The following is a 57,671-nucleotide window of genomic DNA, read 5'->3' as shown; positions in this document are numbered from 1 at the left end:
AACTATGAATCTGAAACACCTTCCACTGTTAATTTTATAACAGAAAATACTCCCGGATAAACTCTTATTTTTGCTTCATATTCACCAGGAACTTTTGCTCCTTCAAAGGTTATTTGTTTTGGATCAAAATCAAATCCCATTTCCTTCAACTTGTTTGATATGTCTTTGGAGGTTATCGCTCCATAAAATTTATTATTTTCTCCCATCCTTGCTTTGATTAGTATATTAGTCGAGGAAAGCTTCTGCGCTATAGTTTTGGCTTCAGCCAATCTTTTGTCTTCTTTCTTTTTACTAGCTATTTTTCTTTTTTCATACTCTTCTATAATTGGCTTTGTGGCTTCTTTCGCAAGGTTTTTTAAAAACAAATAGTTCCTTGCATATCCTTGAGACACCTCAACTATATCCCCTGCCTTGCCAAGAGATTTTATATCTTGAGTTAAAAGAACCTTAATCTTGTCCATAATATATCACTTCCTTTCTAACAAGATTAAAAAATAATTTTTAATTAAATCTAGAGTTAAAGTACTTTCTAATATTAAATACAGAATCAAACACACCCAAAAAAACCAATAAAAAGCTTAAAAACGGCACTATCACAAACAGTAATACTACGATCAAGTTTATAACTTTAGTAAAGATATCGTTCTTAAAAAATAATTTTTTAGACAGAATAAAAAAGAGTACAGATGCGCCTGCAAACATATATACAAAAGTAAGTATCAATTCAACGTTTAAAAAAGCATTTTTGATCTCGTTTGAAATGGGCAAAAAACTAGCTACTAGTGAGGTTAAAAACAACAAACTTAATTCATAAGGAATTCGAATATCTTTAAAATCACCAAATTGTAAAACTTCAATCTTGTATAAATATCTTAAAACATACGAAACAATCCTATATTGAAATATTGACCAAACGAAGAATAAAAGTATTACCAAAGAAGGAAGGTAGATCTCAAGATACTTCACAAATTGCTTTATCTCTTCGGTTGTTACGCCCGAAGAACCCTGATAATAAGATATCATATACGATTCAAATGCTGTATAAAGGTTGTTTAAAAGATCCTTTGGCCCAGTTAGGATAACGAATGCCACGCCTAAAGCAAATAATCCAGACAATGCTGCAGTTGTACCAAGAAGGACGTTTATTGGTTTTTCTTTCTTTAAAATCAGTCCCATAACAATACCAAGAGAGAAATTGATTGCACAAAATATTATAGAAATAATGTATGGCAAAAAGATTGCAAGGAATATGCCTGATAAAAGAAGGGTCGATACTCCATAAAAAATGCCCCTTCTGTACGTCACTGTACATATAGGCACAGCCATTAAAAGAAGTCCCAAAAAACCCAAAGTTGGAACATAAACGCCAAATAAAACAAAAAACACCACTAAGGCTGACGCTAGCAAAACCTCAATGGCATCAAAGTTTTTTTTAAACAAATAACCTCCTTACATAAAGGGAGTAGTTAGCAAAGGGTTTTAGATCCTACAGCCAAGCTCTAAAAACTTATAGCTAACTACCCATAATTATCTTCTAGTCAACAGTAAATGGCAAAAGAGCTATCATCCTTGCTCTTTTAATCGCTGTTGTGAGCTGTCTTTGATGCTTGGCACAAAGTCCAGTAGCCCTTTTTGGTAAAATTTTTCCCCTGTCGCTTAAATACTTCTTTAAGCGATTAACGTCTTTGTAATCAATATATTTAACCTTTTCGGCACAAAAGGAGCAAGCCTTTCGCCTAACCCTTTTTCTTGTATTTTGTAAAGCCAATCAAAACCCTCCTTAAAATTTAAAAAATAACTACTTCACATTCTTTAGTAAATTTTAGAACAAATCAATAGATTTAGAAATTAAAATGGAGAATCTCCTTTTGAAAAATCCTCGTCAAAGATAAAATCATCTAACTCTGTAGTATCTTCGCCTACCTCAGATTTCTGAGCATTTTCTTGCTTTGGGCTCAAAAGCTGAATACTGTCCGCAATAATTTCGGTAACAGTTCTCTTAGAGCCTTCCTTTGTTTCATAACTTCTATTTTGCAATCTACCCTCTACAAGAAAGAGAATTCCCTTTCTCATAAAGTTACTAGCAAACTCTGCAGTAGAGCGCCAAGCAACAATATTAAAAAAATCTGCATTTGTTTGATCAGTGGAATTTTTCCTGTTAATTCTATTAACAGCAATAGTCAAGCTTGCCACTGGAACGCCATCAGCAGTGTATCTAAGCTCTGGATCCTTAACCAATCTACCTACCAGAATAACCTTATTGAACCTGCTCATTAGAATCAGTCTCTCCCTCTTTTGACTGATTATCCTCCTTTTCAGCACTCAAAGCAGCCTTTTGAAGGACGTCTGGTTTTTTAACAATCATGTGACGAATAACGATTTCGCTAATTTTCAAAATTCTGTCAACCTCAGCTACTACAGACGTTGGAAGTCTGAATTCGTCATAGATATAAATGGCCTCGCGCAAGTCATCAATAGTGTAAGCTAATCTCTTTTTGCCCCAATTATCGCTTTTCAAGAGTTCTCCAGAACTTTTAGAGATCAGATCGTGAATACGTTTCATCAACGCATCAATCTTTTCCTCTTCAGCATTGGGGTTAAACAAAATTACCAACTCATAAAGCTTTGAATTTGCCAACAATACACCTCCCTATGGGTTTTGCCCTTTTTAAAGGGCAGGGATAAAAAATGGCGGAGAGGGAGGGATTCGAACCCTCGAGACGGTTTTTTGCCATCTACACGCTTTCCAGGCGAGCCTGTTCGACCACTCCAGCACCTCTCCAAAAAGCAAAACATATTATAACACAGTTATCAATATAGAGAAAACAACCAAAAACGGCGACAAATTTTATCCAAAACTAACCTTTATCTTACCAAATATAGCCATATTTGAATCGATTACGCAAACAACTCCCAAAATCGGTATATTAAAATCATATATCATCTTCTTATACTTGTCCAAAACTCTTTTAAGATCATGAGAAGTTTTGATATCGTTTGCTATCCTGGTGGCAGCAGCATCAGACAGGGCACAATTGTTACTCACAACTAAAGTCGCACAAGTTTTACCAAAGGATAGAGAAGGACCAATGGTTGCGGATGATGTAGCAATCCCAAGGGGTTTGTGATCATGTCTTTCATCAACAGTTATAATAATTTTGTCCTTAAATACTTCATCGTTTGTATAAACTCTTATGTTTACTAGACCCTTTTTGTAAATAAAAATGTCCCCTCCATTTTCTATTATTAAATCATCCCCCTTAAAAAGTTTTTCGCCAAGAATTTGAGCTATAGCACCTGCCACACACGCCATAGGTCCAACGTTCATAATTTTTGAATAATTTTTCATAACTTTCACGATATAAGGTTCACCTAAAGTATTTTCTATTGGAATTAAGGAGTATCTAAAAAAATTTTCCCTTTCAATGTGTTCGATGATATCCTTTCTAAGATTGTACACAATATCCCTTGCTTCTGGCAGTATATTATTAGAAAGGATCAAGATTTTTGACTCTCCAACATCGACAAAGGTAGGTTTCAGTTCGCTATGCAAGTTTTCAACATAAAATCTTCTTTTATAGTCTAAATACACGATCTTTAGTCATCTAAATTTAGATATTGAATCTAACGTGGAGGATGTCGCCATCCTTTACCAAATATTCCTTGCCTTCTAACCTTAAAAGGCCTCTCTTCTTCGCCTCATTCATTGAGCCGCAACCTATAAAATCCTCATACGAAATAACTTCAGCGCGGATAAATCCCCTTGCAATATCAGAATGAATCTTTGCCGCAGCCTCTAAGGCACTTGCACCTTTTCTTACTTGCCAAGCTCTAACCTCATCCTTACCAACTGTAAAAAACGTCATATATCCCAACAGGTTGTAACAAGCTTGAATAAATCTTTCAAGACCAAAACTTGTTAAACCAAAACTTAAGAGCATTTCCTTTGCCTCTTCAGGCTCAAGCATTGATAACTCTTCTTCTAACTTCGCAGAAAGCGCAAGAACTTTAGCACTCTTCCCAAGAAAACGGGTGAATTCATCTTCAATTTGCCCAATATTGGCAAGATCATTTTCACCAATATTGAGTAGCAAAAGAAATGGCTTAAGGGTCAAAAATGAATAATGCTTTAGATGTGTTACTTCATCATTTGAAAGTTCTACCTCTCTGAATAACTTCCCTTCTTCTAATATTGGAAGAGCTTTTCTTAGAATTTCTATTTCTTCTTCCTGACTATTTTTCTTAACCCCTTTTAAAGAAGTTTTTATCCTCTTTTCTACGACGGCAATATCTTCAATTATAAGTTCATCTAAAAATTTTCTTATATCTCGCCTCGGATCAACATCTGGGTATATATATGGATAAAGCGAAATGTCAAAAGACCTAGCCACAAAGGATATAACATCAGCGTTTTTCATCTCGTTTATAAGCGATGGATCTATTTTCTTTCTTAAGTCAAATGCACTTAGCTCTTTTATGGGAATAAATGCTGGAGTTTTTTTAAGTGGTTCAAAGATTTTGGCCAAAGTTTCAAGTCTTTCATCAGGAACCGGTATCCTTCCCTCGCTTTCCGATTTTTGCAAGCTGCTTCTTTTCAGTAAAAGGTTAACAACTGTAGTTTTTCCTGAAAAAGGGAAGGCAGTTATTCCAACCAACCTATTTCACCTCAAAATCAAGCTTTGATACTTCTTTGCCGTTCAACAAAAGGATTATCTCATACTTCCCTACTGGCCAACTTTTACCCGGATTAAGGGCTACATGTGTAATCCATAATTCGTCAGGTTTTTCTACCACTTCTGAGATCTCAGAGAAAGTAGTTGGCTCCTGATCTATATACTGAAATCTTGCTACCAACTTATCATTGGGCACTGCATCGGCATATTTTACCCAATAGTATAAAATAGGCCAGTCTTGGGGGAAGACAGTTAGCTTCTCAAAACTATTTGGGTCCTGATTGTTTGGAGCCATTTTGGATATTCCCTGATCGACTACTTGAAAAGCATACGCATTTGTGGGAAGAAGCGCTAAGCACAAAGTAAGCAAAAACATTAACAATAAAAGGATATTTTTTTTCAATAATCTAAAAAACAACACTATCATTTTGCCCTCCTTAAATTTGAATTTAATCTTCATCGGCTGTTTGGGAAATCATCCTAACAAACATCTGAGCAAGATAAGGATCAAACTGTGTACCAGAACACCTGCTTATTTCTGCAAGAGCATCCAGCTTCGTCATTCCTTTCCTGTAGGGTCTATCAGAAATCATAGCCTCAAAAGAATCAGCAATAGAAACTAACTTTGCAAGAAATGGTATTTCGTCTTTGCTTAGACCATATGGATAACCCTTCCCATCATATCTTTCGTGGTGATACAAAATAATCTCCAAAAGCCCTGGCATAAGCTCTTCCTTTATGGATTTTAAAATATTATATCCAACAATTGGATGAGACTGCATTAGAATATACTCCGTTTGTGTTAATTTATCGGGCTTTTTTAGTATAGTATCTGGAATTCCTACCTTGCCTATATCATGAAGTAGTGCGCCAAATCCAAGAACGTCTATGTCCTTTTTATCCAGTTTCAGATATTTTCCAAATCTTACAGAAAAGGTACTAACTCTTTTGGAGTGCTTTGCAGAAAACGGGTCCCTTGCATCTAAAGCCTGAGCTATGCTCTCAAGAGCTTCCTTGTAAAGATCTTTTGAGTGTTGGATTGAATAAGTGAAACCAATCTTTTGATTCAAAATATCGTTTAAGTTCATGAAGAATTCAGAGTGAATCACCCTCATGTCAAATGCTCTTAGGTAAACAATGACATTGGCATAAGGCTTATCGTACAAGCGTAGTGGCATTATAGCAATCCTTACAGCGTCGCTGGGCAAATTTGGGCAATTTATCTTTCTTATAGGCACAATTTTAAAATCACTAAACGGCATAGCATAAATACACGTTTCTGATATGTCACTATAACTAGTCTCTTCGTTAAGATAGATACACCTTGCATCCGACACAAAGTTCAAATTATCCACCAGAAAGTTAACAGCAAGATTAATAGTATCGTCAATATTTTCCATACCAGAAAGCTTTATCGAAATGTCCCTAAAGTAAAAGTTCATCTCAGTAGAATCTTCTAAAATTTCTTCCCTTTCAATTCTAGAAAGATACAAAGAAAGCATATCTGACACTCTTATTAGAAATTCTCTTTGTTCTGACTGAAAGACATATGGCTTGTCAAAAAATAACAAAATTGAACCAATAGGCATCTCCTTAGAATTTAGAGGAGAACATATAACTGAGTAAAAACCTTTTTCTAATATCTCATTAGAATACTTCAAAATAGGATTGGCTCTCAAGTCAAAAATTACAGAAACCTTTTTATCTAAAAATACCTGACCGACCCAAAAATTCAATATTTCAAGTTTATTAAGTTTTAAATAAAGATCATCAGGAATTTCGCCCACTAGGCTATCAATTATTAAATTTTGCCCACAAGAATCCAACAAATAAAGCATAACAACGTTGGCATTAGTTATCTCTTTAATTAGCTGCAAAGATTTTTCTAATATCTTTTCTTTTGAATCAAAGCTATTAATATAAGATGCTATTTTCATTAAAACAGAGTTGTTTTGTGCTACAAATCTGCTTTCTTCCTCAGTAGCCCTAAGTTGTTGCTGAGCAGCGTAAAACTCATCAAGCATAACCTGAAGTGAAAAGGAAAGTCTTGCAATTTCATCCTTGCCTTCAAAGATTGTAAATGCCTCTCCAGATATTGGATTCTTAGAAATTCTTTCAGCTTCATCAGCTAAATTTTCTAAAGGGCGAGATAAATATTTGCCTAGAATCAAACCAAAATATCCTGCTAAAATAAGCAGGGAAAACATGGGAAACAACGAACCCAAGATAAGACTTCCAATTTTAAGGTCTATCTCGTAATCAGGATATCCACCAACAATAAAAAATGGCGTGTAGTCAATCTTTTTTGAAAACATTGTAAATTGCGAACCATCAATATAAGTTTTGAAAAATTTTTTGTCAAAAAAGTTTTCTATTGGAAAATTAAATTTTATTGGATGGCTTAAACTTATTGAGTCCATCTTTCCCGATACAATAAAAAACTTGAATGGAGCATTAACCCCTTTGTTAATCTCATCAGATAAATAATCAAACCACTTAAGAGACACTGATGTAATTATAAAGCCTTCAATGCTATTTTCTTGAGTAAATATGGGATAAATAGCCACAATCATATTTTTTGAATCCAATTGAAGAGGTCCAAACATAGCAAATGACTTGTTCTCTAATGCACTTTTGAAGTATGTCCTTTGAGAGAGGTTTTCGTGACTTAAAATTGCTCCCTTTTCTTTATCAAAACCCTCAATTACGTTGCCATTTGCTTCAACAACTAATATAGAACTAAAAGCTTGATTTCTTAGCAAAAAATCTTTCAGCAAATTTATAGATCCAGCTCTAAAATTAATTCTTCCCAAATTTGAACTTAAGTTTGTGATTGGATTTACTATATCGTTTGAAATTTTCGAGTTTATATAGTTCGACTCAATCTCTAAAGCGCTTTGGAAATTAACGTTCATAAAATCTCTATAATCTCTGGATTGTTCGTAGATCATAAAAATAACGTTTAAAGAAATTATAATTAAAGACAAACCAATAAAAACAAGGCTCATCTTTTTGTATAGTCTGAGCCCTGCCCAAAAATGTTTCACATAATTCAAAAGCTTCTTAAAATTTTCAAAGAATAACAATAAATTTATCCACTGTCCTCAAAAGTCACCAAAATAAATTTTTAAAAGTCTATTTCTTTTTTTCTAAAGCATACTTGACGCAACGTCTGTGCCGCCTTCTTTAAATAACCCATAACGCTTCAATATATTTTCTAGCGCGCTCAACAAATATAAAACGTTTTGAGGCCTTGCAGATTCAGCCATAGTTCCAAACCTGGCAATCTTTCCCTTTAGCTGAGCAATTCCCAAAGCTATTTCAATCCCAAATTCCTCCAATAGTATCTTTCTGAGCTTTATATCCTCTATTTCAGCAGGAAGATAGACTGCAGTCACCACAGGATTCTGAACGTTCTTTTCGGCAACCAATTTAAAGCCCATAGCTTCAAGTCCCTTCTGTAAAGCAAGACCAACTTTTCTATGTCTCTCAAATCTGTTTATTAAACCCTCTTCAATAATAAGGTCAAATCCCTTGTTGCACGCATAGAAAAGACTTACTGGGGGAGTGTGATGATATGCCCTTTCTAACCAGTATTTTCTTATGAGTCTAAGGTCAAGATAATAGTTTCTGGGCGCTAAAGACTCTAAAATCCTCTCAGCTCTTGGACTAAAACTTATAGGAGCTACACCAGGAGGGCAACCTAAGCACTTTTGTGAACCGCTATAAACTATATCAATTCCCAAATCATCTACAGGAACATTAACTCCGCCCAAAGAGGCAACAGTATCAACTAAAGTTAAAACTTCATATTTCTTGCAAATATTCATAATATCTTCAAGAGGCTGAAGTACGCCAGTAGATGTTTCTGCATGGACACAAGCGAAAAGCTTAGGGGAAAATCCCTTTATAGATATCTCTACATCTTCTGGGTTAAGTGCCTTGCCTTCAGGAGCACTAACTACCTTTACATTACAGCCAATTCTTTCTGCAATCATTCTTATTCTATCGCCAAAATGCCCTATTACACCAACTAGAACTTTATCTCCTGGATCAAGGAAGTTAATTAGAGATGCCTCCATACCAGAAGTCCCGGTACCAGGCAAAAGCATGCAAGTATTTTCAGTTTGAAATATTGTTTTAAGTTGACCTTGCAACTGATCTAAAAGAGCAAAGAAAGATGGATCAACGTGACTTACAAGAGGTTTAGCCATAGCTAAAAGCACTTCTGGATGAACCTCAGATGGACCTGGACACATCAAAATGGTTTTCTTGTTCATTTAACTTTTGACCTCCTTAGTCAAATAGAGTCTTATCTTTATCCTTAATTTTAGTTTTTTTTAATAATTTTGTAGTATTTAAATTAACAGAATTTTCTGAAACATTCTTGCTCTTTTTATTTTTTGAGATTTCAAACATTTCAAAAATTTCATTTGGTGTAGTAGAATCAAAGGGACTTTTGTCATATCTTATTCTTTTTGCTCTAGGAAACCTAAGCGCAAAACCGCTTCCTGAGGATAAAGTATTTAAAGAATCATTACCCAATTCTTTTCTTCCGACAGTATGTACAGGGCTAACAGTTATTTCATCTGCTTCAACTTCAACTACTATCTTTGGTTTTACCCAAAAATCCGGGTTTATTTTTGAAATATAATTGTTAGGTTTAAAGCTAGTCCTTATTTCTTCAAGATTTTTAAGAAGCTCAACCCACTCTTCTTCAGTAAATCCCGAACCAAGTTTCGCTATCGTTTCGAAACAATCCATCTCAGGATTATACAAGCCTATTAACAAAGAACCTATACCCAATTTTATCCTCTGTCCTTTTCCATAAAAATATCCCATGATAACAGCGTCAATAGTATCAGAAAGAATTGACTGTTTCATAGATCTCTTCAATTTTATCCAGTTAAAGTTTCTTGAACCTGCTTGGTATACTCCGTCTAATCTCTTTATCATTATTCCTTCCATGCCTTCAGAAACGTACTTCTCAAACAAACTCTTTATCCTTTCTGGGCTATCAGCTTCAGAGGAATCAGATATTACAATCGTGTCGTTTTTCAATATAGTGTCGTTTAGAAGCCTTTTTCTCTCAAATAGAGGTTTGGAGGTAATATCAAGATCATCTTTATAAAGTAGATCAAATACCTCTAATCTTAGCGGAAATTTTGCAGCTACTTTTAAAATATTATGTTTTCTCTTTCTTTGGACAGTTATTTGAAAGGGCATAAAGCGCAAGGTTTTAGGATCAAAACTAATTGCTTCTCCCTCAAAAATACAATTTTTTGCCCTACAATACTTGATTGTAGACTCAACTATTTCTGGAAACATATGGGTATTGTCTTCAAGATTTCTTGAATAAATTTTAACCTTATCGCCAATTTTATGAACCTGACATCTAAACCCATCATACTTAGGTTCTACAATGCACTTGCCTAACTTATTAAAAATCTCTTCTGGATTTTCCATTCTTTCTGCCAGCGCCATCCTAATAGGATTTCCAACAATAGCGTGTACAAAGTCGAGAGCTTCTTCTCCTTCTTTAAATAACATATATGCAACATAGCCAAGATCAGAAGTAAGGTTATAACATCTTTCAATTTTTGGCTTCAAATCCTTGCTCTTAACTCTGGCAAAGGAGAGAGCCTCAATTACTGTAGCATCCTGTGCACCTAATCTAAGCCTGCCAAGAATAATTCTTACTATGTAAAGGGCCTCTAATGAACTTGCTCTATCTAACATTTCTGTAAGAAGTTCTATTTTTTTGTCCTGAGAACTAGGTCCTGAAGTAAGAGCTATTGTCTTAAGATAATTAAAAACCTCATTAAGGCTTAGGCTACTTTGCTTATCTTTAACTATGTTTTTTGCTACCAAACCAAGATCTCCTAACTCCTTATACATGTCTTCAATCTCAACCTTAAAACCACCATATATTCTCAGTAAAGACTCGATAACAAACTTTTCTCCCACGCCAAAGTCAACAGCTTCAAAGGATGGTCCTGTTTTCCCTGATAAAAGATAGATAGCGATCTTTACGTCTTCTGGAGAAATATTTTCGAAATAATCTGCAAGAATCTCCATCATTCTTAGCCTTGAGGTCTCTTTTTCGAGCTTTTCAAAGACCTGGGCTAATAAAATAAAGCTGGATTGTAAGCTATTTGTTGCTTTCAACATTAGCTTCCTTTATAACCTTTTCAGCAATCTGAGGAGGGGCTTCTTCAAAGTGATCAAATCTGGTTATAAAAGAACCTCTGCCTTGAGTAATAGACCTCAAATCCATTGCATAACTTACAATTTCACTTTGAGGAACGTATGCTTTAATAACAGTTTCAGAATCCTTTATAGAATCCATACCTTGAATTCTTCCTCTTTTAGAATTCAAGTCTCCCATAACATCTCCAGTAAAGTCTTTCGGTACCGTTACCTCAATATAGTTAATTGGCTCAAGTAAAACCGGTTTCGCCTTTTCCATAGCCTTTTTGAAAGCAAGATGCGCAGCCATCTTAAATGAAAGCTCGTTAGAATCTACTTCGTGATAAGATCCATCTACCAAAATCGCCTTAATGCCTATTACTGGATAGCCCGCTAAATGCCCGCTGCTCAAAACTTCGCGAAGACCCTTTTCTACAGCAGGGACATACTGTTTTGGAACAACCCCACCTACAATCTGGCTCTCGAAAACAAACTCTTCTTCATAGCCAATAGGTTCAAATTTTATTATGACATGACCATATTGACCATGTCCTCCTGTTTGTTTTTTGTGTTTACCTTCCGCTACAACCGGAATCTTAATAGACTCTCTATAAGCAACTTTTGGTTTTACGAGATTACCTTCCACCTTGAATCTCCTTTTAACCTTCTCCATCAGAACGTCCATCTGTATATCCCCTAAACCGCCGAGTAAAAATTCGCCTGTTTCTGGACTTTTCCCATAGAACATTGATGGATCCTCTTCAATAAACTTTATAATAGCAGAACCCAGTTTCTCCTCATCACCCTTTGCCTTTGGGTAAACGCCCATAAAAAAGGTTGGTTTTGGAAACTCTATCTTTTTTGGCTCATACTTTATCTTAGAGCGAGAAAGAGTATCATTGGTAGTCGTAAACTGAAGCTTGGAAAAGGTGATTATATCTCCACAATCAGCTTCTTTAGTAACAACGGGCTCTTTGCCAAACGGAAAGCTAACGCTTGCTATCCTTTCTTCTTGTTGCTTGGTAACGTTATATAAAACAGATTCTCCCTTATACGAACCACTTAAAATTTTCGCATAGCTAACTTTTCCGACAAAGGGGTCTAGCACGGTCTTAAAAATTTGTATTATGAGCTCAGAGTCTGAGCTTATTGAAAAAACCTTCTTTTCCTCTTCAGAGTATACTTCAAGGTTCTCTTTTTCACTATAATCTGGGAAATAATAGCCAAACGCTCTAACCAATTGGGCTATACCGTAGCCCTTTACAGAAGAAACGGGTATTACCAAAGCAGTCTTACCGAGCTTTACCGCATTTTTCAAACTTGAAACAATTTCTTCCTCGCTCAGGTCTTCTCCTGCAAGATATTTTTCCAAAATAGCGTCATCGCCCTCAGCCGCAGCCTCTTTTAATCTTTCTTGCTCTTCTTCAATTTTTGATTCCAATTCTTTTGGAAATGATTCTTCAAGATGAAATTTGAAATCACCATCAAAGACGATGCTTTTTTTGCTCATTACATGGACCATACCTTTAAACTCACCTGCATTGCCAAAAGGCAGATACATACAAGCAATATTAAAGCCTAAAGACTTTGATCTTAATTCACTGACAGCGCTAAAAAAATCTGATCCCTCTTTGTCCATTTTGTTTACTACAACCATAAACGGTTTTGGATTCGCCCTTAGTCTCTTTAAGATCTTCTCGATGCCAACTTCCAGCGAGCTTGTAGCATTTAATAGTAAAACCAAGCCGTCCGACACGCTTTCTGCAGCTACCACATCGCTTTCAAAATCAAAAAATCCTGGCGTATCAATAATGTTATATTTAGTACCTTCCTCTTCGAAGTTTACTACAGAAAGCGCAAGAGTCATTTTTCTTTTTATCTCTTCTACATCATAATCTGTAACAGTATTCCCAGAATCTACAGAACCTAACCTTGAAATCTTTTTTGCATGAAACAAAAGCGCTTCGGTTAGTGAAGTTTTCCCTGCCCCAACATGAGAGGCTAAACTAATTGTTTTGATAGTTTTCCCCATATTACCATCCCTTTCAAAATTTTATTGAATATATTTAACTTTAAACTAAGAACTTTTCTCATTCAAAGATTCTTTGTACTCTGCGTATCTATATATTCCCCAAAGAGTTAGATGAGGAAAATATGGCCATGACAACTCGCTTTCAAAAAACCTTGCACTACCACCGGTCAAAACAGTAGTAAAGTCGCCAAACTTTTCATGCCATGACCTAATAATGCCCTCAAGGCCAAAAACTATAGAATAAAATATGCCATTATTTAAAGCATCATTAGTATTCCTTGAAGGAACGTTGGTATGATTTATTGTAATATCTGCCATTGGCAAATGAGGCAAAAAAAGGTTTATAGATTTACAAATCATATCTATTCCTGGCATGATAAAACCGCCTTTATACACGTTCTCCTTGGTTAGGTCAACTGTAATTGCTGTCCCCATATCTACAACGCACACTCCTTCCCCATAAAAAAGTGATGCTCCAATAGAGTGTAGCAGTCTATCAATCCCTATCATATCTATATCATATTCAATCCCAATTATGCCAACAAGATCCCTAGGTTCAATTACTTTAGCAGAAAAAAGGCGCTCGTTCAAAAATGACAAAAGGTGCTTTTCTATGGTTAAATTTACAGAAGAGATAAAGCACTTAACCTTATTATCGATTTTGTTTTCTTTCAACCACTTATCAAGAAGATTAGAGTCAAATTTACTATTGACAAAAATTTCCTCTAATCGAAAGGCACCGTAATGCTTCATACACGAATCTTCAAAATAAGAACATTTTAATCTAGAGTTGCCTAAATCAAAAGCAAGTACAGAAAATTTTTTTTCATTTGATATATACTCATCGTTAAATCTTTTAATGCCAATTTTCACAAAGTATCAATCGCCTCTTTTAAATGTTAATTTGTATGAATGAAGCAACGTCATTAAATAAGATATTGTTGACTCTGCTCCCATATTTTTGTTAACTCCCTGAGGTTCTAGACCATCATAACAACCACCTGTTTCAACTCTTGCAACAGGACAAAAGGAGTCATTTTCTCCTAAAAACCATCTTAAGGCCTTCATAGCAGTATTGTAAAAATATTTGTCACCCGTTTGAAAGTATGCATCTATACACGCGCAGGAAATACTGCTTAATTCTATTGGTTGTTGATCAAATTGAGCCTTTTGAGACCCTCTCTCATACCATCCCCTGTTCCCAATAATGCTTAGGTATTGTGTCTCTGGATTTGTTTGGATTTCTATTAGCCACCTTAGGCTCCTAATACCAAGCTCAATCATTTCATCACTGCCTAGTTGTTGGCCAGCCCTAATTAAGGCTTGAGGCTGTCTTGCGTTGTCATAAGTAAGTATATCTTCAGGAAAAATCCAATCATCAGAAATATTGTTTTTGTAAAGTTCAAACAACTTCCCTGAAAGATTAATTAATATGTCTTTGATCTCTTTAGCTCCCGGATAAGTTCTAACAAACTTATCACAAGCAATAATAGAAAGGCTAATTCCTCTTACAGATGTAAAATTCTCAACTTGCTTAATGCCCTTTTCAAAAATAGTAGCACAAATAGGAATCAATTCTGGAACTGCTGGCCACTGTATTGCTGTAGCTAAAGCAAGAAGAGTTCTAGCATGCGCATCTTCACTAAATTCATCAATCCATGTTCTATCATATCTCAAAAAGTTTAAAAATCTGCCAGTTTTTTCATCAAATGCGTTGTGAATAAAAGATAAGAATCTATACAAGAGATATAGTATGCTCTGATCCTTGAAAAGTTCATAATATAAGAGAAGAGCCATAAAGGCTCTGGAATTGTCATCAACGCAGTAACCGTGATTTCTATTCGGCATATTGTATAAAGCGTGTTGCAATATACCTGTTTCATCAGTTAAGAATTTTAGATGTGTAAGGTGAACAGAAGGGAGTTTTGTTTGAAAAGATTCCTTTTCGATTAAGTCTCTTTTTGAAATATAAATAAAATTTTTTTCCTTAGAATAAGTTTTAATTGCTTCGTCAAAAAGCTCAATATATTCTCTTGAAACGTTCTTCCAAATCATCTTTCTGCCAAAATCATAAGCATTTTTTCTCAATCTATTTCTGTAAGGTATATCTGTTAAGAGCCTTCTAAGCGCCTGTGACAAAGCATCACTATCTCTAAACGGAACAAGGATGCCTCTTTCGTCTTGAAGCATTTCTTGAGCATACCAATATGGAGTAGAAATTATAGCTTTTCCAGCTGCAATTGCATAAGTTAAGGTTCCTGAAACTATCTGTTCTAAAGATAAATAAGGAGTTAGATATATGTCGGCCATAATCAAAAAGTTCATCAATTCTTCGAAGGATACGTACCTGTCAATAAAAATTACGTTATCAGCTATTCCTTCCTCATAAGCCATTTTTTGCAAGCTAATCCTATAGCTTTCGCCGTAGAGTCTTTTTACTTCTGGATGAGTTGCGCCAAGCACTACGTATACAGCGTTTGGATAATCTCTGTAGACTTTGCTTAACGCTTCAATGCCGTATTCTATTCCCTTGCTGGGACCTAAGAGCCCAAAAGTCAAAATAACTGTTTTTCCTTCAAGATTAAGAATATCTTTATAATACGAGGGATCCATAAAGGGGACATCAGGAGCGCCATGATAAATCATAGAAATCTTTTCGGATGAAATTCTATAAACCCTTTCTAATATTTCCTGAGCTTTTTGCGCACAAACAACAATTCTTGATGAAAGGTTACAGATCTCTTCTAAAATTTCTTTTTGACCTTCGATTGGCTTCTCTAACACCGTGTGAAGAGTTGTTACAACAGGTTTTTTCAGATTTTTTAAAAAATCAAGAACATAACTTCCGTGCTCACCGCCATATATACCAAATTCATGTTGAAGGCTTACAACATTAACGTTTGAAATGTTTATGAACTCCGCTGCTTTTATATAATCCGTTTTAAATTTTTCTCTAATATCGAAGAAGACTTCCTTCGGGTACGAATAAACGCCATTTGACATTGCGACGACTCTTACATATCTGTTTTCAAAAGCATCATCTGGATACCACCTGGCGACAGATTTAGCAATGTCATTGGTAAAAGTAGCAATCCCACACAGCCTTGGCACATACGTGCCCACAAAGGCTACATTAAAATCTGGAGATGCGCTCTTTGTAGTGCCCCTCATAACGAATAAAAAGTCCTTCCTATTTTTTGATCCTCTTTAATAAAGTCAAGTATATCGTCAATAGTAGAAAATGCCACACAGGTCGATGTATCAGCACCTCCATAATAAAGCATTATCTCCCTAGTATTCTCATCACATATAGCACCACATGGAAAACATACGCCAGGAACGTCTCCAATCAGTTCATATGGCGTTTCTGGAGCTAGTACCCATCTATTAGTCCTACAAATAAGCTTGGTAGGATCGTCTAAATCAAACAAAGCTAATCCAACCCTATAAAGAGATCCAGAAGCAGTAGTTCTAACTCCATGATATATTAAAAGCCACCCTTCAGGGGTCTCTATTGGTGGTGGTCCCATACCAACCCTAGTACAATCCCACCAACCCTCTCTTACTGGTATAATACAGGTATGATCACCATAGTGCTTTAGGTCAGGGGTAAAAGAAAGCCATATTTCAGCCCTTCCTCTTGCGTATGGTCTATGGATCAAAGCCCATCTGCCATTGAATCTTTTTGGATAAAAAGCACCATCTTTGTTATCCGGATAAAAAAGATTGCCGTGCCTACATATTCTTTCAAAATCTCTAGTAGTAACTAAAGAAAGTTGTGGACCACCTGGCGCAAACGAAACATAAGTCAGATAATATTGATCGAATTCTTCCATGTAAGTTATCCTGGGATCTTCTAGCCCCCAGAACTGTTCTCCCATCTGGGGTTCATGAATCATAAAAGGTTTATCGTCAATTTTCCAGTTGTTAATGCCGTCCTCGCTAAAGGCTCTTATGAGATAAGAAAATCCTCTTTGCTCCTCTACTCTCAAAACAAGAATAACTTTGTTCTCAAACTTTGCAGCTGCAGGATTAAAAACGGTGTGAGCTTCGCAGGAAACATCCTCTGCTGTAATAATAGGATTTCCTTCATATCTTTTAAAGAGAGCATGAGTACCCATAATTCACCCCGACTTATTGTTTAATATTATCAAAATTAATTAATTTTATCATATATACTAAATATATAGCTAATTTTATACAAAATAAACTTTTAAATTTTAAAATGGAAAATCCTTTAAAAAACGCATCGGTTCTTCTTGAGTTTTGAATTGTGAGTTATTTCAATATCTATAGACCGACTAGTCGGTTTACAAATATTTCAAAAACTGTTATTATATCAACATGAGAACTAAAAAAACTTCTGTTATAAAAAATAGAATACTAAAAAGCGCTTTAAGACTTTTTTCAAACAAAGGATATCATTATACAAACGTTGATGAGATTGTAGAAGACTCAAATACCTCTAAAGGAGCATTTTACTTCTATTTCCCGGGAAAAAAAGACCTGGTAATAAAACTAGTTGAAGAGTTAAGCGATCAACTTATCAAAAAAATTGAAACCAAAGCCAAAGGTGATACTTTTGAAGAAATTTTTAGATCGTCTTTAAAAGAGGGTTTTAGAATACTAGACAAGTATCGTGAATTAACAAAATTCATCTTCATTGAAGCCTTTAGTCTTGGTCCTCAGTTTGAAGAGCAAAGATTTTCTGTGAGAAAAAAGTTAGAAAAGCTATTTTGCAATATGCTTTCTGATCAAAGATTTGAAGAAATTGAAAAGTATATTGTTGTAACAATTATCGTTGGTGCAATAACAGAGTTTGTAATCGATTCTATTACATCCGACAAATCACTTGCCGAAATATCAGATCTTTTTATTGAAAAATTGTTGAAAATAGTAAAAAAATAATTAATTTTTAGGAGGTTTTCGATGAAATTAACAGTTGCACACAGCCCAGATCCTGATGATGCATTTATGTTTTATGCATTAACACACGGGAAAATCAAATCAAAATACGAAATTGAAGAAACACTGTCAGATATAGAGACCCTTAACAAGGAGGCTATGAATGGACGTTATCACATTAGTGCGATTTCTTATCATGCTTTGCCATACGTTATAGACAAGTACGATCTCATGAGCGTAGGCTCAAGTGTAGGCGACAAATATGGTCCAATACTTATCTCAAAAAAAAGTCTCACAAATCTTGAAGACAAAGTAATTGCCCTTCCAGGAGAGTTAACCACTGCAACTTTAGTCTTTCGCATATATTCACAAGGTCACAAGGAAGTGTTCGTGCCTTTTGATCAAATAATGGAAAAGGTTATTAACTCAGAAGTGGATGCAGGTTTATTAATTCATGAAGGGCAGCTTTCTTATAGAAACATGGGATTAAAAAAGATAGTAGATCTTGGAGAGTGGTGGTATGAAAGGTATAACTTACCCCTTCCTTTAGGTGGAAATATTGTACACAAAAGCTTAAAAAACGAAAGAACTTCAATAAATAATCTATTAAGAGAATCCATAAAGTGGGGCAAAGCACATCCTCAAGAGGCACTCAATCATGCAATGAAATTTGGCAGAGATCTTAATTTTGAAATGAACGAAAAATTTGTAAACATGTACGTAAACGATTACACTATTAAATTTCAAGAAAGTTTGTATAACTCTCTAAATATATTGTACAAGGTTGCATTTGAAAAATCTTTGATTCCCTCTATCCCCAGCATACCAGAGGAGATATTAAATGAATAGAGCAGACTTAAAATACTTAATAGACAATCCAATCGATTTGTTCAACGAAGCCAACAAAAAGAAAAATTCTTTGTATGGCAAAAACGTCTTCTTCGCAAAGAATATTCATCTAAATCTCACTAATATTTGCGTAGAAAGATGTGGGTTTTGCCCTTTTGCTAGAAATAAAAACGATCTTGATGCATATAAGCTGACGCCAGATCTAGTTGTCTCTAAATTACAAAATCTAACATGGTTAAGTGAGGTCCACATTACATCAGGTCTTAATCCTGATTTGAAGTGGAATGAAGTACTTAAAATCTTAGATTCAATTAAAAATACGCTTCCAAAAGTCACAATAAAATCTCTTACAGCAGTAGAAGTTGAATTCTACGCCAAAGAAGAGAACAAACCAATAGAAGGTATAATTGAAGACCTTTTAAATCACGGCAGCGTATCCCTTACAGGCGGAGGAGCAGAAATACTAAAAGACTCTATGAGATCAAAGCTTCTAACAAAGAAGACATCTCCGAAAATGTGGCTCAAAATTCATGAGATTGCTCACAAAATGGGATTAAAATCGAATGCTACTATTTTGTATGGTCACTTTGAAACTTTTGATGACATATTAGACCACCTGAGTCTTCTAGAAGAACTACAACAGAAAACAGGAGGTTTCCAGGCTTTTATCCCTTTGAAATTTCAACCTTTAAATACAAAATTTAGACACATAAAACCAGCAACAAGCATTAAAACTCTTAAAACCATTGCAATTTCGCGCTTAGTTTTATCAATTCCTCACATAAAAGCGTATTGGCCATCAATAGGACAAGATTGTGCTCTTATGGCACTCTGGGCAGGAGCAGATGACCTCGAAGGCACTTTAGTGGATGAAAAGATTATGCATGAAGGTGGTTCTCCAGAACCAGGAGGCCTATCAGCTGAAAGCTTAAAGAATATGATAACGGATATTGGTCTTGTTCCTTTCGAAAGAAATTCTCTTTACGAGAAAATAGGATAAAAATTGTTTGTTCATTTTAGAAAGATTTAGGAGAAAAAATGACAACTAACAAGAATTTTTTAAGATTTGGTTTGATAAAGTTTTACAATTTTTTGCCAGTAAAGCTGGGATTCGAAAAAATTGGTTATAAATTTTTCTTGTCGGATCCTGCAACCCTAAACAATATGTTGTTAAACAATGAGTTAGATGTTGCAACAATATCCTCAGTTACGTGGATCAATAACCAAGACCTACTTAAGCCAATCTTGCCATTTGGGCTCTCTTGTTTTGGACCAGTTCTTAGTACTTTTCTTGTGTCAAACGAACCCATTGAAAAGCTTGACAAAAAGGTAATAAGGCTATCATGCACATCAAACACTATTAACAACATAGTAGTATGTATACTTAGAAAGTTTTACAAAATCGATCCTATATTTTCTAAGGATTCAAATGACTTTTGTGCACAGGTTATTATTGGAGACGATGCCCTAAACTTTATAGAAAACAAAAATAATAATTTTATCTACGACGTCTCAGAACTTTGGAGACAATACACAAATTTGCCCACTGTTTTTTCACTTCTTGCCGCAAGAAGAGATATTAAAAACGACCTTTTATTAGACTTTATTAAAACATATTCGCTTGCCCTAAAATTCGCTGAGATAGAGAAAAATAATTTAGACTGGAAATATAAAAAAATATCTTCAAAGGAATATTATTCAAATCTATCATATATCCTTGATACTAATGACCTGAAAGGACTGTTTGAATTAGAAAAAATAATAAAAAGCTTAGATTACTAGTATATTTTGAGGGGTGTACATGATAAAAAACAGGATAAGCATATCACAGGCAAAAAAGCTTTTTGATCTGCCATTATTTGAACTTGCAAAATTGGCTGACAAAACAAGGGCTGAATTCGGTCACAGAAAAGTAACCTATATCATAGACAGAAACATAAATTATAGCAACGTCTGTACCTCAAACTGCAAATTTTGTTATTTTAGCGTACCTGTAGGAAGTAAAAATTCTATTAGGCTCTCTAAAGAAGAAATTTATAAACGAGTAGATGAAGCTGTAGAGCTCAAAGCAACACAAATTATGCTTCAAGGTGGCCTAGATCCTGAATTTAGACTTAAAGATATAATAGAAATTTTCAAACATATTAAGAAAAAATATCCTGATTTAGTGCTTCACTCACTATCAGCTGCAGAAATAGATCACTTTTCGAAAATTGAGCGTATCTCTTACAAGGATGTAATAGAAAAATTAAAAGATGCTGGACTTCAAGGGCTTCCCGGTGCAGGAGCAGAGATATTGGTAGACAAAATTAGACAAGAAATTAGTCCAAAAAAGATCTCATCTTCTACGTGGTTACATATTCATAGAATCGCTCACTATTCAGGTCTAATGAGTACTGCTACCATGGTAATAGGCTTCGGCGAGACGATCGACGATAGACTGCAACATCTTAAAAAGGTAAGAGATCTCCAAGATGAAACTGGCGGATTTATAGCATTTATCCCCTGGATCTTTAAATCAAAAAACAAAACAAAATGGGAAAACAAAATTGATTACCTTAAAACCGTAGCTCTATCAAGAATATTTTTTGACAATATACCAAACATAGGTGCGTCGTGGCTTACAGTAGGAAAAGACGTAGCGCCAGTTGCCCTACTTTGCGGAGCAAACGATTTAGGGTCAGTGATGCTTGAAGAAAACGTTGTTGCAAGTGCAATAGGACAAAGTCATAGGCCTCAAAGTACAGAAGAACTCGAAAATCTTATAAAATCAGCTGGTTTTGAGAGTGCCCAAAGAGATGCCTTTTACAACATAATAAAATAAGAAAATAGATTACTATAAAGGTTTTCTTTTATTTTTAAGACATTTTTCTACGAGTTCATCTACTTTTGCTATCCCGGTACAAATGACGCTATCAGCAGCGCCCCACCACAGTCTTATAAAATCACCTTCCTTCAAGGCAGCTGAACAAAAAACAACGTTCGGAACGTAGCCAACTCTTTCCCACTGGTCTTCTGGTTCAAGAATCCATTCGTCAGATATGCCCAAAATTTTACTTGGATCTTTTAAATCATGTAAAACTACGCCCAATCTATAAACAGAACCGCTCATAATCATATAAACCCCGTGTATAATACTTAACCAACCATCCTTTGTTTTAATAGGAGGAGCCCCGGGGCCAACTTTTAGTTCGTCCCAGTGATATGACTTTGGTTTTATCAAAATTTCCGATCTGCCCCAGTGTATTAAATCTTTTGAATAAGAAATCCAGATGGACCAGGGAATTATATCTGAGTGAGGTCTATCTAATCTAACATAGTCAGATCCAAATTTTTCTGGGAAAATTACTATATTTCTATGATCCGCACTTGTAATCAAAGCAATTCTTTCAACTTTCTTAAAGTCAGTCGTCTTTGCAAGGCCAATTCTTACTCCATATTCAGAATAAGCACTATAAGTAATAAGGTATTCGTCGCCAATTCTAGTAATTCGTGGGTCTTCTATACCAGCACTTTCATACCTGCCAAAATATCCATCGCTTTCAGGCACCATAAACGGTTCTTTTTCAACTTCAAAGTTAAATCCATCTTCAGAAATAGCCTTCCCTAAAATTGACCTGCCATTAAGCTTAGCTGCTCTAAATACTAATATATATTTATTTTGATAGGTGGTAATAGCTGGGTTGTAAACCGTTGAAACATCATAAGGAACATCATATTTAGTAAGAATAGGATTAAATATGTATCTTTTTACTATCCCAGAACCTTTATATAAATTCAAATTCATCGCATAACTCCTCCTTAATTACTATTCAATATCCTCTTATAAACTTCAATATATTCACTTACCATTCTTTGAGAAGTAAACCTTTTTTCCACATACTTTCTACAGTCGCTTCTCTTGATATTATAAATAAGCCCAAATTTCTCAACTGCCTCTTCGAAAGAATTAACCAATATACCAACAGACTCATCAACTATCTCCCTCATGCTACCTCTGTTATAAGCCAAAACAGGTGTTCCACAAGCTAAAGATTCTATTACGCTCAAACCGAATGGTTCATTAAAGTATATTGGATGAAGAAGACAGATAGCATTTGAAAGCATCTCTCCTCTTTTTTCAGGACCAACGCTGCCTAAATATTTTATATCTTCCGATAGATAAGGCTTTACTTTTTCCTTAAAATAGATCTCATCTTGTATAGGACCAGCCAAAAAAAGTCTCATTTTAAAAAACTTTGCTATTTTAATGGCATCGTGAGCGCCTTTGTCAGGATGCATTCTGCCAAAAAATAAAAGATAATCCTTTGGATCCGGGTTAAATGGAAAATTGTTAATATCAATTCCGTGATAAATTGTAGAGATATAATCAAGGTCAGGATGTCTATCCGAGTTTGAGATAGAAACATAACTTACGTGTTTGTTGTACTTTTTGTAAATAGGCAATATTTTTTCAGATGAAAAGCCATGTATAGTGGTAACCATTGGCGTCTTTATAAGTTTCGAATAGCAAAGTGGCATAAAGTCAAATTGATTGTGTATTATATCAAATTCGTCTGCCCTCTCAAAAACATTAGAAATATGAAGATATTCCAAAACCTTTGGATCAGCCTCTTTATCTTCCTCGTAACCCGTTGGCACTACAGAAACAAGTTTTGCAGAGGTAATAGAATCGGCAGTTGCAAACAAGGTTACATCCAAACCCTCTTTTACAAGGCCTTCTGTTAGCAGCGAGGTAACCTGTTCCCAGGGTCCATAATGTCTTGGAGGAGTTCTCCAGGCGATTGGCGCAATCATAGCAACTTTCATATCATCACCTCGTAAAGAAAGAACTTATCCATCCTTCTTTTTTATTATAGATTACCTTATACCACTCTTCTGTATCAACTTTTTGGAGATACTCTCTCTGAAGTCTCACAAGACCAATAGAATCACTATTTTTATACAACAATGTAAAAATGTCTCCAGAAAAATCATAAAGCCTCAATAACTGGCCTTTTTTAAGGTTTATAAAAACTCCATCAGTATATAAACTAAGGTCCTCCTTCAGCATATAAAGCTTTGAATTGTGACTTACAGCCCTTTCAATAACTTCCACCTTTGATCCGTTGTCAATTGTCCCAACCACCACAGATTCATCAGGACTTGAGTACATCGTGACTGGATTCCCAATTACTATTTTTGTAGCTTTATAAATTGATTTAGCCTCTATATTAGCTTGATTAGAGCTTTTGCTTTCTGGAACTTGTGCGTAAACTGTCAAGGTTTTCGAAAAAATATCTCTACCATTAAATTGAGAACGGGCAACAATTTTATATATGCCTGGATTTGGAGGAAACCACTGATAGTAGACATCTTTTGAATTACTTTTTTGATAAACTATACTTCCATCCACTAAAATATCAATCTCTTTTGGATTGAAATTAGACTCCACTTCAAGATATAAACCATTTTCGATATCTTTGAGTTCTATTGAATCGCCCTGAGGATAAATAATGCTAATATAAGGTTCACTATAAAAGATTTTGGATGGATTATTGTAAAGCTTACTTGTAAAAACAAAAAATGCAAACAAAGTCGATAAAATAAGAAGTATAATTGGAACTTTCGGTAGAATTAAAGAAAGATATTGCTTTGAAAAAACGTTTTTGTTTGATATATTTTCAGGACTTTCGCATTTTGTATATTTTGCTAATTGGTGAAGCTTTAGGAAGATTTTTTCATCGGAAATAGCCCGAAATGAAGTATTATCGTTTAGAAAAACTACAAATTCTATTAGTTTTTCTCTTGAAAAAAGATGTTTTCTGAAATTTCTTATGCACTCTATATGATCTATGTTGCCTTTTAGATAAATTATTTTACCTACATTTTCCTGAGGCACAAGGATTAGATTTTCTCCTAAAGACAAAAGATAATCTTTGTATTCTTCACTAATAATCTTAAACATATCTAAAATGAAATTTAAAAGATTTAGAATTATAGGATAAAAACCTTTTGAAACTTTGAAGAGTTAGAAGCATTTAACTTATCCTAAGCATTAAGGCGCTATATTTTTTGTCTATGCAATATTGCTTGTGAAATGGTAAACTCGTCTGTGTTGCCAAGGTTATCACCCATAGAAAGCCCTACCGCAAGACGGGTTAATTGTGGTATATAACCTAACTGATCTCTTTGGCTTGAGAGCCTTTCTTTTATATATAAGGAAGTAGTTTGTCCTTCCATACTGAAGTCGAACGCTATAACAATTTCTTTAGGTTTTTTTGCACGAATCAAACTGAAGAGTTCTGTCATACCAGCTTTCTCTGGGTCAATACCTTCCAGCGGTACAATCAGGCTGTTTAAAACAAAATACCTGCCAGAATAAGATTTAGTTGATTCTATCTTCCACAGATCTCTCACGTCCGAAACAACACATAAGATTTCGTTATTTCTAGATGGATCCGAGCATATTTCACATGGATCAGTCTCAGACAAAGCGTTACACTGAGAACATTTTTTTATATTTTTTAAATTTTGCAGCGCTTCAATAAGAGAAAGATTTTTTTCTTCGCCTCTCTGAGAAATAAAGAAAGCTAACCTCAAAGCCAACTTTGGCCCAATCCCCGGAAGAAGGGATAATTCATGAGACAAATCGCTCAAGGGCTTGGGGTACTTCATTAAAATAGGCCTGGAAGTCCCATTTTTTGCATCTTTTTCATGCCAGCTTCCTTTACTTCTTCAAGAGCATTATTAACAGCTACCATTACAAGATCAGCCAAAGTTTGTAAATCTTCATCTTTGAGGGAAGGATCAAGAGTTATAGACTTTATCTTTTGATCACCTGTAGCAACTACCTTTACAAGATCTCCGCCAGCTTTGGCTTCAACTTCTAAAGAGGCAAGTTCTGCTTGAAACTTTTCTAACATTTGTTGGGCCTTTTTCATTCCAGGAATCATAATATAACCTCCTAAAATTATTTGATTTAAAAACTTAATTATTTTGTTTAAGTTTAGTCGTTTTTTATCTCTTTTGCATTAAAGTGTTGTAAAATATCTGGAAACGTTAAAGTAGAAGATTTAGCCTTAGAATCCTTCTTAGTTTCTTTCTCGATAAATTCGCTTGCAACATCTACATCAACGCCTAATTCTTTTGAAAGCATAATCTTTATCATTTCTCTTTCTTCTTTATTGGAGTCAAACTGCTCTTTGTGCCACCTCGATTCTTTTTTAGAAAAGCCAAAAGTAACTTTATTGTTTTCGAATTTTATGGGCTTAGCCGCAACGTATTTTGCATGCAAAAGTGGATTAGTACTTTTTATTTGTTCGAGAACTTTTAAATATGCTTTATTAATTTGCTCAATACTAAGATCTACTCTCTTTTGTTCTATAGAACTCTCAGGAGTTAATAATTTTATATCCTTATTTATAACCTCTTTTATATCTTCTGTCTTTTCTAAAATTCTATTATCACTTTCGTCGCTTACTCTCATGTTGCTATTTAAAAGTGAAAATATAGCATAAACTTCCAATTCGAATCTCATAAACGGGTTAGGATCGTACCTTAAATCACCTTTTGCCTCAATAAGCCTGTCAATAAATTTTAGAGGCCTCGTATCAGTATTAATCTTTGACAATACAAAATATATCCAAGAATCAACAATTGCAAGCGGACTAAAGCTTGACGTCCTCAAAGAATCCATAAGGTTAACAAGATTGTCAAGATCTCCCTTGTAAATAAATTGCATCATATTTGAAATGATCTCGTCATCTGGTATGCCTAAAACTAAATAAATGTCCCTTGTTGATAGGTTCTTCTTTTCAAAAAGCATAAAAATTTGTTGTAAAAAGGAAAGAGAATCTCTAACAGAACCTTCTGATCTCCTTGCAATAGCTAAGAGTAGATTTTTTTCAAGCTTGTACCCTTCAAGATTAGCTATCTTGTCAAGATATGATGCTAAAAGTTCTGGGTTTATGGGAGAAAAATCTAACCTTAATACCCTCGAAAGAATAGTCTTTGGCACTTTGTGTGGTTCAGTTGTTGCAAAGATAAATATTGAAAAAGGAGGAGGTTCTTCAATTATTTTAAGTAGGGCATCAAAAGCTGAAGGGCTTAAACGATGTACCTCATCTATTACAAATATCCTATACTTTGAAGACATGGGAGCAATTAATGCCATTTCCCTTAAAGATCTTGCATCATCTACGCTACTGTGGGTTGCAGCATCTATTTCCACATAATCGAGAGAGCCCTCAAGAAATTTTTTACAAGATTCACAATTAAGACATGGTTTTTTGCCTTCTGAAGTACAGTTAAGTGCTTTTGCAAATATTCTTGCAGCTGTAGTTTTCCCCGTGCCTCTCATACCAGCAAAAAGATAAACGTGAGGAGGGTCGTCAAGCTTTGATGCATTTTCGAGAACAGTTTTTACAACGTCCTGGCCAATCATATCGTCAAACGTTATTGGCCTGTATTTTCTATACAATACCTCCATACTTATTTGTCTGCAGGGGAAAAAGGCGTTTCAATAGGTGTAGGTTTGTTTAGAAATCTTAAAATTCTCTCAGCATATGGCGACAAATCTTCATTCTCTCTCCTGATTATAAAAAGCTCTCTCATTACGTTAAAACCTCTTACCCTTACAATTCTTAAAAGACCAAGTGCCAGTTCCTTACCAATTGTGCACTTTGAAACAAAAGATACTCCCAAGCCTGCAGCAACTGCATGTTTGATTGCCTCCGTGTTTCCCAGAACCATATTAATATTAAGATCAGACACAGAAAGACTCTTTTCCATTAAAGCACCTTCGAGAACCATTCTAGTACCTGATCCCTCTTCTCTTAAGATTAGTGGCTCAATCATAAGATCCGATAATTCAATAACGTCTGGCCACGGATGATGGGCAGGAACAATTAAAACAAGCTCGTCGTCTCTAAATTTCTCTCTTTTTACATAAGAGCTTTTGACAAACCCTTCTATTAAGCCAAAATCTATGTCCTTCCTTAACAAGGCTTCTTCTATTCCTTCAGTATTCTCTACTCTTATAGAAATTATCGTTTGAGGATATTTGGATCTGTATATTGCAATCAATGGGGGCAAAATATATATGCCTATTGTTGTACTAGCGCCCACCACTAACTTACCTGTTTTTGCAGCGCCCACCTGTTCTATTGCCTTTTTGGACTCCTCCATAGCTTCGATAATCTTCTTTGCGTATGGCAAAAGCGCATCTCCTGCATCAGTAAGCTCTACTTTTCTTCCTGTCCTTTTGAATAACTTTGCCCCAAAAAAATCCTCTAATGCTTGAATCTGAAATGAAACAGCAGGTTGTGTCAAATAAAGTTCCTTTGCAGCCTGAGTAAAGCTTTCTCTTTCAGCCGCTACCAAAAAAACCTTGAATTGTCTTAAATACAAGGTATCCTCCTTTTAACTAAATATTATCTTAAATTTTCTAATTAGATTAAATTTAATTAGAAAACTTATTATCTAAAAAGCTCACTAACTGACTCTGATAAAGCAATACGTTTGATAGATTCTGCAATAAGCCTTGCAACAGAAATAATCTTAATCTTGGGCCCATAAAATTCCTCTGGATGATAAATAGTATTTGTAACTATAAAATGCGAAAAATCAGATTTTGTAAGCCTTTCTACAGCAGGTCCAGACAAAATACCATGTGTTGCAACTCCTAATACTTCTTTCGCTCCATTTTTCTTCAATATGTGAGCTGCCTCAACCATAGTTCCTCCGGTATCAACTATATCGTCAATTACAACGCATCTCTTCCCTACCACATCGCCAATTATATTAACCGCTTCTGCCTGATTTGGGAGAGGTCTTCTTTTGTCTACGACTGCAAGTGGGACTCCCATTCTTTCAGCAAGAAGTCTTGCTCTCCCAACTCCTCCTATATCTGGAGATACAATTACCAGGTTATCTAGTTCAAAATTCGATCTGAGATAGTTATCAAATACTGGTATAGCAGTAAGATGATCAACTAATATATCAAAAAAACCTTGAATCTGACCAGTATGAAAATCTATGCCAATAACTCTGTCAACGCCAGCACGCTCAATAAGGTTTGCAACTAATTTTGCAGAAATTGGTTCTCTGCCTCTCACTTTTCTATCCTGTCTTGCATAGCAAAAATATGGGATAATAACATTTATAGAAGACACAGATGCCCTTTTAAAGGCGTCAACCATTATCAAAAGTTCCATAAGTCTTTCATTTACTGGACTAGAAGTGGATTGTATAAGGAATATATCTTTCCCTCTGACTGATTCTTCGACCCTCACATAAATTTCTCCGTCGCTAAAACGCGTTATATTTACAGCCCCAAGATTTCTTCCAAGAAAGCTTGAGACTTCTTTACTCAAAGCTATATTCGAAGAGCCAGAAAATATAGCATATGAAGAGTTGTCCACTAAAATATACTCCTTCCTTTAGCTAAGTTAAAAACTTCGTGTTTAATCATCTTTCTTTTTGGCTTTTGTACTTCTAAAAATCTTTACCCATCCAGCTTTGTTCACCTGAGAAGCTCTGCCAATGCCTAATGAATCCTCTGGTACATCTCTGGTAATAACCGAACCAGCCGCAACCATTGACCCTTTCGAAAGTTTAACTGGGGCAACCAATATTGAGTCACTTCCCACAAACACGTCATCTTCAATAGTAGTCCTATGCTTATCAAAACCATCATAATTGCACGTAATTGTTCCAGCCCCAACGTTAACGTTTGATCCTACACTGGTATCTCCAAGGTAAGACAGGTGTGATACCTTAGAATTGTTTCTGATCTCTGTTTTTTTTAGTTCTACAAAATTTCCTATTCTGATATTGTCATGAACAACAGTTTCTTCTCTTATATGGGAAAAAGGACCAATATTTACACTATTTCCTATTGTAGAATTTCTTATAACGCTATATATAACGTTGCAATTATCGCCTATAGTTGAGTTCTCTACATTTGAAAAAGGCCCTATCGTTGAGGAACCAATTTTGCTTTTACCATATATAACTGAAGCAGGCATAATTTTTGCACCAGAACTTATACAAACTTCAGGTCCAATCCACGTTGAATTTATATCAAATATCTGAACACCATTATCTAAATGAACGTCAATTATGGTTCTTTTTGCTTCATTTTGTGCCTCTAAAAGATCCTTTTGCGAGTTAACTCCCAATACCTCTTTTTGATCGAAGATTTCCATTGTGCCGATTTTATATCCCATTTTCAAAGCAAGTTCCAATAAATCTGTAAGATAATATTCCCCCTGTGCATTGTTATTTTCGATATTATAAAGCAGTTTTAATAAAGCAATCTTTATAAGATATATGCCAACATTTACCTCTTTTATATTCAATTCATCGCTTTTCGCATCCTTTTCCTCAACTATTCTCAAAAAGTTGTTGTCTTTATCTCTAAGTATTCTTCCATAACCTTTAGGATCATCAACTTTACAAGTAATAAAGGTAATATCATTATTTTGTTCAGACATTTTACACAAATTTTTTATGGTTTCTTGTTTTATCAATGGCATATCGCCAGGCATGACGAGAAAATAATCCTCTTCAGAAAATGACTTTAAACTCTTATATGCACAAAGAAGCGCATGCGCAGTTCCCAGCGGTTCACTTTGAACTACGTAGTTTATCTTTTCACCAGCAAAATACTGAGAAATAAGATCTTTATTTTTCCCGACTACAACAATAGGCTCATTATCTATCAACCCTCGAAAAGACCTTAAAACCCACCACAACATTGGCTTATCTAAAACACAGTGCATTACCTTTGGGAAAACAGATTTCATCCTCTTCCCTACACCAGCACACAATATAACTGGATAAATCATTTTGTTATATGTCAAATTTATCACCTTATATATTATTTTTATAAGTCATAAGTATATCTTATACATTACATTGAATTATATCATTTTTAATATAAAAAAGATCTAGTATTACATAAAATCAGGCTTAACAAACCTTTTAAGCTCACCCTTAGAATTAATTTGTCCTATTATAGTCAGCGAAAGCTCTTTAACGAGATCTATTTCTTCAATTTGATTAGGAGCGAATTTTACAATTTTACCATCCTTTAAAAGTCCATAAGTTTTAACCACAGGTCTTAAAACAAAATTGGGCTCAACGCTTTTCACCGCACAAACAATATCATTTGACAAAAGAACTAGCGTTCCAGGTGGATATGGCATCACTTTTTTAACAAACGCCTTAACAATTTCCTGGTCAAACATCAAACCTGAGTTTCCCATAATTAGCTCCAAAGCTTCACTCGGCAAATATCCCTCTCCCCTAAAAGGCTGAGTAAGATAATCAAAAAAACTAACTATGCTGATTATTTGAGCATAGTCATTTGAAAGCTTGATTGCATTGGGAAAGCCAGTTTTGTCAAGCCTTTCATGGTGTTGTGCTATTGCGTTAGAAACTTTGGAATCTTTTTGACGCCTAACTTTTTTAACCTTTCTAGCATTTTATCTGTGATAAATACCCCTTTACTGATAAGCATTCTGCCAAACCCATCAAAGATAGGAAATTGCAGTTCACTGCCAGAAGGTATTTCGTCAATATCTATTTTTATCAACTAGCTTCGCACTCCTTTTGAATCTTATTATCTTTTTCTTTAAGATCTTTTTAGGAAATTCTTCAGTTTTATCATTCTCTTCTTCAAAATCTTTTAAGATATTTGAAATATTTGAACTCTCGTAATCAATAATTTTACCTGAACTGTCAACCTGGCCTACAATAGTAAGATTCAAATGATCTTTAAGATCTATTATTTTTGGTTCATCAACATATTTCACCTGATTATTTTCAAGATAAGCATAAGTTTTCAAAACTGGCCTTAAAGGCAGATTATTATTACAATCCTTTACCACACATATTTGATTGTCGGATAACAAAACTAGAGTTCCAGGTGGATATGGAACTACCTTCTTCAAAAAAGTTTTTAAAACATCTTTGTCAAAAGCGCTACTGCTTAAGGCCATAATAAATTCTATTGCTTCATTGGGTAAATACGGTTTTCTATTAGGTAAAGGCGAGGTAAGTATATCATATACGTCAACAACCGAAACTATTTTTGCATAAATAGTTATATCCTTTTCAGTTAGACCACGTGGATAACCTTTACCGTCAAGTCTTTCGTGGTGTTGATAAATTGATTGATTAACAACAAAAGGAAACCCGGCTCTATTGCACAAATCTCTTCCAAGCTTTGGGTGTTCCTTAACCTTATAATCTGGATTATCTGTAATATAACTACCATTTAAAATGCTTTCATCATCAATTAACGCTAACCCAACGTCATGCAAGTATGCAATAATCATAAGAGTTCTTAATCTTAAATCGTTTAACCCCAATGCAGTACCCAATATACCTGAATAAATACAAACTCTTGTAAGATGATCAAACAAAAATTCCTTGTTAGTCCTAAGGTCATCGACCACTATTCCTGTCTTACTTTTTGCAAGCATATCGTTCATAACATAGTCTATAGCATTTATAATTCTCTCTGGGTTTATCATAGCGGTTTTTCTTGCGGCTTTGATTATCTCATTAGCCTCTTTTTTCATAAACATTTCGACCTTTCTGGATATCGCTTCAAGAGGAGTTATATCTTCATATCCAGGAACAATAATAGGAATAAATTGCAACCCCAATTCTTTGAGGTGTTTGATCATACGTGAATCCAAAGGTATACCTTCACCTATAAGGAGCCTTCCCTTTGAATCTAATACTGGAGAACTCAATTTTTGACCATCTTTAAGTCTGTTTATATCAATTCTGATCAAATTATTCCACCTACTAATAAGTTTTTAATTAATTCTAACTATTTTTTAACCAAAAAAAAAGATGGCGAACTATTCGCCATCTTTTTAGAGTTAAGCAGTCTTTTTAATCAACCGGTTGCCATTTTTCATCTTTAACTACAAACATCGTAAGAATCTTGTTTGTAGTGTCACCCTTGCTGTCAAAAGATGTCTTCCCAAGCATTCCCTCGAAACTTACAGTAGGCATAACTTTCAATACATCTGCCCTATCTGGTTTGGGCGCCTTTTCGAGAGCAGTAATTACCGCAAGAGCTGCATCGTAACCAAAAAGCGCATATGGTCCAGGAGGATTTCCAAATTTCTTTGTATACTCGTCAATAAATGCTTTTGCTCCAGGAATCTTCTCAATTGCAGGACCAACGTTACTTGCATAAGTGCCATTAGCATCCGCACCAGCAATCTTTATAAAAGCAGGATCCTCTACTCCGTCTCCGCTTACAAAGTCTATCTTGTTCATACCAAGAGACTTCATCTGTTTAACCATTTGACCTGCTTCAGGATACATGCCTCCAAAATAAATAACCTGAGGATTCAGAGATTTTATCTTTGTCAAAAGAGCAGTAAAATCTTTGTCTCCCTGGTTTATACCCTCTCTCATCAATATCTTTCCGCCATCCGCTTGAAATGCTTTTGCAAACTCATCTGCAAGCCCCTGCCCATATGCTGTCTTGTCATCTAAAACAACTGCCGTATCCTTTTTCAACTTGTCCTTTACAAACTTTGCGGCAAAAGGACCTTGCATAGCATCGGTAGTACAAACTCTAAATACGTTGTTAAATCCCTGTTCAGTAAGCTTGGGATTAGTTGAAGATGGAGAAACCATCACAAGTCCCGCCTGATGATAAATAGCAGAAGCAGGTATAGAAGCTCCTGAATTAAGATGTCCTATAACGGCTACTATTGATGGATCTGCAGCAAATTTTTGCGCAACTGATACAGCTTCTTTTGGATCGGCCTTGTCATCCATTGCAACAAGCTCAAGCTTTTTGCCATTGATTCCGCCCTTTGCATTTATCTTGTCAATGGCCATAAGCGCACCATTCTTAAGATACGTGCCCATTTCAGCTTGAGAACCGCTTAGTGGTGCAGCAAAGCCAATTTTTATAACATTAGATTCGCCTGCTGGCTTGTTTTGTTGGCCTGCACACCCCGAAATTAGAAAAATTCCAATTCCAATCAAAACAAAAAACAACCCATACAACCCAAAACGTTTCACAAAACACACCCCTTCCTCTCGTCAAATTATTGAAATTTTATAGCTATCTGACTATTATGTCAATTACTTGACATAAAGTCTTTTTATAGCTTAAAAAAAGATTAAAATAAGATTTTAAAAAGTATTTTTTAATAATCAAAAAGAATGCATAAGTTATGGACAAAATTAAATTTTTCTAAAATTGTAATAGTAAAGTGTAGAAATCAGCAGTAAAATATTAAGATATTATTCTAATATTATTAATCAAATTCAGCAATGACTTAATAAGTTTAATTTATGTTTATAAAAATTAAACGTAAATCCTTTTCATACTCTCCCTGAATGACACAAGGATTTCATGAGGTACAGTATCTATTGTTTTAGCCATGTCTTCTATCTTTAGATCCTCATCTAACAAGATCGCCTCATCGCCCACACGAACGTTATCAACGCCTGTAATGTCTACAAAAGAAAAGTTCATATTAATAGTTCCCCTTAATGGGCATATACTCCCCTTAACTTTAGCGCTCCACTTATTTGAAAGAGCTCTTTTCAAACCATCAGCATAACCAATTGAAATTACTGCAATTTTTGAATCCTTATGAGCAGTATAAGAATATCCATAGGACCAACTTTGCCCTGCACTAATATCATGAATCTTTACAATATTTGCTTTTAACTTAACAACATTTTTTAGAACAAAGCTTTTAACATCAGAAGGCATAGCTCCATAAATTAGAAGACCACACCTTGGTATAAACTTTAGAGATTCAAAATTTTCTACAGTATTTTGAGAGTTTGGCAAATGAACAATTAAGTTTTTATACTTTTCAGAAATCCTATCGAAAAGAATAAGCTGCTCTTCAGTAATAAGGTTTAAACCAAGAGGAAAATGTGAGAATATTCCCATTAGTTGTATATTTGGCAAATAACTTATTTGCTTTATAAAGTTGTCTAACTCTTCAGGTTTCACGCCGAACCTGTGCATGCCTATATCAACTTTAACATGGACTCCTACAGTTTTACCGCTCTTTTTCGCTATATCAGATAGAAACGATGCCATATCAAAGGAGTCAATAGCAGTAAAAACGTTATATTCAACACAAAGTTCAGCTTCTTCTCTAGAAAAAATAGGCACTATTAAGAGTAAATTGCCCTCAAATCCAGAGCGTCTAAGCGTTTGCGCCTCTTCTATATCGCCAATTGCAATCAGATTTGCAACGTCTTTTAAAGCATTGGCAACAGGGATAAGTCCCATTCCATAAGCATTGCTTTTTATGACTGGTATTAAATCGCTTTTTACGTATTCTTTTATTATTTTGTAATTTGATAAAATTGCATCCAAATCAATTTCCAACCATGGCTTCATTTTACCTCTCCTTAAAAATTATGAATTTAATTTTTCAACCCGTTCTTGGGTTTCTATTAAGAATCTTTTTCCTCAACCTAATACTTTTTGGGGTTATTTCTACTAATTCATCATCGTTAATGTACTCTAAAGCCTGTTCAAGACTAAAAATTCTTGGAGTATTAAGCCTAATAGCTTCGTCGCTAGTAGCAGAACGTATATTTGTAAGGTGTTTTTTCTTGCACGGATTTACCCACAAATCTACTTCTTTAGAATTTTCTCCTACAATCATTCCCTTATAAACTTCTGTCCCAGGCACTACAAACAACACCCCTCTGTCTTCAAGGTTTGACAATGCATACGAAGTAACCTGACCGGTCTCCATTGAAACTAAAACACCATTTTGTCTTTGCAACACATCTCCTTTATAAGGAGCATAGCCATGAAATACGTGATGCATAATACCTGTGCCCTTTGTACTGGTCAAAAATGTTGATCTAAATCCAATAAGTCCTCTTGCTGGTACAATAAATTCAAGTCTTATATATCCTGCCAACTCTATCATATTGGTTAGCTCTGCTTTTCTCCTGCCCAATAAATCCATTACTGTCCCCATATATTCCTTTGGCACATCTACAGTCAAAAATTCCATTGGCTCACATTTTTCACCATTTATTACCTTATTAATTACCTTTGGCCTTTCAACCTGAAATTCATAACCTTCTCTTCTCATAGTTTCAATTAATATAGAAAGGTGAAGTTCTCCTCTTCCACATACCTCAAATGAATCAGTAGATTCTGTTGGATTTACTCTAAGACTAAGATTAGTTTGAAGCTCTTTAAAGAGTCTTTCACTTAAGTGTCTTGAGGTTACAAATTCGCCTTCTTGTCCTGCAAAGGGACTATTGTTAACTGAAAAAATCATAGAAACAGTTGGCTCGTCAATATAAATGCCCGGCAACATTTCAGGTTCATTGGGATCAGCAATTGTTTCTCCAATTTTAATTTCATCAATACCACATATTGCAATAATATCTCCAAACATTGCTTCTTGAATTTCAACTCTTTTAAGGCCCTCATAAGTAAATAGTTTGCTAATTTTAGCCTTTCTTTCTTCATATCCATTTAATACCAAAACGTTTTGTTTGTTTGTAATTTTACCTCTCATTACCCTCCCTATAGCAATTCTACCTATATATTCATCGTGATCCAACGTAGTTACAAGAACCTGAAAGGGCGCCTCAACATCGCCATCAGGTATAGGGATTTCCTTTATAAGTGTTTCAAAGAGAGGCGCTAAATTTGAACTATTTTCATCCATTGATAATTTGGCAATGCCTTGTTTTGCAGAAGTATAAACAACTGGAAAGTCTAAAAAGGGCTCAGGAGCATCCAAATCGATAAATAACTCCAATACTTCGTCCAAAACCTCGTCAACTCTTTGATCTGGCCTATCTATCTTGTTTATTACAACTATAGGCTTAAGGTTTTGTTCAAGAGCCTTTCTTAAAACATATTTTGTTTGAGGCATAGGCCCTTCAAATGCATCAACAAGTAACAAAACCCCATCCACCATATTCAAAATCCTTTCAACTTCAGCGCCAAAATCAGCATGCCCTGGGGTATCTACAATATTTATTTTCACGCCTTTATAAAAAATTGACGTGTTTTTAGATAATATTGTTATTCCTCTTTCTCTTTCAAGGTCGTTTGAATCAAGAATCCTTTCTGCCACAACCTCGTTAGCCCTAAAAACACCGCTTTGCTTTAACATGGCGTCAACTAAAGTGGTTTTACCATGATCAACATGCGCTATTATTGCAACATTTCTTATATCTTTTCTTAACAAGCTTTTACCTCCAAAAATTATCCAAAAATTATTTATATAAAACCAGATTAACATTTTAACAAACTTTAGCAAGAAGTCTTCATCTTATATAGAGCATATCCAAACAAAACTTGGTTATACCATTAGCTTACAAGTCATCATTCGTTGAAGCAAAAAGCTCCTATTTCTGTAAGTAGAGGTAGTTCACTCTACTTAAGAAATAATTTCTACAAAAAAGTGCTACATTCTATTTCAATTTTTTTAGAAAGATGTAAAATATATAAATTATACTTTTTTTGAGGTGAAAATTGATAACAGATCTCGTGGAAAAAGTCTTTCATCTAAGTTCTAGAAAAACAAACATCAAAACTGAAATTATTGCTGGTTTTACGACTTTTGTTACGCTCTCTTATATTATCTTTGTAAATCCAACGATACTTTCTCAAGCAGGAATACCGAAAGAAGCTGCAATAGGGGCGACAATTTATTCTACTATAATCGCAACGCTTTTAATGGGTCTTTGGGCAAATCTGCCAATAGCTGTAGCGCCTGGCATGGGTTTAAATGCCTTTTTTACTTATACTGTAGTAATAGGGATGGGACTTTCTTGGGAAACTGCTTTAGGAGCAGTTTTTATTTCTGGGATATTTTTCTTTATTTTAAGCGTAACAAATATTAGGAAGGCAATATTTATGGGAATTCCAGCAGTTCTTAGAACTTCTATAGCAGTCGGAATAGGTCTTTTTATTGCTCTTATAGGTTTTAAAAATGCAGGAATAATAGTTGAAAACAAAGACACTCTAGTATCATTTGGGCATCTTTTATCACCAGAAGTTCTAGTTGCAACGTTAGGTTTGTTTATCACTGCTGCTTTAATAAGCAAGGGAACAAAGGGTGCAATCTTAATTGGCATTCTTTTGACTACTTTGTTGTCGATAATCTTTGGCATAGCAAAAGCCCCTTCTTCAATAAGTAACATCATCTCTTTTTCTATACCAAACGTCTCTGATACGTTTTTAAAAATGAATTTATTAGGAGCAATCCACTATGGGATATTGGGCATCATATTTACGTTTTCTATAGTAGAACTCTTTGATAATATGGGTACTCTTATAGGTCTTACCACAAAGGGAAAGATTATTGACAAAGACGGCAACATACCAAATTTAAACAAAGCCCTTGTGTCAGATTCAGTGGGAACCATGATTAGCGCGATTTTTGGAACTTCTACTGTTACATCATATATAGAAAGCGCAGCTGGAATTGCAGAAGGAGGTAGAACTGGCCTTAGTGCTTTAGTTGTAGCGTTGTGTTTTGGGCTTGCAGTGGTTTTTACCCCTCTTATTGGAATTGTGCCAGCTTTAGCCACGTCTCCAGCTTTAATAATGGTAGGAACTCTAATGTTTACAGAAATTCACAGAATAGATTTTTCAGATTTGACAGAAAGCTTTCCTGCCTTTATGACAATTATATTGATGCCACTTTCTTTTTCAATTGCGAACGGAATCGCTGCAGGTTTTATATCTTATGTCTCACTAAAAGTCCTAACTGGAAGATTTAAAGAAATCAACTTCATTTCTTTAATTATTGCAATAGCCTTTTTGATAAACTTTATTTTGAGGCTACATTAAAAGTTCTTTACTTTTTCTCGCTATCCTCAACCTTTGCACTAATCTCTGTAGCATCTTTTTTCTCTTCTTTTTTAGGCTCTTGCGTAACCTCATCCATCCCTTCTTTGAAGGACTTTATAGCCTTACCAACAGAATTCCCTAATTCTGGCAATCTGCTTGGCCCAAACAAGATTAAAGCTATTACCAAAACAATAACTAACTCCTGAGTACCAATCATCTAAAACACCTCCAGAATTCTTTCTCTATTTGTATATATTTTACAACTATTCATTTTAGCATAACCAATTAGAGTAACATTAGAAAAATTGCAAAAATCTATTGCAACGTTTGAAGCTGCTGTCATAGAAACAATAATTGGAATGCCAAAATAAATAGCTTTCATAGCCATTTCGGAAGAGACTCTACCAGTAACAAACAAAAATACATCAGATATCTCCTTTTCTAGAGCCCAGCCAATTGCCTTGTCAACAGCACTGTGTCTGCCTATATCTTCGCAAAGAAAGAGAAGCGAATCCTTTGTGGAAAGTGCAGCAGCGTGTATACCACCACTTATTCTGTAAAGATTATTTGTGTGTAAAAAATCTCTTAGTCTTTTAAAAATTGTTTCAAGACTAACTTTGAGATCGCTTTTTATTTTTGGCAAATTTTGCTTTCTCATTCTTCTAAAAGATTTTCCACCAAAACAGCCCGATGTAAGAATCATATCTTGTTTGTTAAATGGATAAGCTAACTCTACAAACAACTTTTTGTTTATTATCTTAATATCCTTTATGTCATCCTTAGACGCTACTACTCCCTCGCTGAACAAAAAACCCTTTATATATTCGGTCAAATGGGTTGGAGACAGTCTTGATGAGACAAAAAAATTATTATTAACGAAGATATCTATCTCTTCTTCACACGGAACAAACACTTTTGAATTCTCGAACAAACCGTCCTTGTAATTAGATACCTTTATTCTTTCCAAAGGGGATATATTTAACTTTAGTTTCAAAATCTGTTTGGCATATTCTAGGTCTGACGGAGTGTTTACATTAAAAAACAAGAGTTCACAGTCAAACCACTCTGATATCTCTTCTTCTTCTATTTTCTTCACCTTTACATCTGGGTAAAAAGAGATTATCTTTCTTTCATTCTTTTCTAAATAACTCTCTATAACATCAACAATTTTTTTGTCATATATAGCAAAGAGCGGTTCATAAGACCCCCTATAGACAGGTACTGTTACATCATAATCAGTTGATTGACCAAATAAATATTGTGCAAAATCCTTATCCACAAATGGCATATCACAACTTATGACAAGCACCTTTTGATTTGTTGAATGTTTAAGAGCACTGTGGATCCCGCCTAGAGGGCCAAAGTCTTTATATATATCCTGGTATTTTTCAATATTTAAAAAAGAATAAAGTTCCTCTTTGTTAGTAATTATAAATATATCATCAGAAACTGAGGAGAACTCTTCAACAATTCTTTCTATCATAGTCTTTCCATTGAGTTCAATTAGAGACTTCTCCTGCCCCATTCGAGAACTTTTGCCGCCAGCCAAAATAGCTATAGAAAAATTTATTTTTTCCACAATCTTGCTATCCAAATACTTATTTCATAAAGAGCAACCAATGGGATTGCCATAGTACATTGTGTAAATACATCAGTGCTTGGGCTAACCAACATCGCAAGTATAAAAAAACCTAGTATTGCCCTTTTTCTCTGAGAAGCAAGTTGCTTTGAGTTTATTATTCCAAGTCTAACCAAGGCCAAAAGCACAATTGGCATTTCAAAAAGCAAACCAAAGACAAACACAAACATAGAAACAAACGTTACATATTTGCCTATAGAAAACAAGGGTTCAATTTCAGGTGCACCAAAACTTAGTAGAAACTTAATCCCCACAGGGAAAATAACAAATAACGCAAACAAAGAACCTGAATAAAAGAGTAAAACAGCAAAAGTTATTCCAATCCACATTGTTTTTTTTGAAATTATTTTAGTAGGCAATATAAAATTTTTTGAAAAATAGAAAATTATATAAGGCCAAGCTAAATATATTCCTCCCATCAAACATAATTTCATCTGAGTCATAAATGCCTCGATAGGAGTAAGGAAAATTAGCTTGCCAACTGGTTTTGAGATGTATTCCATAAAGTAAGGTATAAAGAAATAGGTTATTACAGCCCCAATTCCTATTAAAAACGCTGATATAAAAAGTAGGTTTCTAAAGCGTCTTAAAAGGATCCAAAAAGACCTGTGAAGCTTCTCAATATCCAGATCCAGATTATTTAGCACTTATAATTTCTTTCCTTTTTGCCTAACATTTCCAATTCTTTTAGTAAATCCCATCTTATCACAAAATTCAAGAAGAGGAATAGAAAATTTTCTTGTAGTATTTGTGAGGTCTTTAAAATCTGAAACACTAAGCTCATTACTCTTTTGAAAAAATTCTTTTAATAAATTTACTAACTTCTCTAAATTTGAAAAGTGTATATATATCTCAGGAGAAATAGAAACCTGAAAGATTTTTTGAGATCTTTTAAGAGTTGCTATTGCACTATTAAAAGCCTTTTTGTCTTTGTATTTCAAGCCTAGTTCATCGAGCGGCAAAACAAAAAAACCTAAATTTTTAATATCCTTCTCAACTTCATCAACCATTGTCAAAACTTCATCAGAAACTCTTTCTTTTAACAAATATGTCTTATCAACAAGGTATCCTTTCTTTTTGGCATATTTATCTATAATATTTTGAGCGATTGGAGAGTCTAACTTTTTTAATATCTCCTCCTTTGATATCTGAGTTTGAAAGGGATTTTTCGATTCTATTTCAAAAATTATGTTCTCTAACCTTTCAAGCAAGTCTTTCTGGTAGTCAGAGCTAAATAGATAAACCTTCCCCTCATTTTCAAACACGTTCAAAGTGGTTTCAGAAATAAATTTTCTAACGTATTCAGCTTTGTAGTTAACTTTTTTTGCAAGATCGAAAAGCTCCATAATGCCCTTTCTTTTAACCACTTGGACAATATTTGAACTCAGGTCTTTTTTATCAATAATTGGTTTATCGTTAAGATATTTAGACAAATCCTTTAATTTAATCTGTTCGTTATCTAATATTATTCCTCCACCAAGCGTCTTCTTTGCTGATGGATCCCTCAAAATAAATTTATCGCCTCTTACTGCACAAACCGGATTTTGACAGGAGAGTTTTACAATGTATGACATCTTCCCTTCTGAGGGACTGCCCTCAAATGATAGCCTACAAACACTTGAAGATGAACCTACGTATAAATGAACTCTTTTATTGTTTTTTAGATTCTCATATGAATCTAAAACGTTCAGAAATCCAACAAACTTTGTGGATTCTTTATAATAATTCTTCTCAACAAGCACTTTGCCCCTTGTGATAAAGTTTTCATCAAGAGTAGTATTAATATTCACGGCCAACCTCATTCCGGTATGACCTTCCTGAACTTTATTAAAATGGCTTTCAAGATTTTTTACTCTAATAGCGTCTTTAAACGGCGTTATTTCTAAAGAGTCACCTACTCTTACGCTTCCGGAATAAACAGTGCCAGTCACAACAAGTCCAAAACCCTTAATTTTAAACTTCCTATCTATAAAAAGTCTGAATGGCTTCTCATTATCGTCATATTCCTTTGAATAAAGAAGTTCTACTTTTTCATTTAATACTTCTAATATCTCTTCAAGTCCCTCACCCGTTACCGAAGAAGCGCAAATTATAGGATTATTTTCCAAAAAGCTACCTTTTACAAAATCTTTTATCTCTTCCTTCAAGTATTCTAGTAGCTCTTCATCAACCAAATCCTTTTTTGTAATAACAATTAAGCCATCTTTAACCTCTAAAAGCTTTAATATTTCAAAATGTTCCCTTGTTTGTTCTTTGATCCCCTCATCAGCTGCAACTACCAAAAGAGCAAGGTCAACACCTGCTGAACCTACAAGCATATTATCAATGAAGCGTTCATGCCCTGGAACATCTACAATGCCCAGTACCTTACCACATGGCAATTCTAAGCTAGAGAAACCAATATCAATAGTCATACCCCTGATTCTTTCTTCAGGGAAGCGTTCAGTCCTTCTCCCGGTTAGTCTAGCGATTAATTCAGTCTTGCCGTGATCTATATGTCCCGCAGTTCCTAAAATAAAATCTCTCATTCACCACTCGCATTAAATTTTGGCGGGAGAGTGAGGGAATTGAACCCACCAGGAGCCTTTCGACCCCACAATGGCTTTGAAGGCCACGGCATCCACCAGGACACATACTCTCCCAACAGATATTTTAACATAACAAAATTTATAAAAAGTTATTTATATAATTTAGACAACGTCTCTGAAAGTTACATTCGGATAAATAGCCTCTACATCTTCAGGCAAGCAAACTGCTGTTCCTGGTCTCGTAGTAGTAGCCGTCCCGGCCGCAACAGCAAAAGCAAGTGCCTCTTTTAAACTTTTGCCTTCCTTCAAAGCTAATACAAAACCAGCAACTGATGAATCGCCTGCACCAATGGTGTTTTGTACATTAACAGGTGGAGGAAATGCCCAATACTCTTCTGTAGAACTAACGCAAAGCATCCCATTTGCGCCCATAGAAACTAACACTATATTAATTCCCTTTTTGCAAATGGACCTTGCCTCCTGAGCTATTTCAGGTATATCTTTAAGTTTTTTATCAACCAATCTTTCTAATTCGTGAATATTTGGTTTTATTATATGAGGTTTGCTGGAAAGACCAACTTTCATAGCTTTGCCATCAGTATCAAAGACCACTGTAGCACCAATTTCTTTGGCTGTATCTATAAGTTTATTATAAAAAGCAGGTTGAACGCCAACAGGTAAACTGCCACTAATTATAACGTATTCAGGGTTAGGCAAATTTTGAATCTGTTTTATAAGCCTCATTAAATCTTGTGGTTGCACTTCAGGGCCCATTGCATTAAAAAGAGTTTGGGATTTTGTCTTTTCGTCATTTAGAATTATATTTGTCCTCGTGTTAGTGGAAATGTAGGTAAAGTTGCACCTTACACCATCGTTGAGCAGTCTGCCTTCAAGCTCTTCTCCAGAAAAGCCACCAACGAAACCTAAAGCAACGTTATCAGCTCCGAAGTTGGCAAGAACTCTGGAAACGTCTATGCCTTTTCCACCTGCATAAGTAGTTTCTCGAATAATCCTATTTGATTCGTCATACTTTATGTCCTCAACCCATATCTGTCTGTCAAGAGCTGGATTTAAAGTTATTGTATATATCATCTTTCCCCCTTAAATTTTCTATTTGAGTTCAAAAAAACAAATGGCTGGGGAGGGTGGATTCGAACCACCGGATGCTGGCTCCAAAGGCCAGTGCCTTACCGCTTGGCTACTCCCCAAACTCTGAATAATAAATTATAACAAAATTTCTCAAATTCTCAAAGAATAAAAATACTATAGTTCTATCTTAAAAGCCCTTCTCGGACAGACCTTTACACAGATACCACACATTACACACTTTTCTTTTATAAATTTAAGTTCATCGTTCTCATCAAGAACTAAAGCCCTACTTGCGCATACGCCAACGCAAAGTCCACAATTTACACAAAGCTCTTTATCGTGAAATAACTCCTTTTCAAGAGAGTCCACTCTGATCTTGTTGCTTTGTAGATAGCTAATACCTCTTTCAAGTTTTCCTTTTTCGCCCTCAAGCTCGAGCATCAATCTCCCCTCTTTTTCTGGGGATATCTGAGCTCTAAGAATATTAACTACAAGGTCAAAGTCCTTTACAAGGTGGTATGTAATTGGAAGTTCAGCAAGTTCAGGAGAAAAGCTCAATATCAATTTCTTTTTAACTATTTCTGCACTCATCTTCTCCTTACCTCCAATGGTTTTACTATTCTATCTTTGGGCAATGGTTCTACTGGTTCGCTTAAGAAGAATCTTTTTTCTAAAATCATTTGTTTTACGATTGTAGCTATTTCTCTTGCTAATGCCCACGAAGAGGTAGAACCTGTTGGTACTTTTTTCCCATGTATTTCCACAAAACCACTTCTTAATTCCTGATAACTTACCTCTCTCACAATTGGTCGAGAACGTGAAGCAACAGAATAATCAACAATTACTGTTTTTATATCTTCATTACCAAGAGATAACTGATGCATCATATCCTCATCTATTACTGGAATAGGTATGCCCACTCCCATCATCAAAGATACCCCATAACCCTCAAAGTATGCCCCTCTAACATATCTTTTGTTCATAGATTTCAAATCACCTATCAGGGCTAGTGTCCCAGCAGGTCCAATGGGCAAATTATTTTCATCTCTAGGTTTTGCCGAATTATGCTGAGTACCATGCCACGCCACATAACCTATCGATCCGCCAAAAAAAATCCTAGTTCCAATGCCTATTGTTCTATACTCAGGATCTTTGAGCAATGGAGACCACATTCCGCATGTAGCATAATTAACGTTTCCATATTTCGGCAAAAGAGCCCCCATATAAGTATACAATCTTGTACCAGAAGAATTGGTAGCAGCAGCATAATTTTGATAGCAGTTTCTCGGATTAAACATTATTGCCTCGTTTATTTGATCAAGAGTTATTTTCGTATCTATATCCTTTTTAGGATAACAATCTGTCCCAGTACCCGAAGCCTCAAGCCTAACTCTTTTGCCCGACAAAAGATCTTCAATTACATGTGCACCACCATATTCTGGATTCTCATAAGATCTTGCAGTAGCACCAAGATATGCGTCAACTGCAGCAATATAACCATAAGCTGGAACTGAATTCAACGTTATAGTTTCCATCTTCAAAGGAGGTTCAGTATGACCAAAATTTAAGAATACCCCAGATGAACACATAGCACCAAAAGTTCCTGTAGTTACGATGTCTACCTTTGAAGCAGCCTTTTTAACTCCTTCTTCTTTAACTAAATCGTAAGCCTCTTTAGCAGTTAAAACTACAACCTCATCTTTCTCAATCTTCTCGTTAATCTCATCTATCGTTCTAACCACAAGAAAAACCCTCCTTGTCAAGATTGAAGGCGTCGTGAACAGCCTTAACTGCTTTTTTGACGTCTTCTCTTGCAATTATACAGGATATCTTTATTTCTGACGTTGAAACCATTTGAAGATTAATATTCACATCAGCCAAAGCCTTAAACATTGTAGCAGCAACTCCTGGTCTGTCTCCCATACCAGCTCCTACAATGGATACCTTTGCTACTTTATCGTCGTATACAACTCCTTGAGCTCCTATTTCTTTAGAAACTACTTCCAAAATTTTAAGAGCTTTATGAAGATCTTTTAGTGATAGAGTGAATGCCATCTCAGTAAAATTTGTGTCAGGAGAAATAGATTGAACTATAACGTCAACATTAATGTTCTCTTCTGCAAGACTTCCAAATATTTTGTACGCTATTCCAGGTCTATCAGGAACCTTTATTATCCCAACCTTTGCAACGTCTTCATCAAAAGCAATACCTGTTACAACATTTCTATTTTCCATATCAGTTACCTCCCTAACTTCTGTACCTGGACAATCATCAAAACTTGAAAGCACTTTCAATACTACTCCATAGTGTTTAGCAAGCTCTACTGATCTAGGATGCAAAACCTTCGCACCTAAAAGTGCTAACTCCATCATTTCATCGTATGTAACTGTCATTATTTGTCTAGCTTCTTTTACTACTCTTGGATCTGTTGTAAAAACTCCCTTTACATCAGTATATATCTCACATAAATCAGCTTTAATAGCAGCAGCAACAGCAACAGCAGTAGTATCAGATCCGCCTCTTCCAAGTGTAGTTATAGAATTATCCTCAGCAACTCCCTGAAAACCTGCTATTACAGGTACTTTTCCTTCATCTAAAGCATTTAGTAAAAGTTTTGGGTCTATTGACAACACTCTTGCTTTTTCATGTACACAAGTCGTCTTTATATTTGCCTGCCAACCCGTAAAAGAGATGGCGTCTATGCCTATTTCATTAAGTGCCATAACCATTAACGCAATAGAAACCTGCTCTCCAGTAGAAAGCAAAACGTCCATCTCTCTAGGAGAGGGATTATTTGTAATCTGACCAGCCAAAGAAACAAGGTGATCGGTGGAATCTCCCATTGCAGAAACCACTACAACCACTTTATTACCACTTTGCACAGATCTTTTAATAAGATTTGCAACGTGTTTAACTCTTTCAGGACTCCCGACAGAAGTACCTCCAAACTTTTTAACTACTAGCAATAGGACATCCACCTCCAAAAATAAAATAAAACATTATAACACTATGATATTTTATTTTAGATATACGTTCAGAAAATAACATTTTGCTCTTACTCCAAATTCCAGCCACTTATACACAGCACCTTCGGGATCAAAATCTTCTGGGACAAAAGCAAATATAGAAGGACCTGCGCCAGATAAAGAAGCAAAATAAGCGCCATCGTTCATAATTTTATCCTTTACCTGCGTATAGCCAGGAATCAAATTAGCGCGATAATTCTCATGTAACTTGTCATGTATAGCATATTGCATAATATCATATCTTTTGCTATATAAGGATTCCAAAATGATATTGGTTTGAGAAATGTTTTTTACAGCGTCAGATAACTTGACCTCAGAAGGAACAACCTGTCTTGCTCTCCTGGTTTGAAGGGAAAAATCTGGAACAAAAACAACACTTTTAGGAAACTCTTTAATAGAAGTCTTGATAGCCTTAAAATTGCCATCAGAATCAGTAAACGATATGGTTAACCCGCCGAGTATTGTGGGAGAAACGTTATCAGGATGTCCTTCTATTGAAGATGCTAGAGAAATAAGCTCTTGATCGCTCAATCTAATAGAATGAGCAGATGAAACAATTTTTAATATGCCTACTATCAAAGAAGCGCTTGAACCCAGACCTTTTCCTATCGGGATATTGCTATTTAAAGTCCAGGTTAAGTTTTTTGGTCTTTTTATTGATAGTATTTTGTGAACCTTAGATTCGATATTTAAAAGCGAGTTTTCAAGCTGTATTGGGAGATTAGTAACCTTCCTTTGCCCAAACCTTGCTTCAATCTCCAGGAACAACTCCAAAGAAAGCCCAAATACATCGTAGCCTGCACCCAAATTTGAAGTACTACAGGGTATTTTTTCGTAAAATCTGTCCATTAAGCATCCCAAGTTAAGAAATTAACTCTTCTAATAATTTGTGCCCAACAATAAATTTTGAGCCTGATGAAGAAGATTCTGTAAATCTCGCATTTTCTAACTTACCCTTATAAGAGGTGTCATAAAAGAGCACCGGCACGTCACCATGTTTGTGAGTTTTTATCTCACAAGAGGTAAGATGATCAGAAACTACAAGAATTCTTTCAAATAATGACAAATTATTTAAAATAATTGAAAAAAATTCGCTATCTATCTTTTCGAGAGCAGATATCTTTAGGAACGGATCTCCTCTATGAGCACACTCGTCAGGAGCTTCAATATGAACCATAACAAAGTTGTGATCCTTTGAGGCCTCAACTGCAGCGTAAGCCTTACCTATAAAATTAGAATCGATAAAACCAGTTATATTATCTACTTTAACTGGTTCTAAACCACACAAGATCCCCAAACCATTTATAAGATCTACAGCACTTATAACAGCACCTTTAAATCCAAATTTATCCTTTAACTTCGGTAAATTTATAACTCTTCCGCCGCCCCACGGCCATACCATACTTATTTTTAAATCTGGATCTTTAGAAACATAATCCCTAAAAATTTTTATAGAATTATCCACTAAAGCTCTTAGCTCTTCATAATCTGGCAAATAATCTGTATATTTTAAACCCAGAATATCGTGTGGAGGAGTAAGCTTTGCATTCAGCCAGCTTTCATCGCCCACAAGAATATGCCTATAACTTACTCCTGGATAAATTTCAGCATTAATGCCGTCTAAAATCTTTTCTCTTGTTTCAAAAATTATCTTCCTCGCAATTTCTGTCTTTATGTGACCAGCAGAATGATCTAACATAATTTCATCAGAAGCATATACTAAGTTTAATCTAAAAGCTGCCTTCCCCTCTTTTATTTTTAATCCAAGGCTCCGAGCCTCAAGAGCACCTCTTCCAGTATAAAATTTAATCGGATCATATCCTAAGATAGCCATATTAGCTACTTCTGAACCACAAGGAAGGCTTTCTGGAACAAAGTTGGACCTAAAAACTCTGCTCATTTTTGTTATGCAATCTAAATTAGGCATCTTTGCAACTTCAAGAGGAGTTCTGTTACCTAGTGCCATTAAAGGTTCTTCAGCACAACCATCTAAAACAACTAGTAAAAAAGTCACGTCATGCCTCCCAAAATTTAAATATTCTTAAAATTTAAATGGTTGTAATCAATTATCAAACTTATATCTTATCCCGCCAAGAACTTCTCTATCGCTTCTGGTAAGATCTTTTAGATACATCAACAGATCAACATCCTTAGTAATTGAATACGATAAGATACTATCAAGAGTAGTACGCTTTGGATCGTATACCTCTGTCTCAACGCCAAATCGATCGTAGTGAACGTCTAAACCTGCTCCAAGATGAGAATTCATGTATCCAATACGAACGTCCAAATTATCATTTATCTTTTGCCCTGCCTGAGCGTCAACTTTAGTTTTTCCTCCAGAATCCCTTACCCCAAACCTATAGAACCTGTCCCCAGGCGGGTATACGTCGAGAAAAAAAGCCCCTTCTCTTTTATCCTTAGGACCACTAAAGACCCTTACCTCTGGAGTAATCTTTGTGTTGGCAAGATAATCCAATACTTTCTTTGATCTTTCAGTAATTTCGCTTGCATTTGAGATAGTTTGCTTAATCTCCTCTTTGGTTTTTTTATCCTTTACAATATCGTTTAGATTAGCAGCCAGGTTTGCAACGTTTTTAGATGCTTCATTAATATTTAACAATGCGCTTTTTATAGAGGGAAATAGTTCAGGATCGGATAGTCCTTTGTCAATATTTTTCGATATTGCAAGGAGATATTCAGAAAAGCCCCTCAGATTGCTAATAGTCTGATTTACGTCAGACTCATTTTTATAAGCTAGATCGCTTAAGACCCTCGTAAACCTGTCTATATTGGTTGCTATAGAGGAGGCAAGAAAGAGCGTTTTCTTTATTGATTCTTTGGACTCTGGATTTAAAAGGGTATCGTGAAGATCTTTTGTAAGATCGCTAACCCTTACCAATAGAACGCTAGTTTCATTTAAAATATCTTCATAAGTAGGAGGAGATGTACCAATCACTGTAGCCCCATCAGATAAATATTCTTTGGTTAAAGATTTTGGCGGGGTTATGCTTATAAACTTATCTCCCACTAGACCGTAAGTTCCTATTGAAAAATAAGAACCTTTTGGTATGAGAACATCTTTGTTTATCAATATTACAGTTTCAACGCCCTTATAAAGAGTAGGAGTAATACTTTTGATCCTTCCAACCTTAACGCCCATATAATAAACGGGCGCATCAACTGAAAGACCGCTTACATCAGGAAAGTATGCAACTATTCTATACATAGGTTTTAGAAAATCGCTTTGAAACCACAAAATAGAGCCCGCAAGTAAAATTAATGTAGCAAGTACAAATATTCCTACTTTTGCAGCTCTACCTTTTTCCAAAACTCTCTCCCTTAAAAATTTATTATCACTTTTTTAATTATTATAATTGAAAAATATCTTTTTGCCCTCTGGGCCCAAAAAGGTATTAACAAAAGTGTTATCGAGCTCTACAAAATCCTTAGGATCACCATCAAACAATATCTTTTTGTTATCCAGATATATTATCCTCTCAGCCAGTCTAAATGCAGTTTGAAACACATGGCTAACAATTAATATAAGAGCACCTGTTTGCTCTCTTAGATTCCTAATTAAATCCTCAATAATCCTGCTCGTATGAGGATCAAGTCCTGTTGTTGGCTCATCAAACAAAACTATTTTTGGCCTATATACAATTGTCCTTGCGATAGCTACTCTCCTTTGCATGCCACCTGAAAGCTCTGAAGGATATAAATAGGCGCTATCCTCTAAGCCTACAAACTTTAAGGCTTCAAAAGACAAGGAAGCGATCTCTTCCTTAGATTTTAGTTTATGTTCTTTAAGAAAGAACGATACATTATCAATTACGTTTAAAGAATCAAACAGAGCTCCCGCCTGAAATACCATACCCATATTTTTTCTTATTTCAAATAGTTCTTTATCAGAAACTTTAGTAATGTCGTTGCCCATAATTTCAATTGTTCCAGAATCTGGTCTCATAAGACCTATCATAAGTCTTAAAACAGTACTCTTTCCACAACCCGATGGTCCCATGATTACTGTTATCTTGTTATCAGGTATTAAAAAGCTTATGTCTTCAAGAACAGTCCTTCCTCCAAAGCCCTTAAAAACGTTAGAAAATTTTATCATCGTGAAAACATTACCATAGATAGAAAGTAATTAAAAATAAAAATTAAGATTAAAGAAATAACAACAGAAAGCATTGTAGAATTTCCAACGCCTCTAGCACCAGCCTTTGTTCTCAAACCTATAAACGTTCCAATAAGCGATATAATAGAACCAAATATCATAGCTTTTATAAGACTCGCTTCAATGTCCCAAACCTTAACAAGAAATCTTACAGATTCTACAAAGGACGATGGTATAACGCCACCGTAATAAACAGCAACAAAATATCCGCCTATAACCCCTGCTAAGTTTGCAATAACAGTTAAGAGAGGAAGCATTAACATGCAGGCAAAAACTCTTGGAGCAACAAGATAAAAAATTGGATCAACCGACATAGACAAAAGTGCGTCAATCTGCTCGGTAACCTTCATAGTGCCTATTTCAGCAGCCATAGCAGAACCAACCCTACCTGCAACAACAACTCCTGTAATCATTGGTCCTAATTCTCTAATTATCGCAATACCCACTACTCCGCCAACAACGGAACCAGCACCATAGAAGACAAATTCTCTGGCAGTTTGAATAGCAAATACCATGCCAACAAAAAGAGAGGTAATAAACACAATAGGCACAGACTCTACACCAATCATAAAACACTGATCTAAAAACAAAAAAAATCTAAACCTTGCAGTCAGTACAGCTACTATAGATCGGAAGAAGAGATAAGACAGTTGTCCTACATCAGAAAAAAATTCGATAAAGTAATTCATTAACTAATTAAGACCTCTCTCATCCAGTATAGATATCTTGCCTCAATGTCTTCTAACTTTAAAAAAATTATCTCAGGCGTATCATACGGATGATTTTCTAAAACTATAGACTTAAATTTTTCTTTCAAAGACAAAAATGTCTTTGCGATCAGTATGCTTTCTGTATCTTCTACTACTGAGCCTTCCCAAACATAAATAGATTTTACATTTTTACAAATATTTACACAAGCAGCAACTTTTGACTCAATTAATTTTTTTGCAAGAGGTATAGCATCCTTTTCTGGAGCAGTTATCATTGCTATACATGGTTTATTTCTTGTATTCCTTTTTAAACTTCTCATATTTCAATCATTCAAACAATATGCCAGTATAACCTACTACTTGAGTATAATCCATATTTACATCACCCGAAGTCCTGTGTTCCAAAAGATCAGCCTTAGTAGCTCCCAATTCCTTTAATATTGTTAAACCAAGAAAACAAGACCATGCCCCACACATAGAAACGTCTTCTTCATAAACAGTCTTAAGTAAACCTCTTGGATCCAATGACATCAAATTTTTAATCACCTTTTCATCTTTTTCTAAAGTTATCTCCTGAGGCTCGTGATGATTTAAGTCACTACTCATAACCACTACTACAGACTTATTAGACTCTTTAAGCACATTCGCTATACATTTTCCAGTTGAGGAAAGAATTCCTTCTGAAGTTGTAGAAACAGCAACGGGCACAATCTTTGCCTTAGGACAGACATATTTTATAAACGGAACCTGAACCTCAAGAGAGTGTTCATTGGCATGAATTCTCTCATTTAGATGAATGAATTCACAATGATGAAGCAAAGATTCCCCCAAATCCCTGTCAGGCATCACCTCGCCAAGTGGAGTAGCCCATGAAGTTTGTGATAAAAATATTCCATCAGATTCCATTGAATGCTTAGGGCCAATAAGCAAAAATGTATCAGGACACTCAATTGAAGAATAGACCTTACCTGCAATAGAACCAGAAAAATTATATCCCGCGTGTGGTACTACTACACCCTTTACTCTTCTTTTAGGAATGTCTAATATAACTTCGGACATAAATTTCAACAAATCGCTTTCTCTAAGCGGATAAAAATATCCAGAAACATAAGCCGGTCTCAACTTAAACACCTCCTTAGAAAGTTGAAAAACATCACATAAACTTACAAAATATAAAAATATAGAAAATTTTAATTTAACTAGCCAACAAGACCCTTATTTTTAAAAAGTTTTAATTTAGGAAAAGCGTTCAATAAATTTTCAAACAAAATAGCCTTTAGATTATCGATATCTATCTTTTTAATTTCTGATATAGCCTTAACGACCTCCTTTACATTAACGGGTTCATTTCTCTTTCCCCTAAAGGGCACTGGAGCAAGAAATGGCGAATCAGTTTCGGACAAAATCCTTTCAATAGGGGTCTCAAGAACTACGTTTCTCAATCTATGAGAATTTGAAAAGGTTATTGGACCTGCAAAAGAGACAAAAAAGTTCATAGACACTACTTTTTTCATGGTATCAACAGAACCAGAAAAACAGTGAAAAACTCCACCAATTGAGTCAGCATCAAATTCTTCTAATATATCAATAGTATCCTTTGTTGCCTCTCTCATATGAATTACTACTGGGAGTCCTACTTCTCTTGCCAGTTCAAGCTGTTTTCTGAAACAGTCTATTTGAACTTCTCTTGGAGAATAATTATAATGATAATCTAAGCCAATTTCACCAATAGCTAAGACATTTTCAAAACAAGTTAAACCCTTTATAGCGTTATAAGAATTTTCGTTAAAAAATTTTGCCTCATGGGGGTGAAAGCCAACAACAGCAAAAATTTTGCCAACGTATTTATTTGATAATTCTATAGATTTAAGCGACGTTTCAAGATCTGATCCAACATTGATCATTAAACCTACTTGTTCGTCAAAAGCTCTCTTAATAACATCCTCTCTATCAGAATCAAATGATTCGCTCTCAAGATGTAGATGACTATCAAAAAACATTAGGTTTCCAACCTTTTAAAAATAGGCTCACCCTTTTCAATTTTGCAAGGCATAGGCAATAGTCCCCAACTAAATTCAGACCAGGAAGGTTCACCATATATAGAAAGCCTTCTTAAAACATCTTTGGAAATTGTGGGCATAAATGGATATAAAGCAATTGAAGAAAGCCTTACTACTTCAAAAACGTGGTAAAATGTGCTTGCAACCTCTAAATCAAATCCCTTTTCCTTAAAAGATCTCCACGGGGCAGTTTCGTCCAAGAACTTGTTTGCGCCCTTAATTAGTGTCATTATCTCTTCTAGAACAAAACTAAAAGAAAGATTATCATAATGTTTTTCTATCCTTTCTTTCATTCCATCAAAAATTGCCCTTAATTTTACAAAACTTTCTTTATTAAATAGCTTATCTGCCTCAGTTAGCGAGCTGTTGTTATATCTTTCGAGCATTGACGCAGTTCTATTTAAAAGATTTCCAAAATCATTAGCAAGATCGGCATTTAATATCTCCTTCAAACCTTTATAAGAAAAATCCCCATCTTGTCCAAACGGAACAGCTTTCATCAAAAAGTATCTCATAGGGTCTACCCCAACATCTTTTGATAAAGCCCATATATCAACCACATTCCCCTTAGATTTTGACATCTTTTCCCCTTCCATAGTCCACCAACCATGGCCAAAAACCATTTTTGGCAGTGGAAGTTTCGCACTCATCAACATAGCAGGCCATATTACCGCATGAAAGCGAACAATCTCTTTACCAACGACATGAACGTCAGCGGGCCAGATCCTTTTAAATTTCTCCTCATCCTCTGCAAATCCAGCAGCAGTAAGATAGTTTAATAGTGCATCAAACCAGACATATATTACATGCCCAGGGTCATCGGGAACTTTTATCCCCCAGGAAAATTTGCTTCTTGATATGGAAAGATCCTTTAAGCCTTGGCTCACAAACTGAATTACTTCGTTTCTTCTAAAATCTGGCATAACAAAATTCTTTTTGTCGTTGTAAAGTTCTAACAGTGGCTGTGTATATTTTGAAAGTCTAAAGAAATAAGATTCTTCTTCCATCCACTCGACTTCTCTGCCGCAATCAGGACATTTTCCATCTACAAGCTGTTCATCTGAAAAAAACGTTTCACACGGCACACAATACCATCCAGAATATTTTCCCTTGTAAATATCTCCATTGTCATTAACAATTTGCCAAAATTTAGCAACTGCTTTATAATGCCTTTCTTGGGTTGTCCTTATAAAGTCATCGTTAGAAATATTAAGAGCAAGCCATGCATCTTGAAAAATTTTGGCAAATCTGTCAACATATGATTTTGCATCTGAAGAGTTGTTTTCTGCAGCTTTCTGGATCTTCCTGCCGTGTTCATCTGTTCCAGTCAGAAAAAAGACATCTTTCCCTTGCAGTCTTCTGAATCTTGCAAGCACATCACATGCCACAGTTGTATAAGCGTGACCTATGTGTGGTTTGTCATTTACATAATATATTGGGGTAGTAATGTAGAAAGATTTTGCCATTTTATCCTCCTAAAAGTTATATAAATATTATAACCTATTGGCATAGCTGCTTTGTTCCCCGTCAAAAGTTGTGTTAATAGTGCCAAAAAAAAGTTTTCCAGTACATTTTTGGAAAAAGCAAATATCCCAAATACAAACCTAAACCATTTCTTTAATCAAGCATCCCTGGAGTTTAAGCTCTGTGATAATTACGATCTCTTTCACTATCTAATTTTTTTCCAAAAGTAAATTCTAAAAAGCTATCAAACGAGCTATAAAAATTTAAAATTAATCCTGTAAAAGTTGTTTGTAAAGCCAGTTTTTATTCACTCCTAAATATTTGGAAAAGAGTCTGGCTATCCTCGAAGGTTCTATCCCAAGCTTTTTCAATTCTAATGCAAGCTGATAAGATCCTTTTTCTTTATCTATAAATGTGCCAATTGACTCAAGAGCTACAACAATTTCACCTTTGATATTAGATAGTTCTGATTTCTCTTCTATTGAAAAGAGCTCAAAACTAATAACCTCTTCATAGACTTTGGTAATCTCCCTAAATACACAAACTCTTGGGTTAATTTTGAAGTTATTTTTTATCCAGAACAATGTATCAAATAATCTCTTTGCAGACTCAAAAAAAATAAGATGTCCACCTGAATAAGTGTAAGCATTGATAATTTCTTTTCTTTTAGACTTGTCTTTAGGAAAAAAACCCGAAAAAAGCCATAGATTTGGTTTAAAACCTGATAGAGCAATTGAAGCTGTCAACGAGCTTGGACCAGGTATTACTAATACTTCATAATTATTCTTTCTAACCAGATCAACCAAAAAGGACCCAGGATCGGAAATGCCAGGCATACCAGCATCAGTTATTAAACCAACAGATTCGTTTTCAAGCTTTTTTAACACAAGCTCAGATTGCTTTAGAAAGTTATGAGAATTGAAAGAAAAAAGAGGTTTCCTTATATTATAATGTTTCAGGAGTTTCAGACTTACTCTTGTATCCTCACAAAATATTGATTCTACTGAATTTAGAACTTCTATTGCTCTATAAGTTATATCTCCTAGATTACCTATAGGAGTGCCAATTAAATACAATTTCCCCTTCAGGATCTCAACATCTCACTTTTGCCTTCAAGTATTGCTCCCTCATCCACAAACAGTACTCCTACCTTGACATCTCCATAAACTTTGCCACTGTTATGAATTATCAACCCTTCAATAGCCTCAATGTTTCCTCTTATTTCTCCAAAAACCGAAACTTTCTTTGCCTTAATGTTTGCATTTACCTTTCCATCCTGTCCTACAAAAAGTTCGCCATCAATAGTAATTTCACCATCAAACAATGAATCGATTCTTACATTGCCATCCCCCTTAAGAGTTCCAGAAAACTCATTTTTATGGCTCAAGATTGTATCAGGGCTTACAGGACTACTACCCTTTTTAACTTTAAATAACATCTTTTTTACCTCCTTTAAAGCTCTGCAGGATTTGCTCCAATTACTGACATTGGATTTATTACCCTCCCGTAGTGATGAACTTCATAATGAACATGAGGACCAGTTGTGAAGCCAGTTAAACCTATATATGCGATTACTTGATCTTTTTTGACCCTTTGTCCAACTTTAACTGCAAAAGCACTATCATGAGCATAAAGGGTTTCATAACCGTTACCATGATCAATTATTACCGTTAAGCCATAACCCGATAAATACCACCCAGCAAAAACAACAACTCCATCACCTGTAGCATATATTGGCGAACCATAACTCGCAGCCACATCAATCCCAGGGTGAAAATCGCCAAAAGCAGGCCTATATCCAAAATAAGATGTAATCACACCATCAGCAGGAAAACCAGTAGGAAAAGAGGCATATTCATTAATCTTTCTCTTAGCTAACTGAGCAATCTGGTTAAAACTCCTTTCTCTGTAGGAAAGTTGTGTTCTAACCATAGATAAGTCATTTTTTATATTTATAAATCTTGGATCTACTGAAGAACCGAACAGCAAGCTTAATTCGTCCATACTGTTTTGCTTTGTTCCCTCTATTGAAGAACTTTGATCTGATTTGGCTTTTGAATTTTGATCAGACGGTTCAGATATACCAAGATTCTTTCTTAACTCACTTTCTTCATCGCTAAGGCGCTTTATATCCTTCTTTAGGGCTTCTGATTCAACCTTTAATTGTCTTATCTCTTCAGATTGTCGTGCATTTTGAGATTTCAGAATTTGATAATCAGAGAGCTTTGAATTTACACTTAATGCAAAAAAGAAGGTCCAAATTACAAAAAGTGCACCAAAAAAAAGAACACTTAGAAAAAAAACCAAAACCCCCCACCTTATTTTGAACGAAAAGGGAGTGTGCCCTGAGTGAGGCACTATCATAAATGTAATTTCGTCATTCAATCTCTTTGGCATAACACCTCAAAACTAACTAATTTTACTTATGGCTATTTCTAGGGCTTTCTTCTCCTCAGGTGATAATTCAAGATTAACGTTTCCATTTGATACTTCTTTTG

The 57,671-nt window shown here is 35.1% G+C and carries 57 protein-coding genes and 3 tRNA genes (1 of these 60 running past the window's edge); 6 read left to right on the top strand and 54 right to left on the bottom strand.

What is annotated here, in order from left to right; genetic code table 11:
- Positions 1 to 2 precede the first annotated feature (2 nt).
- The 16 genes from rplI to THENA_RS01300 all read right to left on the bottom strand — a co-directional run bounded on the left by rplI (position 3) and on the right by THENA_RS01300 (position 17,015).
- A complete protein-coding gene (rplI, locus tag THENA_RS01370) occupies positions 3 to 461 on the bottom strand; it encodes a 50S ribosomal protein L9 (protein WP_013755649.1) in 459 nt (152 codons plus the stop codon).
- Between the two features lie 40 nt (positions 462 to 501).
- The gene (locus THENA_RS01365) at positions 502 to 1,440 is read right to left on the bottom strand and encodes a DUF2232 domain-containing protein (protein WP_013755648.1); all 939 of its coding nucleotides are present in this window, start codon (positions 1,438 to 1,440) and stop codon (positions 502 to 504) included.
- A 94-nt stretch (positions 1,441 to 1,534) separates the two neighbouring features.
- A complete protein-coding gene (rpsR, locus tag THENA_RS01360) occupies positions 1,535 to 1,768 on the bottom strand; it encodes a 30S ribosomal protein S18 (RefSeq protein WP_013755647.1) in 234 nt (77 codons plus the stop codon).
- Positions 1,769 to 1,848: 80 nt separating this feature from the next.
- Complete coding sequence (locus THENA_RS01355; protein WP_013755646.1) at positions 1,849 to 2,274, bottom strand: single-stranded DNA-binding protein; 426 nt, start codon at positions 2,272 to 2,274, stop codon at positions 1,849 to 1,851.
- A complete protein-coding gene (gene rpsF, locus THENA_RS01350) occupies positions 2,258 to 2,638 on the bottom strand; it encodes a 30S ribosomal protein S6 (RefSeq protein ID WP_013755645.1) in 381 nt (126 codons plus the stop codon). The genes THENA_RS01355 and rpsF overlap by 17 nt, the downstream gene beginning before the upstream one ends.
- Positions 2,639 to 2,689: 51 nt before the next feature.
- Positions 2,690 to 2,782: transfer RNA gene (locus tag THENA_RS01345), tRNA-Ser, on the bottom strand.
- A gap of 66 nt (positions 2,783 to 2,848) precedes the next feature.
- On the bottom strand, positions 2,849 to 3,592 hold the full coding sequence (locus THENA_RS01340; protein WP_013755644.1) for a UPF0280 family protein: 744 nt from the start codon (positions 3,590 to 3,592) through the stop codon (positions 2,849 to 2,851).
- A 19-nt stretch (positions 3,593 to 3,611) separates the two neighbouring features.
- Positions 3,612 to 4,655, bottom strand: a complete 1,044-nt coding sequence (locus THENA_RS01335; protein WP_013755643.1) for a DUF933 domain-containing protein — start codon at positions 4,653 to 4,655, stop codon at positions 3,612 to 3,614.
- A gap of 1 nt (position 4,656) precedes the next feature.
- On the bottom strand, positions 4,657 to 5,100 hold the full coding sequence (locus THENA_RS09535; protein WP_013755642.1) for a hypothetical protein: 444 nt from the start codon (positions 5,098 to 5,100) through the stop codon (positions 4,657 to 4,659).
- A 22-nt stretch (positions 5,101 to 5,122) separates the two neighbouring features.
- On the bottom strand, positions 5,123 to 7,720 hold the full coding sequence (locus tag THENA_RS09530; protein ID WP_154645293.1) for an HD domain-containing phosphohydrolase: 2,598 nt from the start codon (positions 7,718 to 7,720) through the stop codon (positions 5,123 to 5,125).
- 102 nt (positions 7,721 to 7,822) lie between these two features.
- Positions 7,823 to 8,953, bottom strand: coding sequence for a pyridoxal-phosphate-dependent aminotransferase family protein (locus THENA_RS01325; RefSeq protein WP_013755640.1), 1,131 nt, complete (start codon positions 8,951 to 8,953; stop codon positions 7,823 to 7,825).
- Positions 8,954 to 8,969: 16 nt separating this feature from the next.
- Complete coding sequence (locus THENA_RS01320; protein WP_052296034.1) at positions 8,970 to 10,841, bottom strand: ATP-dependent DNA ligase; 1,872 nt, start codon at positions 10,839 to 10,841, stop codon at positions 8,970 to 8,972.
- Positions 10,825 to 12,894 carry an elongation factor G gene (locus tag THENA_RS01315; RefSeq protein ID WP_013755638.1) on the bottom strand — a complete coding sequence of 690 codons (2,070 nt, stop codon included), beginning with the start codon at positions 12,892 to 12,894 and terminating at the stop codon, positions 10,825 to 10,827. The genes THENA_RS01320 and THENA_RS01315 overlap by 17 nt, the downstream gene beginning before the upstream one ends.
- Positions 12,895 to 12,939: 45 nt before the next feature.
- On the bottom strand, positions 12,940 to 13,767 hold the full coding sequence (locus tag THENA_RS01310) for a type III pantothenate kinase (RefSeq protein ID WP_013755637.1): 828 nt from the start codon (positions 13,765 to 13,767) through the stop codon (positions 12,940 to 12,942).
- Between the two features lie 6 nt (positions 13,768 to 13,773).
- Complete coding sequence (locus THENA_RS01305) at positions 13,774 to 16,065, bottom strand: glycosyltransferase family 4 protein (protein WP_013755636.1); 2,292 nt, start codon at positions 16,063 to 16,065, stop codon at positions 13,774 to 13,776.
- Complete coding sequence (locus THENA_RS01300) at positions 16,062 to 17,015, bottom strand: glycoside hydrolase family 130 protein (protein WP_013755635.1); 954 nt, start codon at positions 17,013 to 17,015, stop codon at positions 16,062 to 16,064. The genes THENA_RS01305 and THENA_RS01300 overlap by 4 nt, the downstream gene beginning before the upstream one ends.
- Before the next feature lie 223 nt (positions 17,016 to 17,238).
- Here THENA_RS01300 and THENA_RS09525 point away from each other — a divergent pair, with 223 nt between their 5' ends.
- Genes THENA_RS09525 through THENA_RS01275 form a run of 5 tightly spaced genes read left to right on the top strand, consistent with a single transcriptional unit; the run spans position 17,239 to position 21,472 of the window.
- Positions 17,239 to 17,802 (top strand): TetR/AcrR family transcriptional regulator, encoded by a 564-nt coding sequence (locus THENA_RS09525; RefSeq protein ID WP_013755634.1) that lies wholly within the window; start codon positions 17,239 to 17,241, stop codon positions 17,800 to 17,802.
- A gap of 21 nt (positions 17,803 to 17,823) precedes the next feature.
- A complete protein-coding gene (locus THENA_RS01290; protein WP_013755633.1) occupies positions 17,824 to 18,648 on the top strand; it encodes an MqnA/MqnD/SBP family protein in 825 nt (274 codons plus the stop codon).
- The gene (locus tag THENA_RS01285) at positions 18,641 to 19,648 is read left to right on the top strand and encodes a radical SAM protein (RefSeq protein ID WP_013755632.1); all 1,008 of its coding nucleotides are present in this window, start codon (positions 18,641 to 18,643) and stop codon (positions 19,646 to 19,648) included. The genes THENA_RS01290 and THENA_RS01285 overlap by 8 nt, the downstream gene beginning before the upstream one ends.
- A 38-nt stretch (positions 19,649 to 19,686) precedes the next feature.
- Positions 19,687 to 20,430 (top strand): MqnA/MqnD/SBP family protein, encoded by a 744-nt coding sequence (locus THENA_RS01280; RefSeq protein WP_013755631.1) that lies wholly within the window; start codon positions 19,687 to 19,689, stop codon positions 20,428 to 20,430.
- 19 nt (positions 20,431 to 20,449) lie between these two features.
- A complete protein-coding gene (locus THENA_RS01275; protein ID WP_013755630.1) occupies positions 20,450 to 21,472 on the top strand; it encodes a CofH family radical SAM protein in 1,023 nt (340 codons plus the stop codon).
- 12 nt (positions 21,473 to 21,484) lie between these two features.
- On the opposite strand, the gene THENA_RS01270 is transcribed toward THENA_RS01275, so the two are convergent.
- The 15 genes from THENA_RS01270 to typA form a co-directional block, all read right to left on the bottom strand.
- On the bottom strand, positions 21,485 to 22,435 hold the full coding sequence (locus tag THENA_RS01270; protein ID WP_013755629.1) for a glycoside hydrolase family 130 protein: 951 nt from the start codon (positions 22,433 to 22,435) through the stop codon (positions 21,485 to 21,487).
- A gap of 14 nt (positions 22,436 to 22,449) precedes the next feature.
- Positions 22,450 to 23,457, bottom strand: a complete 1,008-nt coding sequence (locus THENA_RS01265; RefSeq protein WP_013755628.1) for a glycosyltransferase family 4 protein — start codon at positions 23,455 to 23,457, stop codon at positions 22,450 to 22,452.
- A gap of 4 nt (positions 23,458 to 23,461) precedes the next feature.
- On the bottom strand, positions 23,462 to 24,595 hold the full coding sequence (locus tag THENA_RS01260) for an SH3 domain-containing protein (RefSeq protein WP_013755627.1): 1,134 nt from the start codon (positions 24,593 to 24,595) through the stop codon (positions 23,462 to 23,464).
- 98 nt (positions 24,596 to 24,693) lie between these two features.
- Positions 24,694 to 25,305 carry a recombination mediator RecR gene (gene recR, locus THENA_RS01255; protein WP_013755626.1) on the bottom strand — a complete coding sequence of 204 codons (612 nt, stop codon included), beginning with the start codon at positions 25,303 to 25,305 and terminating at the stop codon, positions 24,694 to 24,696.
- Positions 25,305 to 25,583: a YbaB/EbfC family nucleoid-associated protein gene (locus THENA_RS01250; RefSeq protein ID WP_013755625.1), complete on the bottom strand. Its 279-nt coding sequence runs from the start codon at positions 25,581 to 25,583 to the stop codon at positions 25,305 to 25,307. The genes recR and THENA_RS01250 overlap by 1 nt, the downstream gene beginning before the upstream one ends.
- Before the next feature lie 53 nt (positions 25,584 to 25,636).
- The gene (gene dnaX / locus THENA_RS09520; protein WP_052296033.1) at positions 25,637 to 27,109 is read right to left on the bottom strand and encodes a DNA polymerase III subunit gamma/tau; all 1,473 of its coding nucleotides are present in this window, start codon (positions 27,107 to 27,109) and stop codon (positions 25,637 to 25,639) included.
- Between the two features lie 11 nt (positions 27,110 to 27,120).
- Complete coding sequence (locus THENA_RS01240; protein WP_013755623.1) at positions 27,121 to 28,038, bottom strand: selenium metabolism-associated LysR family transcriptional regulator; 918 nt, start codon at positions 28,036 to 28,038, stop codon at positions 27,121 to 27,123.
- 68 nt (positions 28,039 to 28,106) lie between these two features.
- Positions 28,107 to 29,051 carry a ribose-phosphate diphosphokinase gene (locus tag THENA_RS01235; RefSeq protein ID WP_013755622.1) on the bottom strand — a complete coding sequence of 315 codons (945 nt, stop codon included), beginning with the start codon at positions 29,049 to 29,051 and terminating at the stop codon, positions 28,107 to 28,109.
- A gap of 42 nt (positions 29,052 to 29,093) precedes the next feature.
- Positions 29,094 to 30,479, bottom strand: a complete 1,386-nt coding sequence (gene glmU / locus THENA_RS01230) for a bifunctional UDP-N-acetylglucosamine diphosphorylase/glucosamine-1-phosphate N-acetyltransferase GlmU (protein WP_013755621.1) — start codon at positions 30,477 to 30,479, stop codon at positions 29,094 to 29,096.
- 108 nt (positions 30,480 to 30,587) lie between these two features.
- Entirely contained in the window at positions 30,588 to 31,061 is a 474-nt protein-coding gene (locus tag THENA_RS01225; RefSeq protein WP_407635128.1) for an HD-GYP domain-containing protein, read from the bottom strand.
- Entirely contained in the window at positions 31,058 to 31,228 is a 171-nt protein-coding gene (locus THENA_RS09885; protein WP_154645292.1) for a hypothetical protein, read from the bottom strand. Before THENA_RS09885 ends, THENA_RS01225 begins: the two co-directional genes overlap by 4 nt.
- Positions 31,209 to 32,438 carry an HD-GYP domain-containing protein gene (locus THENA_RS01220; RefSeq protein WP_013755620.1) on the bottom strand — a complete coding sequence of 410 codons (1,230 nt, stop codon included), beginning with the start codon at positions 32,436 to 32,438 and terminating at the stop codon, positions 31,209 to 31,211. Before THENA_RS01220 ends, THENA_RS09885 begins: the two co-directional genes overlap by 20 nt.
- Positions 32,439 to 32,541: 103 nt before the next feature.
- Positions 32,542 to 33,693, bottom strand: coding sequence for a branched-chain amino acid ABC transporter substrate-binding protein (locus THENA_RS01215; RefSeq protein WP_052296031.1), 1,152 nt, complete (start codon positions 33,691 to 33,693; stop codon positions 32,542 to 32,544).
- A gap of 289 nt (positions 33,694 to 33,982) precedes the next feature.
- The gene (alr, locus tag THENA_RS01210; protein ID WP_013755618.1) at positions 33,983 to 35,041 is read right to left on the bottom strand and encodes an alanine racemase; all 1,059 of its coding nucleotides are present in this window, start codon (positions 35,039 to 35,041) and stop codon (positions 33,983 to 33,985) included.
- A gap of 34 nt (positions 35,042 to 35,075) precedes the next feature.
- On the bottom strand, positions 35,076 to 36,869 hold the full coding sequence (gene typA, locus THENA_RS01205) for a translational GTPase TypA (RefSeq protein WP_013755617.1): 1,794 nt from the start codon (positions 36,867 to 36,869) through the stop codon (positions 35,076 to 35,078).
- 287 nt (positions 36,870 to 37,156) lie between these two features.
- Here typA and THENA_RS01200 point away from each other — a divergent pair, with 287 nt between their 5' ends.
- Complete coding sequence (locus THENA_RS01200; RefSeq protein WP_013755616.1) at positions 37,157 to 38,479, top strand: NCS2 family permease; 1,323 nt, start codon at positions 37,157 to 37,159, stop codon at positions 38,477 to 38,479.
- 7 nt (positions 38,480 to 38,486) lie between these two features.
- On the opposite strand, the gene THENA_RS01195 is transcribed toward THENA_RS01200, so the two are convergent.
- The 23 genes from THENA_RS01195 to THENA_RS01090 form a co-directional block, all read right to left on the bottom strand.
- On the bottom strand, positions 38,487 to 38,696 hold the full coding sequence (locus THENA_RS01195) for a Sec-independent protein translocase subunit TatA/TatB (RefSeq protein WP_013755615.1): 210 nt from the start codon (positions 38,694 to 38,696) through the stop codon (positions 38,487 to 38,489).
- Positions 38,697 to 40,073 carry a formate dehydrogenase accessory sulfurtransferase FdhD gene (gene fdhD, locus THENA_RS09515; protein ID WP_154645291.1) on the bottom strand — a complete coding sequence of 459 codons (1,377 nt, stop codon included), beginning with the start codon at positions 40,071 to 40,073 and terminating at the stop codon, positions 38,697 to 38,699.
- Positions 40,046 to 40,765, bottom strand: a complete 720-nt coding sequence (tatC, locus tag THENA_RS01185; protein ID WP_013755613.1) for a twin-arginine translocase subunit TatC — start codon at positions 40,763 to 40,765, stop codon at positions 40,046 to 40,048. Before tatC ends, fdhD begins: the two co-directional genes overlap by 28 nt.
- Positions 40,766 to 42,646, bottom strand: coding sequence for a selenocysteine-specific translation elongation factor (gene selB, locus THENA_RS01180; protein ID WP_013755612.1), 1,881 nt, complete (start codon positions 42,644 to 42,646; stop codon positions 40,766 to 40,768).
- A 20-nt stretch (positions 42,647 to 42,666) separates the two neighbouring features.
- Positions 42,667 to 42,760, bottom strand: a tRNA-Sec gene (locus tag THENA_RS09880).
- 48 nt (positions 42,761 to 42,808) lie between these two features.
- Positions 42,809 to 43,738, bottom strand: coding sequence for a 1-phosphofructokinase (gene pfkB, locus THENA_RS01175; protein ID WP_013755611.1), 930 nt, complete (start codon positions 43,736 to 43,738; stop codon positions 42,809 to 42,811).
- Positions 43,739 to 43,779: 41 nt separating this feature from the next.
- A tRNA-Gln gene (locus tag THENA_RS01170) sits at positions 43,780 to 43,854 on the bottom strand.
- Between the two features lie 55 nt (positions 43,855 to 43,909).
- Positions 43,910 to 44,326, bottom strand: a complete 417-nt coding sequence (locus tag THENA_RS01165) for an NIL domain-containing protein (RefSeq protein ID WP_013755610.1) — start codon at positions 44,324 to 44,326, stop codon at positions 43,910 to 43,912.
- The gene (locus THENA_RS01160) at positions 44,323 to 45,477 is read right to left on the bottom strand and encodes a homocysteine biosynthesis protein (protein ID WP_013755609.1); all 1,155 of its coding nucleotides are present in this window, start codon (positions 45,475 to 45,477) and stop codon (positions 44,323 to 44,325) included. Before THENA_RS01160 ends, THENA_RS01165 begins: the two co-directional genes overlap by 4 nt.
- Positions 45,470 to 46,702 (bottom strand): aspartate kinase, encoded by a 1,233-nt coding sequence (locus THENA_RS01155; protein ID WP_013755608.1) that lies wholly within the window; start codon positions 46,700 to 46,702, stop codon positions 45,470 to 45,472. The genes THENA_RS01160 and THENA_RS01155 overlap by 8 nt, the downstream gene beginning before the upstream one ends.
- 51 nt (positions 46,703 to 46,753) lie before the next feature.
- Positions 46,754 to 47,611 carry a homoserine kinase gene (thrB, locus tag THENA_RS01150; protein ID WP_013755607.1) on the bottom strand — a complete coding sequence of 286 codons (858 nt, stop codon included), beginning with the start codon at positions 47,609 to 47,611 and terminating at the stop codon, positions 46,754 to 46,756.
- Between the two features lie 13 nt (positions 47,612 to 47,624).
- Entirely contained in the window at positions 47,625 to 48,776 is a 1,152-nt protein-coding gene (apgM, locus tag THENA_RS01145) for a 2,3-bisphosphoglycerate-independent phosphoglycerate mutase (protein ID WP_013755606.1), read from the bottom strand.
- A 48-nt stretch (positions 48,777 to 48,824) separates the two neighbouring features.
- Positions 48,825 to 50,093 carry an MlaD family protein gene (locus THENA_RS01140; RefSeq protein ID WP_013755605.1) on the bottom strand — a complete coding sequence of 423 codons (1,269 nt, stop codon included), beginning with the start codon at positions 50,091 to 50,093 and terminating at the stop codon, positions 48,825 to 48,827.
- 33 nt (positions 50,094 to 50,126) lie between these two features.
- Positions 50,127 to 50,879, bottom strand: a complete 753-nt coding sequence (locus THENA_RS01135; RefSeq protein WP_013755604.1) for an ABC transporter ATP-binding protein — start codon at positions 50,877 to 50,879, stop codon at positions 50,127 to 50,129.
- Complete coding sequence (locus THENA_RS01130; RefSeq protein ID WP_013755603.1) at positions 50,876 to 51,628, bottom strand: MlaE family ABC transporter permease; 753 nt, start codon at positions 51,626 to 51,628, stop codon at positions 50,876 to 50,878. Before THENA_RS01130 ends, THENA_RS01135 begins: the two co-directional genes overlap by 4 nt.
- Positions 51,628 to 51,969, bottom strand: coding sequence for a divalent-cation tolerance protein CutA (gene cutA / locus THENA_RS01125; RefSeq protein WP_013755602.1), 342 nt, complete (start codon positions 51,967 to 51,969; stop codon positions 51,628 to 51,630). Before cutA ends, THENA_RS01130 begins: the two co-directional genes overlap by 1 nt.
- A gap of 7 nt (positions 51,970 to 51,976) precedes the next feature.
- The gene (amrB, locus tag THENA_RS01120) at positions 51,977 to 52,771 is read right to left on the bottom strand and encodes an AmmeMemoRadiSam system protein B (protein ID WP_013755601.1); all 795 of its coding nucleotides are present in this window, start codon (positions 52,769 to 52,771) and stop codon (positions 51,977 to 51,979) included.
- Positions 52,772 to 52,848: 77 nt separating this feature from the next.
- Positions 52,849 to 53,649 carry a TatD family hydrolase gene (locus THENA_RS01115; RefSeq protein ID WP_013755600.1) on the bottom strand — a complete coding sequence of 267 codons (801 nt, stop codon included), beginning with the start codon at positions 53,647 to 53,649 and terminating at the stop codon, positions 52,849 to 52,851.
- Positions 53,649 to 55,175 carry a methionine--tRNA ligase gene (gene metG, locus THENA_RS01110; protein ID WP_013755599.1) on the bottom strand — a complete coding sequence of 509 codons (1,527 nt, stop codon included), beginning with the start codon at positions 55,173 to 55,175 and terminating at the stop codon, positions 53,649 to 53,651. The genes THENA_RS01115 and metG overlap by 1 nt, the downstream gene beginning before the upstream one ends.
- Positions 55,176 to 55,442: 267 nt before the next feature.
- Positions 55,443 to 56,249, bottom strand: coding sequence for a 16S rRNA (cytidine(1402)-2'-O)-methyltransferase (rsmI, locus tag THENA_RS01105; protein WP_013755598.1), 807 nt, complete (start codon positions 56,247 to 56,249; stop codon positions 55,443 to 55,445).
- Positions 56,250 to 56,257: 8 nt separating this feature from the next.
- Positions 56,258 to 56,611, bottom strand: coding sequence for a bactofilin family protein (locus tag THENA_RS01100; RefSeq protein ID WP_013755597.1), 354 nt, complete (start codon positions 56,609 to 56,611; stop codon positions 56,258 to 56,260).
- 14 nt (positions 56,612 to 56,625) lie between these two features.
- Complete coding sequence (locus THENA_RS09510; protein WP_013755596.1) at positions 56,626 to 57,570, bottom strand: M23 family metallopeptidase; 945 nt, start codon at positions 57,568 to 57,570, stop codon at positions 56,626 to 56,628.
- 12 nt (positions 57,571 to 57,582) lie between these two features.
- Positions 57,583 to 57,671 carry the 3' portion of a DUF4446 family protein gene (locus tag THENA_RS01090; protein WP_281054596.1) on the bottom strand. Its footprint extends 361 nt past the window's final position, so only the last 89 of its 450 coding nucleotides appear in the window; the start codon falls outside the window, past its right edge; it ends in the stop codon at positions 57,583 to 57,585.

Source organism: Thermodesulfobium narugense DSM 14796 (assembly GCF_000212395.1).
Lineage (GTDB): Bacteria > Thermodesulfobiota > Thermodesulfobiia > Thermodesulfobiales > Thermodesulfobiaceae > Thermodesulfobium > Thermodesulfobium narugense.
This window is presented reverse-complemented; position numbering and strand designations above follow the sequence as displayed.

Coding starts and splice junctions, on each gene's coding strand:
- selB (WP_013755612.1), bottom strand. CDS start 42,646: ATGAGAGATTTTATTTTAGGAACTGCGGGACATATAGATCACGGCAAG.
- THENA_RS01270 (WP_013755629.1), bottom strand. CDS start 22,435: ATGAATTTGAATTTATATAAAGGTTCTGGGATAGTAAAAAGATACATA.
- THENA_RS01325 (WP_013755640.1), bottom strand. CDS start 8,953: ATGAACAAGAAAACCATTTTGATGTGTCCAGGTCCATCTGAGGTTCAT.
- THENA_RS01250 (WP_013755625.1), bottom strand. CDS start 25,583: ATGATTCCTGGAATGAAAAAGGCCCAACAAATGTTAGAAAAGTTTCAA.
- THENA_RS01265 (WP_013755628.1), bottom strand. CDS start 23,457: ATGAAAGTTGCTATGATTGCGCCAATCGCCTGGAGAACTCCTCCAAGA.
- recR (WP_013755626.1), bottom strand. CDS start 25,305: ATGAAGTACCCCAAGCCCTTGAGCGATTTGTCTCATGAATTATCCCTT.
- thrB (WP_013755607.1), bottom strand. CDS start 47,611: ATGGACAGATTTTACGAAAAAATACCCTGTAGTACTTCAAATTTGGGT.
- THENA_RS01305 (WP_013755636.1), bottom strand. CDS start 16,065: ATGAGGGGCACTACAAAGAGCGCATCTCCAGATTTTAATGTAGCCTTT.
- THENA_RS09525 (WP_013755634.1), top strand. CDS start 17,239: ATGAGAACTAAAAAAACTTCTGTTATAAAAAATAGAATACTAAAAAGC.
- glmU (WP_013755621.1), bottom strand. CDS start 30,479: ATGATTTATCCAGTTATATTGTGTGCTGGTGTAGGGAAGAGGATGAAA.
- rplI (WP_013755649.1), bottom strand. CDS start 461: ATGGACAAGATTAAGGTTCTTTTAACTCAAGATATAAAATCTCTTGGC.
- cutA (WP_013755602.1), bottom strand. CDS start 51,969: ATGAGAAGTTTAAAAAGGAATACAAGAAATAAACCATGTATAGCAATG.
- THENA_RS01285 (WP_013755632.1), top strand. CDS start 18,641: ATGAATAGAGCAGACTTAAAATACTTAATAGACAATCCAATCGATTTG.
- THENA_RS01315 (WP_013755638.1), bottom strand. CDS start 12,894: ATGGGGAAAACTATCAAAACAATTAGTTTAGCCTCTCATGTTGGGGCA.
- THENA_RS01100 (WP_013755597.1), bottom strand. CDS start 56,611: ATGTTATTTAAAGTTAAAAAGGGTAGTAGTCCTGTAAGCCCTGATACA.
- THENA_RS01280 (WP_013755631.1), top strand. CDS start 19,687: ATGACAACTAACAAGAATTTTTTAAGATTTGGTTTGATAAAGTTTTAC.
- THENA_RS01135 (WP_013755604.1), bottom strand. CDS start 50,879: ATGATAAAATTTTCTAACGTTTTTAAGGGCTTTGGAGGAAGGACTGTT.
- THENA_RS09510 (WP_013755596.1), bottom strand. CDS start 57,570: ATGCCAAAGAGATTGAATGACGAAATTACATTTATGATAGTGCCTCAC.
- alr (WP_013755618.1), bottom strand. CDS start 35,041: ATGAAGCCATGGTTGGAAATTGATTTGGATGCAATTTTATCAAATTAC.
- THENA_RS01300 (WP_013755635.1), bottom strand. CDS start 17,015: ATGGGTACTCATGCTCTCTTTAAAAGATATGAAGGAAATCCTATTATT.
- metG (WP_013755599.1), bottom strand. CDS start 55,175: ATGGCAAAATCTTTCTACATTACTACCCCAATATATTATGTAAATGAC.
- THENA_RS01355 (WP_013755646.1), bottom strand. CDS start 2,274: ATGAGCAGGTTCAATAAGGTTATTCTGGTAGGTAGATTGGTTAAGGAT.
- THENA_RS01290 (WP_013755633.1), top strand. CDS start 17,824: ATGAAATTAACAGTTGCACACAGCCCAGATCCTGATGATGCATTTATG.
- THENA_RS01275 (WP_013755630.1), top strand. CDS start 20,450: ATGATAAAAAACAGGATAAGCATATCACAGGCAAAAAAGCTTTTTGAT.
- THENA_RS01260 (WP_013755627.1), bottom strand. CDS start 24,595: ATGTTTAAGATTATTAGTGAAGAATACAAAGATTATCTTTTGTCTTTA.
- pfkB (WP_013755611.1), bottom strand. CDS start 43,738: ATGATATATACAATAACTTTAAATCCAGCTCTTGACAGACAGATATGG.
- THENA_RS01130 (WP_013755603.1), bottom strand. CDS start 51,628: ATGAATTACTTTATCGAATTTTTTTCTGATGTAGGACAACTGTCTTAT.
- THENA_RS01165 (WP_013755610.1), bottom strand. CDS start 44,326: ATGAGTGCAGAAATAGTTAAAAAGAAATTGATATTGAGCTTTTCTCCT.
- THENA_RS09535 (WP_013755642.1), bottom strand. CDS start 5,100: ATGATAGTGTTGTTTTTTAGATTATTGAAAAAAAATATCCTTTTATTG.
- THENA_RS01195 (WP_013755615.1), bottom strand. CDS start 38,696: ATGATTGGTACTCAGGAGTTAGTTATTGTTTTGGTAATAGCTTTAATC.
- THENA_RS01115 (WP_013755600.1), bottom strand. CDS start 53,649: ATGTTTTTTGATAGTCATCTACATCTTGAGAGCGAATCATTTGATTCT.